At 68.3% G+C, this 55703-nt stretch carries 52 protein-coding genes and 1 pseudogene (1 of these 53 running past the window's edge); 25 read left to right on the forward strand and 28 right to left on the reverse strand.

From position 1 onward, the window contains the following. Positions 1-873 precede the first annotated feature (873 nt). Both KBZ33_RS09205 and KBZ33_RS09210 read left to right on the forward strand, forming a co-directional pair. Complete coding sequence (locus KBZ33_RS09205) at positions 874-1944, forward strand: glycosyltransferase family 4 protein (RefSeq protein ID WP_254952710.1); 1071 nt, start codon at positions 874-876, stop codon at positions 1942-1944. Further along, a complete protein-coding gene (locus tag KBZ33_RS09210) occupies positions 1937-4054 on the forward strand; it encodes a glycogen debranching N-terminal domain-containing protein (RefSeq protein ID WP_254952709.1) in 2118 nt (705 codons plus the stop codon). Before KBZ33_RS09205 ends, KBZ33_RS09210 begins: the two co-directional genes overlap by 8 nt. 17 nt (positions 4055-4071) lie before the next feature. Here KBZ33_RS09210 and KBZ33_RS09215 read toward each other — a convergent pair whose 3' ends face one another. Next, positions 4072-6354: a bifunctional (p)ppGpp synthetase/guanosine-3',5'-bis(diphosphate) 3'-pyrophosphohydrolase gene (locus tag KBZ33_RS09215; protein ID WP_254952708.1), complete on the reverse strand. Its 2283-nt coding sequence runs from the start codon at positions 6352-6354 to the stop codon at positions 4072-4074. Between the two features lie 97 nt (positions 6355-6451). On the opposite strand from KBZ33_RS09215, the gene KBZ33_RS09220 reads away from it, so the two are divergent. Continuing rightward, a complete protein-coding gene (locus KBZ33_RS09220) occupies positions 6452-8062 on the forward strand; it encodes an ABC transporter ATP-binding protein (protein ID WP_254952706.1) in 1611 nt (536 codons plus the stop codon). Positions 8063-8095: 33 nt separating this feature from the next. Here KBZ33_RS09220 and KBZ33_RS09225 read toward each other — a convergent pair whose 3' ends face one another. After that, positions 8096-8590, reverse strand: coding sequence for a DoxX family protein (locus KBZ33_RS09225; RefSeq protein ID WP_254952705.1), 495 nt, complete (start codon positions 8588-8590; stop codon positions 8096-8098). Positions 8591-8726: 136 nt separating this feature from the next. Between KBZ33_RS09225 and glgX the strand changes: the two genes are divergently transcribed. Then, positions 8727-10856: a glycogen debranching protein GlgX gene (gene glgX / locus KBZ33_RS09230; RefSeq protein ID WP_254952703.1), complete on the forward strand. Its 2130-nt coding sequence runs from the start codon at positions 8727-8729 to the stop codon at positions 10854-10856. Here glgX and KBZ33_RS09235 read toward each other — a convergent pair. The 6 genes from KBZ33_RS09235 to KBZ33_RS09260 all read right to left on the reverse strand — a co-directional run bounded on the left by KBZ33_RS09235 (position 10795) and on the right by KBZ33_RS09260 (position 14443). Further along, positions 10795-11769 carry a VOC family protein gene (locus KBZ33_RS09235; RefSeq protein WP_254952702.1) on the reverse strand — a complete coding sequence of 325 codons (975 nt, stop codon included), beginning with the start codon at positions 11767-11769 and terminating at the stop codon, positions 10795-10797. The two genes, glgX and KBZ33_RS09235, sit on opposite strands and share 62 nt — an antisense overlap. Then, entirely contained in the window at positions 11766-12182 is a 417-nt protein-coding gene (locus tag KBZ33_RS09240) for a heme-binding protein (RefSeq protein ID WP_254952700.1), read from the reverse strand. The genes KBZ33_RS09235 and KBZ33_RS09240 overlap by 4 nt, the downstream gene beginning before the upstream one ends. Positions 12183-12211: 29 nt before the next feature. Further along, positions 12212-12469: a Nif11-like leader peptide family RiPP precursor gene (locus tag KBZ33_RS09245; RefSeq protein WP_254952699.1), complete on the reverse strand. Its 258-nt coding sequence runs from the start codon at positions 12467-12469 to the stop codon at positions 12212-12214. An 85-nt stretch (positions 12470-12554) separates the two neighbouring features. Further along, complete coding sequence (locus KBZ33_RS09250; protein ID WP_254952697.1) at positions 12555-13484, reverse strand: SMP-30/gluconolactonase/LRE family protein; 930 nt, start codon at positions 13482-13484, stop codon at positions 12555-12557. A 37-nt stretch (positions 13485-13521) separates the two neighbouring features. After that, a complete protein-coding gene (locus KBZ33_RS09255) occupies positions 13522-13989 on the reverse strand; it encodes a cupin domain-containing protein (RefSeq protein ID WP_254952695.1) in 468 nt (155 codons plus the stop codon). 25 nt (positions 13990-14014) lie between these two features. Beyond that, positions 14015-14443, reverse strand: coding sequence for a RidA family protein (locus KBZ33_RS09260; RefSeq protein WP_254952693.1), 429 nt, complete (start codon positions 14441-14443; stop codon positions 14015-14017). A gap of 156 nt (positions 14444-14599) precedes the next feature. Here KBZ33_RS09260 and KBZ33_RS09265 point away from each other — a divergent pair, with 156 nt between their 5' ends. Further along, positions 14600-15406, forward strand: a complete 807-nt coding sequence (locus tag KBZ33_RS09265; protein ID WP_254952692.1) for an SDR family NAD(P)-dependent oxidoreductase — start codon at positions 14600-14602, stop codon at positions 15404-15406. A 4-nt stretch (positions 15407-15410) separates the two neighbouring features. On the opposite strand, the gene KBZ33_RS09270 is transcribed toward KBZ33_RS09265, so the two are convergent. Further along, positions 15411-16838, reverse strand: a complete 1428-nt coding sequence (locus KBZ33_RS09270) for an NAD(P)/FAD-dependent oxidoreductase (protein WP_254952689.1) — start codon at positions 16836-16838, stop codon at positions 15411-15413. Positions 16839-16936: 98 nt separating this feature from the next. Between KBZ33_RS09270 and KBZ33_RS09275 the strand changes: the two genes are divergently transcribed. The 11 genes from KBZ33_RS09275 (at position 16937) to KBZ33_RS09325 (ending at position 29025) form a co-directional block, all read left to right on the forward strand. After that, on the forward strand, positions 16937-17191 hold the full coding sequence (locus KBZ33_RS09275; protein ID WP_254952687.1) for a Nif11-like leader peptide family natural product precursor: 255 nt from the start codon (positions 16937-16939) through the stop codon (positions 17189-17191). A gap of 115 nt (positions 17192-17306) precedes the next feature. After that, complete coding sequence (locus KBZ33_RS09280; protein ID WP_254952685.1) at positions 17307-17804, forward strand: DUF2231 domain-containing protein; 498 nt, start codon at positions 17307-17309, stop codon at positions 17802-17804. Further along, positions 17804-18427 (forward strand): DUF2231 domain-containing protein, encoded by a 624-nt coding sequence (locus tag KBZ33_RS09285; protein WP_254952683.1) that lies wholly within the window; start codon positions 17804-17806, stop codon positions 18425-18427. The genes KBZ33_RS09280 and KBZ33_RS09285 overlap by 1 nt, the downstream gene beginning before the upstream one ends. A gap of 12 nt (positions 18428-18439) precedes the next feature. Beyond that, the gene (locus KBZ33_RS09290) at positions 18440-19378 is read left to right on the forward strand and encodes a cytochrome c oxidase subunit II (RefSeq protein WP_254952681.1); all 939 of its coding nucleotides are present in this window, start codon (positions 18440-18442) and stop codon (positions 19376-19378) included. A 4-nt stretch (positions 19379-19382) separates the two neighbouring features. Continuing rightward, positions 19383-21053, forward strand: coding sequence for a cbb3-type cytochrome c oxidase subunit I (locus KBZ33_RS09295; RefSeq protein WP_254952680.1), 1671 nt, complete (start codon positions 19383-19385; stop codon positions 21051-21053). Beyond that, on the forward strand, positions 21050-21652 hold the full coding sequence (locus KBZ33_RS09300) for a heme-copper oxidase subunit III (protein ID WP_254952677.1): 603 nt from the start codon (positions 21050-21052) through the stop codon (positions 21650-21652). The genes KBZ33_RS09295 and KBZ33_RS09300 overlap by 4 nt, the downstream gene beginning before the upstream one ends. A 3-nt stretch (positions 21653-21655) precedes the next feature. After that, entirely contained in the window at positions 21656-23170 is a 1515-nt protein-coding gene (locus tag KBZ33_RS09305; RefSeq protein WP_254952676.1) for a GMC oxidoreductase, read from the forward strand. After that, a complete protein-coding gene (locus KBZ33_RS09310; RefSeq protein ID WP_254952674.1) occupies positions 23167-25890 on the forward strand; it encodes an MGH1-like glycoside hydrolase domain-containing protein in 2724 nt (907 codons plus the stop codon). The genes KBZ33_RS09305 and KBZ33_RS09310 overlap by 4 nt, the downstream gene beginning before the upstream one ends. After that, a complete protein-coding gene (locus tag KBZ33_RS09315) occupies positions 25887-27527 on the forward strand; it encodes a GMC family oxidoreductase (protein WP_254952673.1) in 1641 nt (546 codons plus the stop codon). Before KBZ33_RS09310 ends, KBZ33_RS09315 begins: the two co-directional genes overlap by 4 nt. 8 nt (positions 27528-27535) lie before the next feature. After that, positions 27536-28822 (forward strand): NHLP bacteriocin system secretion protein, encoded by a 1287-nt coding sequence (locus tag KBZ33_RS09320; RefSeq protein ID WP_254952672.1) that lies wholly within the window; start codon positions 27536-27538, stop codon positions 28820-28822. After that, positions 28819-29025, forward strand: a complete 207-nt coding sequence (locus KBZ33_RS09325) for a hypothetical protein (protein ID WP_254952671.1) — start codon at positions 28819-28821, stop codon at positions 29023-29025. Before KBZ33_RS09320 ends, KBZ33_RS09325 begins: the two co-directional genes overlap by 4 nt. Here the strand turns inward: KBZ33_RS09325 and KBZ33_RS09330 are convergent. The 6 genes from KBZ33_RS09330 to KBZ33_RS09355 are packed head-to-tail and all read right to left on the reverse strand — an operon-like array spanning position 28986 to position 33466. Continuing rightward, positions 28986-30644, reverse strand: a complete 1659-nt coding sequence (locus KBZ33_RS09330) for a TolC family protein (protein ID WP_254952669.1) — start codon at positions 30642-30644, stop codon at positions 28986-28988. The two genes, KBZ33_RS09325 and KBZ33_RS09330, sit on opposite strands and share 40 nt — an antisense overlap. After that, positions 30641-30880, reverse strand: coding sequence for a hypothetical protein (locus tag KBZ33_RS09335; RefSeq protein ID WP_254952668.1), 240 nt, complete (start codon positions 30878-30880; stop codon positions 30641-30643). The genes KBZ33_RS09330 and KBZ33_RS09335 overlap by 4 nt, the downstream gene beginning before the upstream one ends. Positions 30881-30885: 5 nt before the next feature. Next, entirely contained in the window at positions 30886-31158 is a 273-nt protein-coding gene (locus KBZ33_RS09340; RefSeq protein WP_254952666.1) for a hypothetical protein, read from the reverse strand. Positions 31159-31200: 42 nt separating this feature from the next. After that, positions 31201-32151: an RluA family pseudouridine synthase gene (locus KBZ33_RS09345; RefSeq protein ID WP_254952665.1), complete on the reverse strand. Its 951-nt coding sequence runs from the start codon at positions 32149-32151 to the stop codon at positions 31201-31203. Further along, positions 32151-33083, reverse strand: a complete 933-nt coding sequence (gene ylqF, locus KBZ33_RS09350) for a ribosome biogenesis GTPase YlqF (protein ID WP_254952664.1) — start codon at positions 33081-33083, stop codon at positions 32151-32153. Before ylqF ends, KBZ33_RS09345 begins: the two co-directional genes overlap by 1 nt. Further along, a complete protein-coding gene (locus KBZ33_RS09355; protein ID WP_254952663.1) occupies positions 33083-33466 on the reverse strand; it encodes a universal stress protein in 384 nt (127 codons plus the stop codon). Before KBZ33_RS09355 ends, ylqF begins: the two co-directional genes overlap by 1 nt. 140 nt (positions 33467-33606) lie before the next feature. Between KBZ33_RS09355 and KBZ33_RS09360 the strand changes: the two genes are divergently transcribed. From KBZ33_RS09360 to pgk, 3 genes and pseudogenes are all read left to right on the forward strand, one after another. Continuing rightward, positions 33607-34812, forward strand: a complete 1206-nt coding sequence (locus tag KBZ33_RS09360; RefSeq protein WP_254952662.1) for a phosphoglycerate kinase — start codon at positions 33607-33609, stop codon at positions 34810-34812. Positions 34813-34954: 142 nt separating this feature from the next. Next, entirely contained in the window at positions 34955-36193 is a 1239-nt protein-coding gene (locus KBZ33_RS09365) for a hypothetical protein (RefSeq protein ID WP_254952660.1), read from the forward strand. A gap of 281 nt (positions 36194-36474) precedes the next feature. Next, positions 36475-36727: pseudogene (pgk, locus tag KBZ33_RS09370) on the forward strand (phosphoglycerate kinase); the annotation flags it as partial. A gap of 9 nt (positions 36728-36736) precedes the next feature. Here the strand turns inward: pgk and KBZ33_RS09375 are convergent. From KBZ33_RS09375 to KBZ33_RS09390, 4 genes are all read right to left on the reverse strand, one after another. Beyond that, positions 36737-37144, reverse strand: a complete 408-nt coding sequence (locus tag KBZ33_RS09375; protein ID WP_254952659.1) for a hypothetical protein — start codon at positions 37142-37144, stop codon at positions 36737-36739. A 119-nt stretch (positions 37145-37263) separates the two neighbouring features. Beyond that, a complete protein-coding gene (locus tag KBZ33_RS09380) occupies positions 37264-38667 on the reverse strand; it encodes an ATP-binding protein (RefSeq protein WP_254952658.1) in 1404 nt (467 codons plus the stop codon). Continuing rightward, positions 38645-39370: a response regulator gene (locus KBZ33_RS09385; RefSeq protein ID WP_254944886.1), complete on the reverse strand. Its 726-nt coding sequence runs from the start codon at positions 39368-39370 to the stop codon at positions 38645-38647. Before KBZ33_RS09385 ends, KBZ33_RS09380 begins: the two co-directional genes overlap by 23 nt. A gap of 3 nt (positions 39371-39373) precedes the next feature. Next, entirely contained in the window at positions 39374-40165 is a 792-nt protein-coding gene (locus tag KBZ33_RS09390) for a hypothetical protein (RefSeq protein WP_254952657.1), read from the reverse strand. Between the two features lie 77 nt (positions 40166-40242). Between KBZ33_RS09390 and KBZ33_RS09395 the strand changes: the two genes are divergently transcribed. Continuing rightward, positions 40243-41328 carry a glycosyltransferase gene (locus KBZ33_RS09395; protein ID WP_254952656.1) on the forward strand — a complete coding sequence of 362 codons (1086 nt, stop codon included), beginning with the start codon at positions 40243-40245 and terminating at the stop codon, positions 41326-41328. Here the strand turns inward: KBZ33_RS09395 and KBZ33_RS09400 are convergent. Then, positions 41312-42448, reverse strand: coding sequence for a histidinol-phosphate transaminase (locus KBZ33_RS09400; protein WP_254952655.1), 1137 nt, complete (start codon positions 42446-42448; stop codon positions 41312-41314). The two genes, KBZ33_RS09395 and KBZ33_RS09400, sit on opposite strands and share 17 nt — an antisense overlap. A gap of 106 nt (positions 42449-42554) precedes the next feature. Between KBZ33_RS09400 and KBZ33_RS09405 the strand changes: the two genes are divergently transcribed. Genes KBZ33_RS09405 through KBZ33_RS09420 form a run of 4 tightly spaced genes read left to right on the forward strand, consistent with a single transcriptional unit; the run spans position 42555 to position 47043 of the window. Next, positions 42555-43466 carry a MoxR family ATPase gene (locus tag KBZ33_RS09405; protein ID WP_254952654.1) on the forward strand — a complete coding sequence of 304 codons (912 nt, stop codon included), beginning with the start codon at positions 42555-42557 and terminating at the stop codon, positions 43464-43466. After that, the gene (locus KBZ33_RS09410; protein ID WP_254952653.1) at positions 43453-44364 is read left to right on the forward strand and encodes a hypothetical protein; all 912 of its coding nucleotides are present in this window, start codon (positions 43453-43455) and stop codon (positions 44362-44364) included. Before KBZ33_RS09405 ends, KBZ33_RS09410 begins: the two co-directional genes overlap by 14 nt. Beyond that, positions 44361-46199, forward strand: coding sequence for a transglutaminase domain-containing protein (locus KBZ33_RS09415; RefSeq protein ID WP_254952652.1), 1839 nt, complete (start codon positions 44361-44363; stop codon positions 46197-46199). Before KBZ33_RS09410 ends, KBZ33_RS09415 begins: the two co-directional genes overlap by 4 nt. A gap of 10 nt (positions 46200-46209) precedes the next feature. Next, a complete protein-coding gene (locus KBZ33_RS09420) occupies positions 46210-47043 on the forward strand; it encodes a pentapeptide repeat-containing protein (protein ID WP_254952651.1) in 834 nt (277 codons plus the stop codon). Between the two features lie 13 nt (positions 47044-47056). Here the strand turns inward: KBZ33_RS09420 and KBZ33_RS09425 are convergent, their stop codons facing one another. The 6 genes from KBZ33_RS09425 to KBZ33_RS09450 all read right to left on the reverse strand — a co-directional run bounded on the left by KBZ33_RS09425 (position 47057) and on the right by KBZ33_RS09450 (position 53813). Then, positions 47057-49258, reverse strand: a complete 2202-nt coding sequence (locus tag KBZ33_RS09425) for a type II secretion system protein GspD (RefSeq protein ID WP_255011668.1) — start codon at positions 49256-49258, stop codon at positions 47057-47059. A 155-nt stretch (positions 49259-49413) separates the two neighbouring features. Further along, the gene (locus KBZ33_RS09430; protein WP_254952649.1) at positions 49414-50196 is read right to left on the reverse strand and encodes a hypothetical protein; all 783 of its coding nucleotides are present in this window, start codon (positions 50194-50196) and stop codon (positions 49414-49416) included. After that, a complete protein-coding gene (locus tag KBZ33_RS09435; protein ID WP_254952648.1) occupies positions 50193-50900 on the reverse strand; it encodes a PilN domain-containing protein in 708 nt (235 codons plus the stop codon). The genes KBZ33_RS09430 and KBZ33_RS09435 overlap by 4 nt, the downstream gene beginning before the upstream one ends. Beyond that, the gene (locus tag KBZ33_RS09440) at positions 50897-51709 is read right to left on the reverse strand and encodes a hypothetical protein (RefSeq protein ID WP_254952647.1); all 813 of its coding nucleotides are present in this window, start codon (positions 51707-51709) and stop codon (positions 50897-50899) included. The genes KBZ33_RS09435 and KBZ33_RS09440 overlap by 4 nt, the downstream gene beginning before the upstream one ends. Positions 51710-51832: 123 nt before the next feature. Beyond that, a complete protein-coding gene (locus KBZ33_RS09445) occupies positions 51833-53020 on the reverse strand; it encodes a quinone-dependent dihydroorotate dehydrogenase (protein ID WP_254952645.1) in 1188 nt (395 codons plus the stop codon). Positions 53021-53030: 10 nt separating this feature from the next. After that, a complete protein-coding gene (locus KBZ33_RS09450; protein WP_254952644.1) occupies positions 53031-53813 on the reverse strand; it encodes a ribonuclease H in 783 nt (260 codons plus the stop codon). Between the two features lie 73 nt (positions 53814-53886). On the opposite strand from KBZ33_RS09450, the gene KBZ33_RS09455 reads away from it, so the two are divergent. After that, positions 53887-54630: a DUF3747 domain-containing protein gene (locus tag KBZ33_RS09455; RefSeq protein WP_254952643.1), complete on the forward strand. Its 744-nt coding sequence runs from the start codon at positions 53887-53889 to the stop codon at positions 54628-54630. Between the two features lie 327 nt (positions 54631-54957). Here KBZ33_RS09455 and rplL read toward each other — a convergent pair whose 3' ends face one another. Together rplL and rplJ are read right to left on the reverse strand one after the other, a co-directional pair. Then, the gene (gene rplL / locus KBZ33_RS09460; RefSeq protein WP_254952642.1) at positions 54958-55338 is read right to left on the reverse strand and encodes a 50S ribosomal protein L7/L12; all 381 of its coding nucleotides are present in this window, start codon (positions 55336-55338) and stop codon (positions 54958-54960) included. Between the two features lie 62 nt (positions 55339-55400). Continuing rightward, positions 55401-55703 carry the 3' portion of a 50S ribosomal protein L10 gene (gene rplJ / locus KBZ33_RS09465; protein WP_254952640.1) on the reverse strand. It continues 225 nt past the right edge of the window, so only the last 303 of its 528 coding nucleotides appear in the window; the start codon falls outside the window, past its right edge — the gene reads right to left on this strand; the stop codon is at positions 55401-55403.

Raw genomic sequence — 55703 nt, forward strand, 5'->3', positions numbered from 1 at the left:
AGCCTGCTGCCTCCAGCAAAATAGGGCACAGGCAGAGCGACCAGAGCAGTGAAAGGTGCGCGCTGAGAGGCTGAGCAAATGAGCTGTGCATCAATCATGAAGTGGTGACTGCCTACGTCATGTCAAGGTCAGGCCGGCACACCCCGTGAACGGTTACCAATAAACAAAGATCGACTCTGTAGCGAGGCGGTAAATCTGCCCTTGCTCACCCAGCCCGGATTGCCGGTAGGCCGCGCGCCCCTTTTGGTCTCGATAGTTTCCAGGTTGGTCACCCACAGGCACCAGCTCATAGAGGGTGCCTGTGGCCAGCTGAATTCCCACGGCTCCCAGGCGCTGCGAAAAAGTGCAAGGGCCGGAAGAGGTGGCGCGATCTTCTCCCTTGGGAAACCCATTGCAGCGTGCCTTGACGGTGTCGGCCTTGGCAGGGGTCACAAGCCAAGCGTGGCGATGCCCAGCATCAGGGCAGAAAAAGATTGGGTCAGCCTCACCATCTTTAGGAGTCAGAATTTAATCCTTAAGGCCCTAGCATGGGATAGCCAGGTCCTTCCTTGATGTCGAGAAGTTCGCATCACGTTGAGCTGCAATCGACGGATGCTCTGCCTGCAAAATCCTGCGAACTCCAGGATTTTCACCGATGCTTGACTCAGAGCCGCTGTGCGCGCGGTCGATCGCGGCGCCTCGCGGTAGTGGAGATCACGACGGGAGTCACTGGTGGCGGCCCCACCCCTCCTGGGGGAAGCACCACCCGACCAGCCCTGGCCTGAAGATGAACGCAGTCCCTAGGTCCTGCAGCAGATCTGCAGTGTTGCCATCCACCTGGAGATTTCTGGATAAGATTTTAGTGAGCGTAGTACCTGAGGAAGAAATGTGTGCATGAGAATCGCGCAGATATCCACACTCCATGAGAGCGTTCCGCCGGTTGGCTATGGAGGCACTGAAAGAGTTGTTCACTACCTCACCGAGGAACTGGTGAAGCGTGGCCATGACGTGGTCCTCTTTGCCAGCGGAGACTCCCAGACCAGCGCCCAACTCTACCCCTGTGTGCCGAAGGCCCTGCGCTTGAGCGGGCATGCTGCTGACCCACAAGTGCACAACACGATCCAGCTTGATCATGTGATCGCGCATCTCAATGACTTTGACATTCTCCATTTCCACAATGGGCCCCTGCATTTCCCTTTAGCCAGACTCATGGAGGCGCCCCATCTGAGCACGGTTCATGGCCCCCTTCATGCGCCGGAGGAGAAGTTGCTCTACAAGCATTTCCGTCAGGTGCCTCTGGTATCGATCTCTGAATCCCAGCGTCAGCCTGTGCCTGAGGCCAACTGGGTAGGGACGGTGTATCACGGTCTACCCAACGATCTCTATCGCTACGAAGCCACAGCCAAGCCATACCTGGCCTTCGTGGGCCGCATTTCACCGGAAAAACGGCTGGATCGGGCCATCGCCATCGCGACGGCTGTAGGACTGCCACTGAAAGTGGCCGCCAAGATCGATCCAGTTGACACCCCCTACTTCCACGACCAGATTGAGCCACTGCTGCGCGACAATCCCCTGGTGGAGTTCATCGGCGAGGTGAACGATGCCGGCAAGCAGGAGTTACTGGGCCACGCCCTCGCCCTGCTGTTTCCGATCGACTGGCCGGAACCCTTCGGCCTGGTGATGATTGAGGCCAACGCCTGCGGCACTCCAGTGATCGCGTGGCGCAACGGTTCAACCCCCGAAGTCATCCGCCATGGAGTCAACGGCTATCTGGTGGACTCGATCGAGGCGGCCATCGCCGCGGTCGGCCAGCTGGAGCATCTGGACCGGGCCAGGGTCCGCAGCCACTTCGAGGTGCGCTTCTCTGTCAGCCGCCAAGCGGAAGACTATGAACAGCTGTACCGGCATGTGATCCAGGCCCATCGTTGCCACAGCCCTGCTCACCGGACTCCGGCGCATGCCTGATCCGCTCCCCTCCTACGTTCTCAAGACCGAAGAAAGCTTCGCCATCCTCGATGCCCGTGGCGAGATCTGCACTGATCTTGAGGACGATGTTGGCATTTTCCATCGCGGCACCCGTCACGTCAGCCGGCTGCAGGTCTTGCTGTGGGGGCTGCCGCCGTTGGTGCTGAGCTCCACCGAGCTCGCTGCGGTCGGTGTGCTTGTGAGCCATCTGAGCAACGACGATGGTGGAGCCAGCGGATCTTCGGCCATGACGGTCCATCTGGAGCGCAGGACCGTGCTGACCGCCAGCGCCTGCCTGCAGCAGTTCTGCTTCACCAGCTACAGGGATCAGCCCATCGAGGTGCCGCTGACCCTGCGCCTGGATGCGGATTTCCGTGACATCTTCGAAGTCAGGGGCTACCACAGATCGAATCGTGGCCGCACCCTCCGCCGCGGAGTTGACGGCACCCTGGAGCTCATCTATCGGGGCCTGGATGGGGAGGATCGGGTCACGGTCATGCGTCTGAGCGATCCCGTTCAGGACGTGAGCGAGGAGCACATCAGGCTTCAGATCACGCTGGAGCCCAGGCAGACCCGGCGGCTCTTCCTGGTGCTGGATTTCCACCCCCTGTCCAAGCCGCTGGGGGCGGAGGAGCACTACAACGCCGCCATGTCCGCGACGATCCTGCGGTTCCGGGACGCCCGCCGCAGCGCCGCTTCGGTGGTCAGCGACAACCCAGCCTTCAACAGCTGGTTGATGCGCTCCTTCTCTGACGTGCACCTGCTGGCCAGCCAGGTCGAGGATGGCCTCTACCCCTATGCCGGAGTTCCATGGTTCAGCTGTCCCTTCGGCCGTGACGGCCTGATCACCGCGCGCCAGATGCTGATGGTGGAGCCACGGCTGGCGCGGGGCGTGCTGGGGTACCTGGCCAACCGCCAGGCGGTGGTCGATGATCCTGCCCACGACGAGGAGCCCGGCAAGATTCTGCACGAATCACGCTTGGGGGAGATGGCGGCGCTCGGTGAAGTGCCGTTCGCGAAGTACTACGGCGCCGTCGACTCCACGCCCCTGTTTCTGATGCTGGCAGGTGATTACATGTGCCGCAGTGATGATCAGGATTTCGTCGCCAGCCTGCTGCCGGAACTTCAGGCGGCCATGGCCTGGATCCACAAAGCCGAAGCCAGCAGTGCCGATGGCTTCCTTCGCTACCTGCGGGGTGCCGATAACGGCCTTCGCAATCAGGGCTGGAAGGACTCGGACGATTCCATTCACCACGCCGATGGCCGCTTAGCGGAGGGCTCGATCGCCCTCTGCGAAGTGCAGGCCTATGCCTTCGGTGCCCGCCGATCGCTGGCTGAGATTCTTCACCGTCTGGATCGGCACGACGAAGCAGAAACCCTGCTGGAGGAGGCCGCTGCGTTGCGCCTGCGTTTCCACCAGGCCTTCTGGACACCGTCGATCGATTCCTATGCCCTGGCCCTCGATGGCGAAGGCCAGCCCTGCCAGGTGCGGACATCCAACGCCGGTCACTGCCTGTGGACCGGAATCGCCACCCCACAGGCGGCAGCGGCGGTGGCCAGGCAGCTGATGGCCCCCACGAGCTTCAACGGCTGGGGCATTCGCACCCTGGATGAACGGGAAAGCCGCTACAACCCGATGAGTTACCACAACGGTTCCGTCTGGCCCCATGACAACGCCCTGATCGGCATGGGTCTGGCCCGTTACGGCCATCGCTCCGAAACCCTGCAGATCCTCACCGGCCTGTTCGAGACCGCCAGCGCCGTGCCCATGTTCCGGCTGCCGGAGCTGTTCTGCGGTTTCCCACGCCGGGAGGAGGAGGGACCCACCTTCTACCCGGTGGCCTGCAGCCCCCAGGCCTGGGCCAGCGGCAGTGTGTTCGGCCTGCTGGAAGCGATCACCGGCATGTCGATCGAGCGGGAGCAGGGCAGCAGCCGGGTGGAGGTGCGCCTGCAAAACCCCTGTCTGCCGCGGGGCCTCAACCTCCTGGACATCAACGGGCTGAAGCTGGGGGAGGAGGAGATCAATCTGCAGTTCCACCGCAGCGACTACGACGTGGGCGTGATGGTGCGTGGTCGTTCGCCCGGGGTGGACGTGGTGATCATGAAGTGAATGGCGCGCCCCTGCCGTCAGCCGATGCCGGTGCGGCAGAGATCGAGCACGTCGGCCATTGAGCGGATCTGGTCCATGGTGGTGCCTAACTGGGCCGCACTGAGCAGCTCGACCCGCAGATCGATGCGGGCCGGCTTGCCGGCATTGGTGCGCACCCGGGCATCACTGACGTTGATGCGGTGGTCGGAAAGGCGCATCAGGATGTCCTTCAGGACGCCCACGCGATCGAGCACCTCAATGCGCAACCGCACCGGATAGCGCCGCTGTTGCGCCTCACCGAGCGGGTTCCAGCGCACCGGCAGCCGCCGTTCCACCGGCACCTGGGGCACATTGGCGCAGTCCTGGCGGTGGATGGTGATGCCGTGGTTGCCGAGGGCCACGGTGCCGACGATCCCCTCGCCGGGCAGGGGGCTGCAGCAGCCCCCCAGGCGATACTCCAGACCCTCCAGCCCCAGGATCGGGCTGTTCGAAGGATGGGCGTGGGGGGCGAGGCGCGGCTGGGCCGCCGCCACCCCGGCGGCCACCTCCTCATTGGTGGGGGCGGGGGCGGCAGTGCTCAGGCGCACCTCTTCCCGCAGCCGGTTCAGCACCTGTTGCAGGGTGACGCCACCGAAGCCCAGGGCCGCCAGCAGGTCCTCGGTGCCCACCAGGTTGCAGCGCTTCGCCACCCGGGCAATCGCTTCTCCGTTGAGCAGCGCGTCGAAGCCGTCGCGGCCGAGTTCCCGCTCCAGCATCTCGGTGCCCCGCTGGATGTTGTCGTCACGGTGGCTGCGCTTGTACCAACCGCGGATACGGTTGCGGGCCGTGGGGGTGGCCACGAAATTGAGCCAGTCGAGGCTCGGGTGGGCGTTCTTGGCGGTGACCACCTGCACGAAGTCACCGTTCTGGAGCGGCGTGGCCAGGGGACAGAGGCGATCGTTGATGCGCACGCCCTGGCAGTGGTTACCCACCTCCGAGTGGATGCGGAAGGCGAAGTCGACGGCGGTGGAGCCCTTGCGCAACCCCACCACATCGCCCTTGGGGGTGAACACGAACACCTCCTCGTCGAAGAGGTCCTCCTTGATGGAGGCCAGGAAGTCGCTGCTGTCCTCGCCGCCGTCGTCCTTCTGCCAATCGACCAGCTGCCGCAGCCAGTTGAAGCGCTCCGTGTCGCCCGCCGCCGGCGAGCCCCCCTCTTTGTACTTCCAGTGGGCGGCGATGCCGTACTCCGCCACCTGGTGCATGTCGGTGGTGCGGATCTGCACCTCGATCGGCCGGTGGCGGCCGATCACCGCCGTGTGCAGCGACTGGTACCCGTTGGGCTTGGGCAGGCCGATGTAGTCCTTGAAGCGACCGGGGATCGGCCGGAAGATGTCGTGCACCACCGCCAGCGCCCGGTAGCAGCTCTCCACGCTCGGGCAGAGAATCCGAAGCGCCGCTACGTCGTAGATCTCGTGGAAGGCCTTCTGCTGGCGCTGCATCTTGCTCCAGATGCCATAGAGGTGCTTGGGCCGGCCACTCACGTCGCAGTCCTGCAGGCCCGTCCCCACCAGCCGGTCGCGCAGCAGCTGCACCGTGGCCCCCAGCCGTTCCTCCCGTTCGCTGCGCTTGGTGGCGACCTGCTGCTGCACATCCCGATAGGACTCGGGCTCCAGCACCTTGAAGGCCAGGTCCTCCAGCTCCCACTTGAAGCGGCCGATGCCCAGCCGGTTGGCCAGGGGGGCGTAGATGTCGCGGGTTTCCCGGGCGATGCGCTGCTGCTTCTCGGGTTTGAGGGCCCCGAGGGTGCGCATGTTGTGCAGGCGGTCGGCCAGCTTGACCAGCACCACCCGGATGTCGCTGGCCATGGCCAGGAACATGCGCCGCAGGTTCTCCGCCTGGGCCTCGGTGCGGTTGGTGAAATGGATGCCGCCCAGCTTGGTGACCCCCTCCACCAGGGCACGCACCTCCTCACCGAAGCGAGCCTCGATCTCCTCGGGCGTGACCTGGGTGTCTTCCACCACGTCGTGGAGGAAACCGGCGGCGATCACCGCCGCACTGGCGCCGATGTCCCGCAGCAGACCGGCGACGGCGATCGGATGGACGATGTAGGGCTCGCCGCTGGCCCGGAACTGGCCGTCGTGGAGCTGGTAGGCGAAGTCGAAGGCCGTGGCCACCAGGGCCTCCGGATCGACCGGCCGCTCCTCCTCTCCGGCGGGCGGGAACTGCTGGAGGTTCTGGCGCAGCCACGCCGGCAGGGGGACATCGTAGGTGCACTCAGAGGCCGGGACCGAGGCACAGGCCACCGGAGGGAAACCTGGATCCGGCGCCACTCTCAGCATCACACCCTTCAGGGTTCACCCATGGTATGGGGCAATCGTCACGAACCCGGGGATTTGCGCATTCGGCCATCCAGACTGGGCGTCGCCGGCCCTTTCCATGGCCCCCAGAGCCCCGTCCATCCCACCGGCCCCGGTGCTGCGGATCGGAGGGCTGCAGGTGCGCTACCCGGGCAGTGAGCGGCCCACTCTCGATGGCCTCGACCTGACCCTGAACGCCGGTGAACGGCTGGCCCTGGTGGGCCCCTCAGGCTGTGGCAAGAGCACCGTCGCCCGGGCCGTTCTGCAGCAGCTCCCCCCCGGCAGCGTCTGCGAGGGGGAGCTGCTGCTGACCGGCCAGGACCCCCGCCAGCTCAGGCGCGCCGCCCTGCGCCGGCTGCGGGGCGAAGCGGTGGGCCTGGTGTTCCAGGATCCGATGACCCGGCTCAACCCGTTGCTCACCATCGGCGAGCACCTGCGGGACACCCTGGCCGCCCACCGCGGCGGGGGCCGCCAGCGGGCCCGGGAACTGCTGGCCCGGGTGGGCATCGACCCGGAGCGCTACGGCAGCTTTCCCCACGAATTCAGCGGCGGCATGCGCCAGCGCCTGGCGATCGCCCTGGCCCTGGCCCTCCAGCCGCCCCTGGTGATCGCCGATGAACCCACCACCAGCCTGGATGTGGCCGTGGCCGGGCAAGTGATGGCCCAGCTCAGCGATCTCTGCACCGAAACCGGCAGCGCCCTGCTGCTGATCAGCCACGACCTGGCCATGGCCGGCCGCTGGTGCGACCGCATCGCCGTGCTCGACCAGGGGCGTCTGGTGGAGGAGGCCCCCAGCCACCAGCTGCTCACGGCGCCGGCCTCCCCGCTGGCCCAACGGCTGGTGGGGGCCGCCCGGCGGCGGGAGGGCGGCCACAGCGAGGCCCCCGCCGCCGCACCGGTGCTGCTGGAGGTGGAGGAACTGCGCAGCTGGCACCCCCTGCCCTCCCTTCCCTGGCAGCCGCGCTGGATCAAGGCGGTGGATGGGGTCAGCCTGACGCTGCATGAGGGGGAGACCATCGGCGTGGTGGGGGCCTCGGGCTGCGGCAAGAGCAGCCTCTGCCGCGCCCTGATGGGGCTGGCGCCGGTGCGGGGCGGGGCGGTGCGACTCCAGGGCGTCGACCTGCGCCAGCTGCGGGGCCGTGCCCTGCGGCGGGCGCGGCGCCGCCTGCAGATGGTCTTCCAGGACCCCCTGGCCTGCCTCAACCCCCAGATGACGGTGGGGGAGGCGGTGGCCGATCCCCTGATGATCCATGGGCTGGCCGCCCGCCCGGAGGCACGCCGCCGCGCCCGGCAGCAGCTGGCCCTGGTGGGGCTGGATCCGCCCGAGTCCTTCGAAAACCGGCTGCCCCGCCAACTCTCGGGCGGTCAGCAGCAGCGGGTGGCGATCGCCCGCGCCCTGATCATGGAACCCCAGGTGCTGCTCTGCGACGAGAGCGTCAGCATGCTGGACGCCGAGGTGCAGGCCGAGGTGCTGGGCCTGCTGCGCCGCCTGCAGGACCAGCTCGGCCTGGGCCTGCTGTTCATCACCCACGACCTCTCGGTGGCCGGTGGTTTCTGCCACCGGGTGCTCGTGCTCGACGGCGGTCGCGTCGTGGAGCAGGGAGCCGGTGCCGCGCTGCTGAGCCATCCCCAGGCCGCCATCACCCGCACCCTCGTGGAGGCCTGCCCGCGCCTGCCCGCCCTGCCGTGATCCACTCGACGGAGCCGTCCTGGTCTGGAAAGATCAGAGGATCGCGCGCAGCAGGTCGGCAATCAGCAGGTCGTCGAGGGAAAAAAGGCCGCCACCGGAGGTGATCAGCACCAGGCACATCACCACGTACATGGCCGCCTTCTCCCAGCTGGGCGGTTCACCGACGCCCATCGGTCCGGCGTAGTCCCCCGCGGGGATCTGGTACGGATCGGGAGCGATGAAGGGCGTTCCGGAGACGAGTTCCAGCACCATCGCGTAGGCCATCGACACCAGAATCGCCAGGGCCGCCAGGGGAGTGAGCAGCCCGGGGATCAGCGCGATCCCGGCGCCCCACATCGAGGCCGCCGACAGAAAGCAGAGCCATTCCGGCGTCTTCATCGCCGTCGACCACGTTTTGAGGTTGCGCAGCTTCGGCCAGCCGTGGCGGATGAAGGCCAGCCCCACGAACAGCCGCAGCAGGAGCAGGCCGACGCCCGCCGCCACGGAAGGCCCGCTGGGCACCAGCAACGTGACAATCTCAAGATCCATCGGTGAGCGCAGCAGCGGAAAGGCTTGCGGACTCAACGTAAGCAAGGTGGGCGGTCGGCGCCGCGGCAGGGCGCCACCGCTTCTCCTGGCCATGATTCAAAGCAGGGGCTCCTGTCCCCTCCCCCCTGCCAAGCCCATGACCTCAACCACGGCGGTCCGGCCTTCCCCGGGCCGCACGGCCCCCCTGGGCGCCTCCCTCAGCGATGGCGGTGTCAACTTCAGCCTCTACGCCCGGCGGGCCACGGCGGTGGAACTGTGCCTGTTCGAGCGCGTCGATGACGCCGTGCCGAGCCAGCGCCTCACCCTCGATCCCGCCCGGCACCGCACCGGCGACTACTGGCATGTTCGGGTGGAGGGGATCGGGCCGGGCCAGCTCTATGGCTGGCGGGTGGAGGGGCCCTGGCAGCCGGCGCTGGGGTTGCGGTTCGATCCGGCCAACCTGCTGCTCGATCCCCATGGGCTGGCCCTGGCGGTGCCGCCGGGCTACGGCCGCGCCCCCGGCCGCAGCAGCGCCGGCGACTGGGGCAGCGCCATGAAGAGCGTGGTGGCCGATCCGCATGCCTACGACTGGCAGGGGGATCGCCCGCTGCACCGGCCCTGCCGTGAGACGGTGATCTACGAGCTGCACGTGCGCGGCTTCACCGCCCACCCCAGCGCCGGCCTGCCAGCAGAGCAGGCCGGCACCTACCAGGGCCTGATCAGCAAGATCCCCTACCTCCAGGAGCTGGGCATCACGGCGGTGGAGCTGCTGCCGGTGTTCGCCTTCGATCCCCTGGCGGCCCCGAGCGGGCTTCGCAACTACTGGGGCTACCAGCCGATCTCCTTCTTCGCGCCCCACCCGGGCTACGCCTGCAGCGCCGATCCCCTGGCGGTGATCGACGAGTTCCGCGACCTGGTCAAGGCGCTCCACCGCGCCGGCATCGAGGTGATCCTGGATGTGGTGTTCAACCACACCGCCGAAGGGGACGCCGGGGGCCCGGCCTTCTGCTTCCGCGGGCTGGCGGACGGCGACTACTACCTCCAGAACGGCGATGGCACCTACATCGACGACACCGGCTGCGGCAACACCTTCAACGCCAACCACCCGGTGGTGCGGCGTCTGATCCGCGCCAGCCTGCGCCACTGGGTGCAGCATCTGCATGTCGATGGCTTCCGCTTCGACCTGGCCTCGGTGCTGGACCGGGACCAGACCGGCCAGCCCACGCCCCTGTCGCCCGTCCTCTGGGACATCGACACCGACCCGGTGCTGGCGGGCACCAAGCTGATCGCCGAGGCCTGGGATGCCGCCGGCCTCTACCAGGTGGGCAGCTTCATCGGCGATAACTGGCAGGAGTGGAACGGGCGCTTCCGCGATGATGTGCGCCGCTTCGTCAAGGGGGATGGTGGCCTGGCGGCCAGCGTCGGCCAGCGGCTGATCGGCAGCCCCGACATCTACGGCCACAAGCAGCGTGAAGCCGAGGCCAGCGTCAACTTCATCACCTGCCACGACGGCTTCACCCTGGCCGACCTGGTCAGCTACAACGGCAAGCACAACGGTGCCAACGGCGAAGACAACCGCGACGGCAGCGACGACAACGCCAGCTGGAACTGTGGCGTCGAGGGACCCACCCAGGACGGCGAGGTCCTGCGCCTGCGCGCCCGGCAGAGCCGCAACCTGCTGACCCTGCTGCTGCTGGCCACCGGCACGCCGATGCTGGCCATGGGAGACGAAATGGGCCGCAGCCAGCAGGGCAACAACAACGCCTACGCCCAGGACAACCCCCTCAGCTGGCTCGATTGGTCGCTGTTGGAGTGCCAGGCCGACCTGCATCGCTTCGTGCGGGAGCTGGTGACCTACCGCCAGCAGCGGGATGTGGTGGTCAACGCCCGCAGCCTCAGCCTCGGCGAGCTGGTGCAACGGCATCAGGTGAGCTGGCATGGGGTCGAACCGAACCAACCCGACTGGAGCGACAGCTCCCATGCCTTCGCCATGACGATCACCAGCATTGGCCAACGCTTCCGCTGGCACGCCATGGTCAACGCCTGGTGGGAACCATTGTCGTTCCGGCTACCCGCCGCCGAAGCCGGCCAGAACACCTGGCAGCGCTGGATCGACACCTCCCGGCCCAGCCCGGAGGACGTGCTGCCCTGGGGCCGGGCATCGGAACCGGTGGGGGACACCTACAGGCTGGAGCCCCGCTCGGTCGTGGTGCTGACCGTGGAGCTCAGCCCTGGAGCAGCTGCAGCCGATGGCCATCCGGATCGGCCAGCTGCAGGGCACGGCTAGCCCCGATGTCCTCGGCCTGATCCCCCAACGTGATGATCCCGCCGGAGATCAGACGGCCGCCGAGGACCTCGGCCCGAGCGGCGATCGGCTCCAGATCGGCCACCCTCAGGCGCAGCTGCCAGTGGGCCAGGTCCTGGGGACCGTGGTCGGCCGGCATCGGCCGGCCACCGGTGGGCTGGCGGTAGTCGAGGCCTTCCACCCCGGCGCCCTTGGGGCAGCGGTGGCCGGTGATGTGCACCCGGGTTCCCGCCAGACCATCGAGGCCATCCTGCTCCGAACCGCTGTTGACGCCGTCCCCTCCGGCGGTAAGGCCCAGGAGCTCGCGGTAGAAGCGGCCGCTGGCGGCGGTGTCGGCGATGCCGATGGCGCTGTGGTCGAGGCCCAGCAGCGGCCCGGGCGCGCCAACGTGCCAGCGGGCCTCCCCCTTGTCCGGCGGGAACTGCAGCAGCTCCAGCGGATGACCCTCCGGATCGCGGAACTTGTAGGCGACGATGCCGGCGGCGGCCGTGTTCCAGTCCGGCAGCCGCTGGGGCGCCGTGGAGATCGGCGTGATCCGCCCGGCCGCAAAGGCTGGCTGCAGCAGGGCCAGGGCCGCCGCCATGTCGGTCACCACCAGGCAGCCATGCTGGAACCAGCGGTCGTTGCTGCAGGAATCGGCCGGGACCGGCCGGCCAGGCCGGGTGCCGGCGGGAAGCTTGAGCACCTCGGTGAGCTCCAGCACCTCCGCACCGATCGCCAGCCGCAGCCGCTTGAGGCGGGCGCCCGGCAGGCCCACAAGGGTGGTGTAGGGGCCGCCCTCCAGCACCACGGCCTCCCCCAGGCGCCGGAAGCCCAGGCAGGTCTCGAAAAAGGCAGCGCTGGCTTCGGCATCGGCACTGGTGAAGCCGAGGCTCTCGATATGGGGAAGGGTCATGACAGGGCCGCGGCACCAGCAGCAGCAATGGCACTGTCCACATCGGGAGTCATGCCGGAAACACCGACAGCGCCCAGGCAGACGCCTTGGTGCATCAGAGGCAGACCACCGGCCATCGCCAGGGTCGGCACACCCATGGCGCCAGAGAGCTGCATCAAGGCGGGCCGCTCGCCATTGATCGCCGCCTCCATCGCCTCGGTGGGCTTGCCATTGAGGGCAGCCATGCGGGCCTTGGCCAGGGCAGCCTCGACGCTGGCGGGGCTGGCCCCATCGCGTCGCTCCAGCAGCAGCGGGTGGCCACCGGAATCAACGACCGCGAGACTCACCACGGCACCGCGGCGATCGGCTTCCGCCTGAGCCGCGATGACAATGACTCGACAATCGTCGAGCTCCAACAGAGAAATCTGGCGCATGGGGGGCCCTGGCTGACGACCAGCCTGGCTCAGGCCCAGACGATGCGCATCAACCAGAGATGCCCCTCCAGCTCCACCCCAGCGGCGGCGGCGGCCAGATCCTCCTCGCCCAGGCGCAGCGTCGCCTCCGCCTGATGGCGCACCAGGTCGACTCCGGTGAAGCGGTGGCCACAGTCCTGGCCAAGCGCGGCAATCGCATCGAGATTGGGGCAGGCCTGCAGCTGCTGCAGAAGGGCCGGGTCGGCTTTCGCCTGGGCCAGGAAGGATTCGAGCTGGGGATTGGCCATGGGATGGATGGGGCGAAGAGGAAAGGTCAGGTTGAAGCAGGATCCTGAGCACAACCGTTACCGACACGCCGTAGGAGACGAGGTCTCAGGGACGCTGGACTCCGCGGGTGTTGGTGAACAGGGCATAGAGACTGGTTGAGGCGCAGAGAAACAGGCGGCTATGAAAGCGATCGCCGAAACAGAGATTCGAGACGCGCTTCGGCACCAGCACCTTGCCCAGCAAGGTGCCATCGGGATCGACACAGTGCACACCATCGGCGGCACCACACCAGAGATTGCCGTGTTCATCCACCCGGAAACCATCGGCCCAGCCTGGGGTGATCTTGTGGAATATCGCGCCACCGGAGATCGTCAGGCCGTCCTCGCTGACATCAAAGGCGCGGATGTACTGCCGGGGATCGGCCGCACCCGGAGCCCCGGATTCGGCCACATAGAGCTTGCGCTCATCCGGCGAAAAAGCCAGACCGTTCGGGCCGTCGAAGTCGGAAGCCATGCGCCGCAATTCGCCACTGGCCGGATCAAGACGATAGAGAGCGACGGGCTGCTCGGAAAGCTGACGGCCGCCCTCATAGTCATTGACCAATCCGTAGAGCGGATCGCTGAACCAGATGCTGCCATCGCTCTTCACCACCACGTCGTTGGGGGAATTGAGCCGTTTGCCATCGGCATGGCTCACCAGGATGGTGGTGGTACCGTCGTGCTCCAGGCGGGTGAGGCAGCGGCTGCGGTGATGGCAGGTGATCAGGCGCCCCTGCCGGTCGCGGGTCTGACCATTGCCGTAGTCGGAGGATTCTCGGAAGACGGTGACGCCATGACGTTCGCTCCAACGCATGGTGCGGTTGTTGGGTATGTCACTGAACAGCAGACACTGGTGGTCCCCGAACCACATCGGCCCTTCCAGCCAGCGGAAACCCTCACCAAGCAACTCCAGCTCGGCGTTGAACAGAATCAGACCGTCAAAGCGCGGGTCGTAACTTTCAGTGCAGGGAGAGGGAGCGTGCACAGGAGTTGTCATGCGGTGAGGCCCAACAGCAGGGGCCAGGCCTGGGGATTCAGGAAAAGCTGCCGGGCAGGGCAGCCCGCCAGGCATCGTCGTTGCGCTGCAGGATCAACTGCAGACAGGGCACCTCGCCCACTTGACCGGAAAGATGGCCGATCCGGCCCTGCTGATCGACCACGCAGTTCTGGTCACCACCAAAGGAAAAATCGCCGGGGCCGAACACCTGGCGCTGGCCATCCATGCTTTCCACGTACCAGCTGCCGCGCAGCACCACGATCCACTTCGGCACGTGATTCATATGCCAGCTGGCACTCCAGCCCGGCGGCAGCTCGGTGAGGAAGGCATTGCCGTCCTTGAACAGATCGAGACTCCACTGGGGTGAATCGCCGGGCCCCAGCACCCCCATGGCAAAGCCGGGGAGCTGGCACCAGGTCTGGCGGCTGACGCCAGCCTCATCGGTCCAAAGATGCCAGTAGCCCAGGGGAGCTGGCGCTGGAGGGTTGGTGGTGGGATCCGTCATCGAGCAAGGGGGGAGATGAAGGGCTTCAGGGCTGATCCTTGACGGCGATGCCGGAGATTTCGAGCTGAATCCCGAGCACCAGGGCGGAGACCTCGACCACGGCACGGGAGGGGTAGTTCAACGGATCGGTGAAGAACTCCTGCCACACCGCATCGACCGTGTCGAGCGTATTGATGTCGGTGAGATAGATGACGGCGCTGACCACATCGCGGCTGCTGCAACCAGCCGCCTCGAGCACGGCGACGAAATTCCGCAGGGTCTGGCGGGCCTCGAGGGTGATGTCGCCATCACCCACCTTGTTGCCGCTGCTGGGATCGACGGGCAGCTGACCCGTGATGAAGACCATCTGGCCCACCTGGAAACCCTGGCTGTAGGAGGCCACCGGCTTCGGAAAGCGGTCACTGTGGAGACCTCGACGCGGTGTCGTGCTGAACGGCGCGAGTTCTGGCGACATGGGGGGGGGGGGGGGGGGGGGGGGAGGGCAGAGAATCTGGCAACACCGTAGTCAGCCTTAGCGATCTGTCAGCCGGGATCTGATCTGCCGTCCGCGGGGGTCGTGTCTAGGGTCGGGGCTCTCCAACGGACCTGCGACCCCCGTCGCCCCATCCCGATGACGAGCTCCAACCCCCTGGCCGGCCAAGCCCTCTCCACCCTGCTGCAAGGCAAGGTGGCCATCGTCACCGGTGGCAACAGCGGTATCGGTAAATCCATCGTTGAGTATCTGGCGGAACTCGGCGCCAAGGTGGTGATCGACTACCGCTCCCATCCGGAGGCTACCGAGGAACTGGAGCGCGAAATCGGCGCCTACGGAGGCTGCAGCTTCGGCGTTCAGGCCGATGTGGGCAAGCTCGATGACCTGCAGCGCCTCGTCGATGCCACCGTGGCGAAATATGGCCGCCTCGATGTGATGGTCAACAACGCCGGCATCGAGACCCGCACGTCGATCCTTACCACCACACCGGACAACTTCGACAAGGTTCTGGATGTCAATCTGCGCGGTGTTTTCTTCGCCACCCAGTTCGCCGCCAAGCAGATGATTGCCCAGGGGGGCGGCGGCCGCATCATCAACATCTCCTCGGTGCACGAAGACTGGCCGATGCCCGACAACACCCCCTACTGCTGCGCCAAAGGCGGCGTGCGCATGCTCACCCGCACCGCGGCGCTCGAGCTGGCACCCCACGGCATCACGATCGTCAACGTCGGCCCCGGCGCCGTGGCCACACCGATCAACGACTCCACCATGAACAATCCCGAGCTGCTGGCCAAGCTCAATGCCGCCATCCCCATGGGCCGCATGGCCCAGCCGGAGGAGATCGCCAAGGTGGTGGGCTTCCTGGCCAGCGACGCCGCCAGCTACATCACCGCCACCACGATCTTCGCCGATGGTGGCCTGATGCACAGCAGCCCCGGTCTCTGAGCCTTCAGGCCGCCGCCGGCTGCTCTGCTGCTTCGGGAGCGGGATCCTCCGCCCGTTCCGCCCGCTCCAGGCCCACCTCCACACCCATGTGCTGATCGATCCGGCCGGTGATCAGCAGGCTGGCCCGCTGCTGGGTGGCGATCACCCACAGCCACTTCGTCAGCAGGGTGAGGCGGTTCTCGTTGGCGGGCATGAAGGCGAGGTGGGCCAGACCCCAGAGCAGCCAGCCCAGCGGCCCGGTGACCTTGAGGCCCCGCAGGTCGGCCACGGCGCAGAGGGGACCGATCACGGCCATGCTGCCGAAGTCGAACCAGCGGAAGGGGGCCTGGCGCTGCCCCCCCAGCTGGGCCAGCAGATCCTGGGCCACCCAGCCGCCCATCTGCACCGCCGGCCCGGCCATGCCCGGCAGGGGCTTGCCATCGACCGTATGGGAATAGGAGCAGAGATCGCCCACCACCCGGATCTCGGGATGGCCGGCAATCGAGAAGTCCGGCTCCACCACCACCCGCCCGCCGCGATCGACCGCGCAACCGGTGCGCTCCGCCAGCAGCTTGCCGAGATGGGAGGCCCGCACCCCGGCACTCCAGCAGATGGTGGCCGCCTCCAGCACCCGCTCGCCGGGGGTTCCCGGTGCCGGTGCCTTGAAGGCCACGGTGAGGCGACCCGCTTCGATGCTCTGCACCCGGCCACCCAGCACCAGCTCGACGCCGCGGGCTCGCAGATAAGCAGCGGCCGCCTCCGACAACTCCGGATCCATGGCCCGCAACAACCGATCACCGGGATCCACGAGCAGCACGCGGCAGAGCTCCGGATCCAGCTGGCGGAAGTCGCGTGCTGCCGCGTGGCGCATCAGCTCGTTGATCGATCCGGCCAGCTCGCAGCCGGAGGGGCCGCCGCCGACCACCACCACCGACTGCAGGAAGCGACAGCGTTCAGGGTCCGGTGTCTGCTCGGCCTCCTCCAGGGCCGCCAGCACCCGGCGCCGGATCTCGTCGGCGTGCTCGAGGATTTTCATCGGTGGCGCCAGTTCGCGCCACTCCTCGTGGCCGAAGTAGGTGCTCCCCGAACCGGTGGCCAGGATCAGGCTGTCGTAGCGCAGGCGGCGATCGTTGAACACCACCTCCTGAGCGGTGGCGTCGAGATCGCTCACCTCACCAAGCAACACCTGCACGTTGGCGGCCTTGGCCAGCAACAGCCGCAGGGGCGTGGCCACATCGGCCTCGGACACCAGGCCGGAGGCCACCTGATACAGAAGGGGCTGAAAAAGGTTGAAATTCCGTTTATCCACCAGCGTGACCCGCACCGGCTGGCCCGCCAGCCGATGGGCCGCTTTGAGGCCCGCAAAGCCTCCCCCCACGATCACAACATGGGGCCAGCTCTTCATCACGGCCTCGCTCGGCTCCAGCTCAAGGAAGAAGCGTTCCTTTGGCATCGATGCGCCTCGCAGGATGTCTGAAAGGTAGGGGGCAATCTCCCGGTCGGGGAGCGCTGTGCTGCCAGGATGCAGAGTCCCTCACCCGCTGGCTGCCCGTGTCGCACTCCGCCCTGCAGGCTTTCCTCAGCAGCGCCGCCGCCGATGGGCAGCTGCGCCAGAAGCTCCAGGCCGCCGCCGGTGTCGATGACATCGTCGAGCTCGCCGGCAGCCACGGCCACGACTTCAGCAAGGCCACCCTGCTCAAGGCCCATGCCGCCGCCATCGGCAGCGCCCCGGACCATAAGCTGGAAGCGATCAACAGCTGGGGCGATGCCCTGATGCAGGCCTTCGGTGCCAGCGACAAGGATTGACGATGGCTGTCACGCCATGTCTGGATATCACCATAATCCTGTAGCAAAAGCTCACAGTCCCTGGGCAGCTGCCTGGGCCTGGGCAAGGTGAAGGTCCCACCATGGCCGGTGCCCGATGCAGCAACTGCTGCCAGCCCTCAATGATCACAACCTGCCCTGGATGGACACCCTCCATCCGATCGTGGTCCACTTCGTCATCGCCATGGCGGTGATCAGCGTGATCTTCGATCTGATCGGCGTTGTGATGCGGCGACCGAATCTGTTTGAAGTCAGCTTCTGGAACCTGCTATTCGCCACGGGGGCCATCTTCGTGGCGATCATCTTCGGTCAGGTGGAGGCCGGCCTGGCCGATCCCTACGGCGGCTCGCGCACGATCCTCAACCTGCACAGCACCCTGGGCTGGTCGTTGGCCGGCATCCTCTCGGTGCTCACCGGCTGGCGCTACGTGCTGCGCAACCGGGACCCCGAGACGCTGCCCCTGCCCTTCCTGGCGGCGGGTGGGGTGCTGGCCGCGCTTGTGGCGGTGCAGGTCACCCTTGGCAACCAGCTGATCTGGATCTACGGCCTGCACACGGTGCCGGTGGTGGCCGCCGGCCGTGCCGGGCTGATCTGATGGCCTTCCCCCTGCCCCAGGCCGAGGCGCCGATCAACCAGCTGGGCGATTGGCTGGGTCCCAACGACCTGCCCTACAGCCTGCCGATCCATCCCAGCCTGGTTCATTTCACGATCGGGTTGTTCGTGATCGCCATCGCCTTCGACATCGTCGGCGCCCTGTATCCGATCGAAAAGCGGGTGTTCCGCTTCCTGGCCCTGCCGATCACCCGGGCCGGCTTCCATGACGTGGGCTGGTACAACCTGCTGGCCTGCGCCATCGTCAGCTTCTTCACCGTGGCGGCCGGCTTCTTCGAGATGTTGCTGGCGGTGCCGCTTCCCGGTGTCACCAGCAGCATCGGCCTGCAGAGCATGGAAACCATGCTCTGGCATGGCGTCGGTGGGGTGGCGATCCTGCTGGCGATCATCGCCATGACCGTCTGGCGCGGTTACCAGCGCTTTCTCTGGCGCCGCGACATGGGCCGCCAGGTGCAGTGGCTCTACCTGCTGGTGGGACTCGGCCTGTTCCTGGTGATCGGCCTTCACGGCACCCTCGGCGCCGAGCTGGCGGCCGAATTCGGCGTCCACATCACCGCCGACCAGCTCCTGGCCAGCGGAGCTGATCTCCGCTCCGCCCTTCCCTAGGGCCCCCTCCCCATGACCTCCTCATCCCCACGCCGTCCCGGCCCCATCGCCCTGGCGGCCCTGGCCGTCTGGATCGGCCTGCTGGCCCTGATCAGCACCTGGGTGGCCGGCGTGTCCTATCAATGGCTGCCGGTGCAGGCCTCCAATGCCGCCCCACTGGTGGATGGCCTGTTCAGCTTTGAAACCGGCGTCGGCACGTTCGTGTTCCTGGGGGTGATCTCGGTGATGGGCTGGGTGTTGCTTGTGCACCGCGCCGAGAAGTACGACGAGAGCGATGCCGAACCGATCGAGGGCAACACGCGGCTGGAGGTGATCTGGACCGCCATCCCCCTGGTGCTGGTGATGGCCATCGCCTGGTACGCCATCCAGGTCAATACGGAACTGGGCGTGCTGGGGCCGATGGAGCACATCCACCTGCGCGATCCCCAGGAGCAGCAGGGAGGGTACCCCGGGGACAGGCTGCCGGCCGAGCAGGTGGAGGTGGTGGCAAGGCAATGGTCGTGGGAGTTTCGCTACTCCGGCCAGAACGTCTCCAGCACGGAGCTGCACCTGGAGCTGGATCGGCCGATCACCTTCCGGCTGGTCTCCGAAGACGTGCTGCACGGCTTCTTCATCCCGGCTTTTCGCCTCAAGCAGGATGTGATCCCAGGCCGGGCGATCGATTTCAGCCTCACCCCCACCCGCCTGGGCCGCTACCGGCTGCGTGACTCCCAGTTCAGCGGCACCTGGTTCGCCGCCAACCAGGCCGACGTGGTGGTTGAAACCGCCGTGGACCACGCCGCCTGGCTGAAGCAGGCCGCCGCCGCCCCCCTGCAGAGCGGCCTCAGCGTGGCCTCCGACGAATACGCCGAGCGCCAGACCAACCCGCGCGGCGGCTGGCCCACCGTGGTGCCAGCCCCGCCGCCCCAGGTGAATGTTCCCGGTTCCAGCACCCTTCCCCACGACGCCTGAGGCCATGACCAGCACAGCCCTTTCCCCCGAACCGCCCGCCTCCTGGCGACGCTACTTCGGCTTCAGCACCGATGCCAAGGTGATCGGCATCCAGTACATCGTGGTGGCCTTCTTCTTCTTCCTGGTGGGTGGCCTGCTGGCCATGATCATCCGAGGGGAGTTGATCACACCCGCTTCCGACTTGGTGGATCGCACCGTCTACAACGGCCTCTACACGATGCACGGAACGATCATGTTGTTCCTGTTCACCTTCCCGGTTCTCAACGGGCTCAACAACCTGCTGATCCCCACCATGATCGGTGCCCCCGACATGGCCTTCCCGCGGCTCAACACCGCCGCCTTCTGGCTGGTGCCCGTGTTCGGCATCCTGCTGATCGCCAGCTTCTTCGTCCCCAGCGGCCCGGCCAGCGCCGGCTGGTGGTCCTATCCGCCGGTGAGTCTGCAGAACCCGCTTGGCCAACTGATCAATGGCGAGTTCCTCTGGGTGCTGGCGGTGGCCCTGTCCGGCGTTTCCTCCATCATGGGGGCGGTGAACTTCGTCACCACGATCCTGCGCATGCGGGCTCCCGGCATGGGCCTCTTTCGCATGCCCGTCTTCTGCTGGACGGCGCTCGCCGCCCAGACCCTGCAGCTGATCGGCCTGCCCGCCCTCACCGGTGGCGCCGTGATGCTGCTGTTGGATCTCAGCGTCGGCACGTCGTTTTACAGGCCCGAAGGGGGCGGCGATCCGGTCCTGTATCAGCACTTCTTCTGGTTCTATTCCCATCCGGCGGTGTACGTGATCATCCTGCCGGTGTTCGGCATCTTCTCGGAGCTGTTCCCTGTTTATTCGCGCAAGCCGCTGTTTGGCTACGTGTATGTGTGCCTGGCCTCCTTCATCATCGTGGGCCTCGGTCTGATCGTCTGGGTACACCACATGTTCCCCAGTGGCGTCACCCAGTGGATGCGTAACCTGTTCATGGTCACCACGATGCTGATCGCCGTGCCCACCGGGGTGAAGGTGTTCGCCTGGCTGGGCACCCTGTGGGGCGGCAAGATCAGGCTCACGACCCCGATGCTGTTCTGCCTCGGCGGCCTGTTCAACTTCGTCTTCGCCGGCATCACCGGCATCATGCTGGCCACCGTACCGATAGACATTCACGTCAGCAACACCTATTTCGTGGTGGGCCACTTCCACTACGTGATTTACGGCGCAGCCGTCATGGGTATCTTCGCCGCCATCTACCACTGGTTTCCCAAGTTCACGGGCCGGATGCCCTACGAGGGCCTTGGCAAGCTGCATTTTCTGCTCACCTTCGTGGGCGCCAATCTCAGCTTCCTGCCCATGCATCCGATGGGTCTGATGGGAATGCCCCGGCGGGTCTCTTCCTACGACCCCGAGTTCGCCTTCTGGAACGTGCTGGCCAGCCTGGGATCGTTCCTGCTGGGGGTGTCGATCATCCCCTTCCTGCTCAACATGATCAGTTCCTGGGCCCGGGGTCCCAGGGCGCCGCACAACCCCTGGAACGCCATCGGCCTGGAATGGCTGCTGCCCTCACCACCGGCGGAAGACAACTTCGGCGACCACGTCCCCACCGTGATCAGCCGTCCGTATGGCTATGGCACCGGCGAACCCCTGGTGGAGCACCAAGCCGACATTGATCGAGCCCTGACCCTTCAGGAGGCCAACCGATGAGCAGCACCCCTGCCCCCCAGAGCGACCAGACCGTGGGCCACGGCGAGGGCCAGCACGCCAACCACAACCTCACCGGCTTCATCATTTTTCTGTGCTCCGAAAGCGTCATCTTCCTGGCGTTCTTCAGTGGCTACGCCATCCTGCGCCTGGCCGCCCTCGACTGGCTGCCCGCCGGTGTGGACAGCCTCGAATGGCGCCTGCCACTGATCAACACGGTGGTGCTGGTGTCCAGCTCCTTCACGATGGTGGTGGCCGAGCATTTCAAGGGCAAGGGGAAGATCTGGTTGTTCCGGGGCTTCTGGCTGCTGACCATGGCCATGGGGGCCTATTTCCTCTATGGCCAGGCGGTGGAGTGGAGTGGCCTCAGCTTCGGCTTCACCTCGGGCACCTTCGGCGGCACCTTCTATCTGCTCACCGGCTTCCATGGCCTGCATGTGCTCACCGGCATCCTGCTGATGGGCCTGATGCTGGCCAAGTCCTTCGTCCCCGGCAATTACGACGGTGGCGAGCAAGGTGTCATCGCCACGTCCCTGTTCTGGCACTTCGTGGATGTGATCTGGATCATCCTGTTCGTGCTGCTCTATGTCTGGAGAGCCTGAACCATGATCATCGACGACAACCATTACGACGTGATTCTGATCGGCAGCGGTGCCGGTGGCGGAACATTCGCCGCGGCCCTCGCCGATGCGGGCCACACGGTGTTACTGCTGGAGCGCGGTGGCGTGATGCCCCAGGCCGACCAGAACGTGGCCGAAGTGAGTCTGTTCCGCAAGCAGCGCTACCACCCCGAGGAGAAATGGTTCGGCACCGATGGGGATCCCTTCTCCCCCCAGGTGGTGCATGCCATCGGCGGCAACACCAAGATCTGGGGTGGCGTGCTCGAACGCATGCGCGAGCAGGAATTCATTGGCGTGCCGCTCCAGGAGGGGCCCTCGCCGGACTGGGAACTGCGTTACGACGACCTGGCTCCCTGGTATGAGCAGGCGGAGAAGCTCTATCACGTGCACGGCGTGGCTGGTGCCGATCCCACCGCCCCGGCCCGCGAGAGTGCCTATCCCGCGGCGCCACGGCCGGTGGAGCCGTTTCTGGTGGAGCTGCGTGCCGCCCTGGAGCGCCAGGGCCTGCATCCCTACGACCTACCCCTGAGCTGGTCCGACTCCGCCGTCGATCCCACCGGGGATGCCGAGCTGTTCGGCGTTGATCCGGTGCGCGCCTGCAGCGGCGTCACGGTCAAGGAGCATGCCCGGGTGATGCAACTGCATGTCAATCCGTCGGGGCGGGAGGTGCGCGGCGTCGAAGCGGAGATCGACAACCAGCGCTGGCTGTTCCGCGGCCACCAGGTGGTGTTGGCCGCCGGGGCCATCGGCACGCCGGAGATCCTGCTGCGCTCCGCCACCGACCACCATGCCCGCGGCCTGGCCAACGGCTCCGACCAGGTGGGCCGCAACCTGATGAAGCCCCAGCTCACCTCGATCCTGCAGCTGGCGGCCGCCCCCAACTCGGGCCGCTACGGCCGCGGCCATGGCATCACCGACTTCTACTGGGGTGACAAGAACGTCGACTTCCCCCTCGGCTCGATCCAGAGCGGTGGCGGGGTTCTCCAGGACGCCCTGTTCGCCGAATCTCCGCCGGTGCTCTCCCTGGTGACCCGCCTGCTGCCGGATTTCGGCCTTGAGCAGCTGGCCGCCCGCTCGATCACCTGGTGGGCGATGAGCGGCGTGCGGCCCGATCCCCACAACCGCCTCGCCCTGCGGGGCCAGCAGCTGCAGATCCACTACACCGCCAACAACCGGGAGGCCCACGACCGCCTCGTTTACCGCTGGATCGACAGCCTCAAGGCCGTGGAGGCCGACCCCCTGACGATGGTGGCCAAGGCCGCCCCCACCCACCCCCGCGGCGAGGCGCCCCTGCCGGTGATCGGCGGCGCCTGCGGCACCTGCCGCATGGGCTCGGATCCGGCCACCTCGGTGGTGGATCTGCAGGGCCGCAGCCACGAGGTGGCCAACCTCTGGATCGTCGATGCCAGCGTGCTGCCCTTCTGCCCGTCGGTGGGGGTGGGGCTCACGGTGATCGCCAACGCCCTGCGCATCGGCGCCGCCCTCAAGGCCTCCCTATGACGGCCAGCGTCCCCGGCCGCGCCGCGATTGACGCCATCACCCCGTCGGAAACCCGGCGCCTGGCCGAGCGCGACCACGGCCTCGCCCCCTGGAGCCTGTGGGGCAGCTACCTGAGCGAACGCCAGTGGGGCACGGTGCGCGAGGACTACTCCGCCGACGGGGACGCCTGGAGCTCCTTCCCCCACGACCACGCCCGCTCCCGCGTCTACCGCTGGGGCGAAGACGGCCTGCTGGGCCTTTGCGACGACCAGTGCCGCCTCTGTTTCTCGCTGGCCCTCTGGAACGGTGCCGATCCGATCCTCAAGGAACGGCCCTTCGGCCTGGGCAACCCCGAGGGCAACCACGGCGAGGATCTCAAGGACTACTTCTTCCATCTCGCCAACACCCCCACCCACAGCTTCATGCGGGGGCTGTACAAGTACCCGCAGCAGCAGTTCCCTTACCAGGAGCTGCTGGCCGAGAACGGCCGCCGCGGCCGCGATCAGCCCGAATACGAACTGGTCGACACGGGAATCTTCAACGAGAGCCGTTATTTCGATGTCGCCATCGACTACGCCAAGGCCGGACCTGAAGACCTGCTGATCCGCCTGCGGGTCAGCAACCGCGGCCCCGAATCAGCACCGCTCACCCTGTTGCCAACCCTGTGGCTGCGCAACACCTGGCGCTGGGGCTATCCCGATGAAGTCGAACACCAGATCTACCCAATCGCCGGCTCCGGAGACGCCGCCAGCGGCCCTGGGGTGGTCACCGATGGGATCCCCCATCTGGGGGTGTATCAGCTCGACTGCGAGGAGCCCGGCCGCTGGATCTTCACCGACAACGAAACCAACAGCGAGCGGCTCTGGGGCCAGCCCAACGCCACCGCTTTCCAGAAGGACGGCTTCCATCGCCATGTGGTCGACGGCGAAATCGGGGCGGTGAATCCGGCCCTGCAGGGCAGCAAGGCGGGCCGCTTGCTGCAGCGCACCCTGGCCGCCGGCGAGGAGTGGGTGGTGGAGCTGCGGCTGCACCGCGTCGACGGCCCCGCGCCGGCCCCTGCACTGGACGAGAACGCCATCGCGGCGATCTTCGCCGAGCGCGAACGGGAATGGCTCGAGTATTTCGAGCATCGCGTTCCCGGCCTGTCCGAAGACGACCGCCGCATCCACCTGGCCGGCACCGCCGGGCTGCTGTGGTGCAAGAAGTACTACGGCTGGAGCGTGATGCGCTGGCTCGAGGGCGACCCCACCGGCACGCCCCCACCGGCCCAGCGGCGTCACACCCAGAACGCCTACTGGCAACGGCTGCACGCCCACGACGTGATCTCGATGCCGGATTGCTGGGAGTACCCCTACTTCTGCCAGTGGGACCTGATGTTCCACTCCGTGGCCTTTGCGGTCTTCGATCCGGCGACCGCCAAGGAGCAGTGCATGCTGCTGCGCAAGCCCCACTACACCGCTCCCAACGCCCAGACCCCTGCCTACGAATGGGCCCTGTCCGATCCCAATCCGCCGATCGGCGCCTGGGCGGCGATGCGCATCTATCAGATTGATCGCAAGAACTCCGACACCGCCGACCTGGCCTTCCTGCGGGCGGCCCTGCGCAAGCTGATCCTGGAGTACGGCTGGTGGGCCAACCGCAACGACCGCTCCGGCGACAACGTCTTCGAGGGGGGCTTCCTGGGCCTCGACAACATCGCCGTGTTCGATCGGCGCTTCCCCCTGGCCGACGGCAGCATCATCGAGCAGTGCGACGGCACCGCCTGGATGGCCTCGCTCAGTCTCAATCTGCTGGAGATCGCCGTGGAGCTGAGCCGCGAAGAGCCGGAGTACGCCGACATCTGCGAGCGCTTCGTGGTGGATTTCGTGCAGCTGGCCATTGGCCTCAACAATCCTGCCGGCCGCGACTACCTCAACTGGGACGAGGAGGACGGTTTCTATTACGACGTGATCAAACGGCCCGACGGCAGCGTCGACTACCTGCGCACCCGCTCGCTCTCGGGCCTGGTGCCACTGCTGGCGGTGCAAAGCTTCGACATCGACACCGTGGCACGGTTACCGATGCTGGATGTCACCCGCACCCTGGCCTGGTTCACCCACGAGCGCACCACGCCCTCCTGGATGGTGCAGAACCTGGGGATCTGGCACAACGACCGGGTGCTGTTCACCTTGGTGCCCAGGGAGCGCCTACAGCGCATCTGCGAGCGGCTCTTCGACGAGGAGGAGTTTCTCTCGCCCTACGGCATCCGCTCCCTTTCCAAGGTGTACGAACAGCACCCCTACACCTACACCGAAGGCAGCGAAAGCCAGACCCTCACCTACAGCCCGGCCGACAGTCCGGTGGCGATGTTCGGGGGCAACTCCAACTGGCGCGGGCCGGTGTGGATGCCGATGAACTTCCTGCTGATCGAATCGCTGCAGAAGTTCGCCCACTTCTACGACAACAGCTTCAAGGTGGAGTTCCCCACCCGCTCGGGCCACTGGATCAGCCTCTGGGAGGCCTCCCTGGAGCTGGAGAAGCGGCTGGTGGATCTGTTCCGCCGCAACGGCGAAGGCCGCCGCCCCTTCAATGGCGGCGTGGAACTGTTCCAGAACGATCCCCACTGGCGTGATCTGATCCTGTTCAACGAGTACTTCCACGGCGACAATGGCCGTGGCGTCGGCGCCTCCCACCAGACCGGCTGGAGCGCCATGGTCTGCAAGATGCTCAATCAGCTCAACCGCTATACCCCCCCGTCATGAGCTCCCCGTCCCCCAGCGCACAGGTCGCCGGTCCGAGCCTGTACACCTCGCCCCTGCCGCAGCCGGCCCAGCGGCAGGTGAGCCATGGTGCCCACTTCGATGTGGTGATCATCGGCAGCGGCGCCGGTGGCGGCACCCTGGCCCGCCACCTGGCCCCCACGGGCCTGAAGGTGCTGGTGCTGGAGCGGGGCGACTGGCTGCCCCAGGAACCCCAGAACTGGGACGCCGAAGCGGTGTTCCAGCAGAACCGCTATGTGTCGAAGGATCCCTGGCTCGACAAGCACGGCAAGACGTTCCAGCCGGGCAGCCATTACTTCGTCGGCGGCGCCACCAAGATGTATGGCGCCGCCCATTTCCGCCTGCGCCAGCAGGACTTCGAGCAGCTTCCCCACTTCGATGGCACCTCGCCGGCCTGGCCCCTGCGCTACGCCGATTTCGAGCCCTGGTACCAGAGGGCCGAGGAGATGTACCACGTGCACGGCCAGCGCGGTGAGGACCCCACCGAGCCGCCCTGCAGCGGCCCCTACCCCCATCCGCCGGTGGCCCATGAGCCGCGGATGCAGAAGCTGGTCGACGACCTGCGCTCCGCCGGGCTGCACCCGTTTCATGCCCCCAGCGGCGTCCAGCTCGATGAGGCCAACATGGCCTTCAGCCGTTGCCGCAAGTGCAACTGCTGCGATGGTTTCCCCTGCCTGGTGCACGCCAAATCGGACGCGGAGGTGCTGGGCATGCGGCCGGCCCTGGCCTGCCCCAACGTGTCCCTGCTGACGCGGGCCCAGGTGAAGCGCCTGATCACCGATGAATCCGGCCGCACGGTGAAGGCGGTGGAGCTGGAGCGGGACGGTGAGCCGCTGACGGTCAGCGGCGATGTGGTGGTGGTGAGCTGTGGCGCCGCCAACAGCGCCCGGCTGCTGCTGGTTTCGGCCAACGACCGCCATCCCCGCGGCCTGGCCAACGGCTCGGACCAGGTGGGCCGCCACTACATGTTCCACAACAGCAAGGCGATGGTGGCCCTGGCCCATGAGCCGAACCACACCGTCTTCCAGAAGACGGTGTGCGTCAACGACTGGTACCTCGGCGATGCCGACTTCGACTACCCGATGGGCAACATCCAGATGACGGGCAAGACAAACGGCACGATCATGAAGGGCTACGCGCCACTGGAAACCTTCATGATGCCCGGCTGGAGCATGGACAAGATCGCCGAGCATGCCCTCGACTTCTGGCTCTCCAGCGAGGATCTTCCCGATCCGAACAACCGCGTCACCGTGACCGGCTCCGGCCAGATCCAGCTCAGCTACACCCCCAACAACCTCACCGCCTCGGCGCGCCTCGCCAGCCGGCTGGAAGGCCTGCTGGATCGCCTCTACCTGCGCAACCACCTGGTGGAGCGCCAGTTCTACATCGCCAACAGCATGGGCATCGCCGCCGTGGGGCACCAGGCCGGCACCTGCCGCTTCGGCAGCGATCCCGCCAGCTCGGTGCTCGACTTGAACTGCAAGGCCCACGAACTCGACAACCTCTACGTCGTCGATACCAGCTTCATGCCCACCATCGGCGCCGTGAACCCCTCCCTCACCGCCATCGCCAATGCCCTGCGGGTGGGCACCCACCTGGTGGAACGGCTGCGGGGCTGAGGCTGGCCATGGAAACGTCGGAGGACACCTCGGAGCGGCGAGTGCTGCTGGCCCTCGGCAGCGCCTGGGCCCTGACGGCCGGCTGGTTCCTGTTCTGGCCGGTGCCCACCGAGGTGATCGGCCGGGGGGTGGTGATCGTACCGGGGGGCGCCACGGTGATCGATGCCCGGGCCGAGGGCCAGATCCTCAGCCTGCCGGTGCGGGTGGGCGAGCGGGTGAGCCGGGGCCAGACCCTGCTGCGCCTCTACCTGCCCACCCTGGAGCAGCAACTGCGCCGTCAGGAGAAGGATCTGGCGGAGCTGATCCGCATCAACGCCGATCTCGACCGGCGCGACCAGGCGCGACTGGCCTCGGCCCGGCGGCTGCGGGACACGGCCCTGGCCCAGCTGCAGGGCAACCGCGAACGCCTCGATGCCCTGCGTCGCGTCTACGACCAGAAGGTGGCCGATTTCCGCCATCTCGCCCGCCGCGAGGTGGTGGCCCCCCTGGCCGGCGAGGTGGTGGCCAGTGAAGACCGGGCCATCCAGCTCGACAACGACGTCGCCGATCTCGGCATCCGGCAGCGGGAGGCGATCGATGCCTGGGAGACGGTGAAGCTGGGCATCGAGACCGAAGCCCAGCGGCGGCGCTTTGGCATCCATGACGCCCGCCGCGCCGTGGGGGTCACCCAGACCCGCCTGGGCTTCGACGGCAGCCTCAGCGCCACCCGGGATGGGCAGCTGCTGGATCTGCAGGTGGTGCGCGGCCAGACGGTGAAACCGGGCCAGCGCCTCGGTACCCTGGGAAGTCCCAAGGGTGGCCCTGAAGCTGGCGGCCAGGCCTTGCAGGCCGTGGCCTACTTCGCGCCGGCCGATGCCCGCCGCCTGCGCCCCGGCCTGGCCATGGAGGTGGTGCCGGACTGGAACGAGCGGGGCCGCTTCGGCGGCATCCGTGGTCGCGTCAGCAGCATCAACCTGCTGCCCGCCACCAGCGAAGACGTCAACACCACCATGGGCAACCCCCAGCTGGCGGAGGCCCTGGTGCGCCACGGACCGGTGCTGCGCACCGAGATCACCTTGCTGAGCGCGGGCGACACTGCCGGCTTCGATGGCTTCCGCTGGACCCTCAGCCGCGGCAGCAGCGTCTTTCCGATCCGCGAGGGGCTGACCCTCAAGGCCCACGGCTATGTCGAATGGCGGCCACCGGTCAGCTACCTGCTGCCGATGCTGCGCGACCTCACGGGCAGCTATCGCACCCTGCGCCAGCAGGAGCGCCAGGACCAGCCCCAACTCCAGCAGCGACAGGCCCTGCCATGACCCGCGAGCTGCCCTGGCTGGTGCTGGTGGCGGCCCTGCTGGTGGTGTTGCTGCATGCCAACGCCCCGGAAGTGTGGTTCTGGTTCGCGGCCCTGCTGCTGCTGCTGCTGTGGCGCACGTTCGCCTGGCGCCAGCGCCGCTGGCAGCGGCTCTGCGGCGGTGCTCAGGAGCCGCCCAGCACCAGCGGCAGCGCCACCGGCTGATCGGGCCGGTCAGGCACCGGCAGCAGCTCGCGCAGCAGCTGGGCATAGCTGACATTGGCCAGGGTGGTGGATTCGGCCACCCCCTCCATGGCGCCGGTGAGGGTGGCCACGGTGGTGGCCACGTCGCTGTAGTCGGCCAGTCCGAGCTGGTAACGGGCCCGCACATCGCGGAAGGCCTCCCGGGAGGCGCCGTACGAAGCGCGGGCCGCCACGATCTGGCGCAGGGCGGCCCGATGGTCGTAGAAGGCGGCCTCAAGGCGCTGACGGATGGCGTTGCGCTCGCGGGCCAGGCTCTGGTCGGTGCGCGCCGCGGCGCTGCGGCTGGCGGCCACGGCGCCGGCCGTGACGCCGCCATCGAAGAAGCGCCAGTGCAGCTGCAGACCCGCGGCCCAGTCGGAGCGCTGGTTGAACAGCTGGGGAATGAGGGCCGAGCTGCAGCAGCCATCCAAGCGGATCACCGGCTGGGTGATCAGCCCCTGGCCGTAGCCACCGGAGGCCACCAGCCGCAGGCTGGGCAGCAGTTCGGCAGCGCGGCGATCGGCCTGGCGCAGCAGGGCGTCGCGGGCGGCCTGCAGGGCCCGCAGCTGGGGGTTGTCGCGCCAGCCGCGCACGATCGTCTGCTCCAGATCGAGGGGCCAGGGGGGCTGCAACCGCACCGTCTCGCTGGCCCGCAGGCTGACATCGAAGGGCACGTTGATCAGGTTACTGAGCTGGCGCTGACGGCTGAGCTGCAGGGCCTCGGCCTGCTCCAGGCGATAGAGGCTCTGCTGCAGGGCGGCCTCGGCCCGGAGCCGATCCAGCCGCGGCACCAGACCCGCCTGCTGGAGCGCCGCCACCTGGTCGCGCACCACCGTGTCGCTGTCGGCAACGGCCCGGCGGATGCGCTGCAGCTGGTCGGCGAGCTGCAGCCCGTAGTAGGCGACGCTCACATCCAGCTGCAGCTGGCGCAACCGGTCGGCGTAGCGCTGGCGGGAGGCCCTGAGGCCGTCGTCGGCCTCGGCGATGCTGGCGGTGCGGTTAGGGCTGATCAGCTCCCAGCCCAGTTCCATGCGGGCGGCGGCCGCACCGACGTTGGTCTGCACCACATTCCAGCCCTGGGGCCTGACCAGAAACGGGGAGTCCGCCGGATAGATGCCGTCATTGGCGGCCCAGACCTGGCTGTAGGAGCGCTGCTGGCGGAAGCCACCGGCCAGGTTCAGACCCAGCTCCGGCCACCTGCGTCCCCGGGCCGAGCCGGCCAGGTCCTGCTGCTCGCGCACGCCGAGCACGGCGGCGGCGAGATCGGGGTCGTTGCGCACGGCCACCGCCAGGGCCTCGGCCAGGCTGAGCCGCTGGCGCCGCTCGATCCGCACCGCCTCGGGAGCCTCCGGCAGGGCCGTGGCGGCCGGGGCCGGCAGGTCGGGCACCTCTGCCGGTCCGGCACCGTCGGCCTCCGGCGCCGCCGGCAGCAGGCTGCGGTCGAGCCGTTCGAGATCCTGCTGGAACCCCTGGAGGCTGCGCAGCAGCGCCGGGGATGGGGGCGGCAGGCGGCGCGACTGGGCCCGGGCCGGGGCCATCGCTGCCACCACGGCCAGCGCCAGGGCCGGGGCCAGCCAGCGGTGGGCGTGGCGCCGGATCATGGCTGCCGGGGGCCCGGGGTTGGCGCCGCGTCCTTGGTGGAGGAGGCCTGCATCAGGTCGTGGAGGCCCAGGCTGGTGCGGGCCAGGCAGCCGATCGAGAAGCAGATGGCGGCGCTGCCGAACAGGCCCAGCTGCGCTTCCCGGGTTTCGCCCTCGAGGCGGGTCATGGCCAGCAGCACCACCCCGGCGGCCAACCAGGGCAGGGTGACAACCATCCCAAGCTGGGAACGGGTCATCGCCATCAACGCAGACCCAGCTCCTGGCGCAGCTGCAACTCCAGCTGGCGCACGGCGTTGAAACGCGCCATGGCCCACGAGAGCTTGCAGACACAGCCGATCGAGAAGCAGATCGCCGCGTTGCCGAACAGGCCCCAGGCGTGGCTGTGCAGGTTGAAATCCTCGGCCAGCAAGAGCCGCAGCGCCAGGATCACCAGCAGGCCGGCCACCACCCAGGGGCCGTACACCCAGCCGACGAAGAACTGATCAACGAACAGCCGACGCGGCGACGGGGCCATGACACCGGGATCCGGGACTTCAAGTTTGCCGGAGCGACGCCCTCAGGTCGACCGCCGCCGCAGGGCCAGCAGCAGCGTCTCGAACACCTCCGGCAGGGGCGCCTCGCACACCAGCCGCTCGCCACTGATCGGGTGGTCGAGGGCCAGCCGCACCGCGTGCAGGGCCTGGCCGCTGAGGGCCACCGGCAGCTTGCGGCAGCGGCCGTAGGTGGCATCGCCCACGATCGGATGGCCGGTGTGGGCGCAGTGCACCCGGATCTGGTGGGTGCGGCCCGTGTCGAGCTTGAAGCGCAGCAGGGCGTAATCGCCCAGGGGTTCGACCAGGCGCCAGTGGGTGCAGGCATGGCGGCCGGTGCTGTCGGAGACCACGGCGTACTTCTTGCGATCGACCGGATGGCGGCCGATGGCCCCCACGATCGTGCCGCTGTCGGCCGCTGGCTGGCCATGCACCACCGCCAGGTACTCCCGCGAGGCGATGCGCTTCTGGATCTGCACCTGCAGCTTCACCAGCGCCTCCTGGCTCTTGGCGACGACGATGCAGCCGGTGGTGTCCTTGTCGAGGCGGTGCACGATGCCCGGCCGCATCTCGCCGCCGATGCCCGGCAGGTCGGGGCAGTGGTGCAGCAGGCCGTTCACCAGGGTGCCGTCCTTGTTGCCGGGGGCCGGATGGACCGTGAGCCCAGCGGGCTTGTTGAGCACGATCAGGTGGGCGTCCTCGAACAGCACGTCCAGCACCATCGGCTGGGCCACCAGATAGGGCAGAGGCTCCGGCGGCGGCATCCACAGCTCCACGCTGTCGTCGGTGCGCAGGGGCGTCTTGGCCTGGCCGGTGACGCCGTTGACCCGCACATAACCCGCCTCGATGAACTTCTGGATGCGGGCACGGCTCTGCTCGGGCCGCTGGGACACCAGCCAGCGGTCGAGCCGCATCGGCAGCGGCTTCGGGTAGTGAAGCGTCAGCAACTCCCCTTCGCCTTCGCCGAACGCGCCCATCAGCTGGAGGGCGGCTCCTGGGCAGGCCGCTCGGGGGCCGGCAACTCCAGGGAGATCGGCCCCAGCAGCGAGCGGCGGAAATCATCGAGCAGGCGCTGGGCCATGCGGGCCGTGTCGCCACTGGTGTGGCGGGCTGCGCTGGCACTGAGCCAGGCGGTGGCGTCCGGAGCCCCGGGGGGCATGGCCACCCCGTAACGCCGCTCCAGCAGCCCCGGCGCCACGCCCGCGGCCGCCACCGGCTCCAGCTGCACGAGCAAACGCAGGAAAGCCAGGGCCACCGCTTCGCCGTCGTAGGAGGCCTGGCCGATGTCGTCGCAGAGGGCCAGCCGCAGCCCGGCCAGCTGGTCATCGAGGCGGGGGGGCAGTACACCGGGGGCGTCGAGCAGATCCAGGTCCTGGCCCAGCCGCACCCAGCGCAGGCTGCGGGTGACGCCGGCCCGGCGGGCACTCTCCACCACCTTCTGGCGCACCAGCCGGTTGATCAGGGCCGACTTGCCCACGTTGGGGAAGCCCAGCATCAGGGCCCGCACGGGGCGCGGCTTCATGCCGCGGCCAGCCCGGCGGGCGTTGAGCTGCTCCCCGGCACGAATCGCCGCCTGCTGCAGCTGCTTGACGCCGGTGCCCACCTTGGCGTCGCACCACCACGGCACCTCACCCCGCTGGCGGAACCAGCCGTCCCAGGCCAGACGGGCCGCAGGGCTGACCATGTCGCGGCGATTGATCACCAGCAGGTGCTGCTTGCCCCGGATCCACCGCTGCAGCCGCGGGTGGCCCGTGGCCAGGGGGATGCGGGCATCGCGCACTTCGATGACCAGATCCACCTTCTCGAGGTTGGCGCTGAGGGCCTTCTCCGCCTTGGCGATGTGGCCCGGGTACCACTGGATCGGAGGTGCGGCCGTACTCAGGCGGACGGTGTCGCCGACGTCCGGCATCAGGGCACCACCAGCACCGGACAGGGCGCCAGCTGCAGCACCCGGGCGGCGGTGCTTTGGTGGTCGCCCTCCAGGGTGATGCCCCGGGTGCCCATGACGATCACGTCGGCGTTGATCTCATCGGCCACGTCACCGATCACGAAGGCCGGCTTTCCCTCCCGCTCGAGCACCTCACAGGCCACACCGGCCTGGGTGAAGCTGACGCGGGCCTGCTCCAGCAGCCTGGCCACATCGGCCGGATCATGCATCACGCCTTCTTCAGCCTCCACCACCGACAGCAGCACGATGCGGCTGCCGTGGCGCTGGGCGAGCTGCAGGGCGACGGCCGCCGTTTCCGTCGTCTGGCGGCTCTGGTCGATGGGGAACAGGACGGTGTCGAACATGGCGGTAGGCCTAGCCCCCTTGTCCTAGCGCCGACCGTTGCGGCCGCCAGGGACGGGGGGTGGGAAGAACCGAATCGCGGCGGCGGCGAACCGGGAGGGGCCGGGGGCTAATCTCCCCCCGCCTTTCCTTACACGTAACCGTGGCGAAGCGATCCCTCTCCAGCCTCAGCGCCGATGATCTCCGCGGCAAGCGGGTGCTGGTGCGGGTCGACTTCAACGTACCCCTCGACGACGCTGGCGCCATCACCGATGACACCCGCATCCGGGCGGCCCTGCCGACCGTGCGCCACCTGATCGACCACGGCGCCAGGGTGCTGCTGGCGGCCCACTTCGGCCGGCCCAAGGGCCAGGTGAATGACGCCATGCGCCTCACCCCGGTGGCGGCCCGTCTCAGCGAGCTGCTGGGCCAAGCGGTGGTCAAGACCGACAGCTGCATCGGCCCCGACGCCGAGGCCAAGGTGGCCGCCATGGCTGATGGCGATGTGGTGCTGCTTGAGAACGTGCGCTTTTTCGCTGAGGAGGAGAAGAACGACGCCGGCTTCGCCGCAAAGCTGGCCGCCCTGGCCGACATCTACGTGAACGATGCCTTCGGCGCCGCCCACCGGGCCCACGCCTCCACCGAGGGGGTCACCAACTACCTGAGCCCCAGCGTGGCCGGGTTCCTGATGGAGAAGGAGCTGCAGTACCTGCAGGGCGCCATCGATGAGCCCAAGCGCCCCCTGGCCGCCATCGTGGGCGGCTCCAAGGTGAGCAGCAAGATCGGCGTGCTCGAGTCGCTGATCGACAAGTGCGACAAGGTGCTGATCGGCGGCGGCATGATCTTCACCTTCTACAAGGCCCGTGGGCTGGCGGTGGGCAAGAGCCTGGTGGAGGAGGACAAGCTCGAGCTTGCCAAGGAACTGGAAGCCAAGGCGGCCGCCAAGGGCGTCCAGCTGCTGCTGCCCACCGATGTGGTGCTGGCCGACAACTTCGCCCCCGACGCCAACAGCCAGACCACGGCGATCGACGCCATCCCCGACGGCTGGATGGGCCTCGACATCGGCCCCGATTCGGTCAAGGCCTTCCAGGTTGCCCTCGCCGACTGCAAGACCGTGATCTGGAACGGCCCCATGGGCGTGTTCGAGTTCGACGCCTTCGCCGCCGGCACCAACGCCATCGCCCACACCCTGGCCGAGCTCAGCGGCAAGGGCTGCTGCACGATCATCGGCGGCGGTGACTCCGTGGCCGCCGTGGAGAAGGTGGGCGTGGCCGAGACGATGAGCCACATCTCCACCGGCGGCGGCGCCAGCCTCGAGCTGCTGGAAGGCAAGGTGCTGCCCGGCGTGGCCGCCCTCGACGAGGCCTGATCAGCGCGCCTCCTGGCGAGGCCCCGAACCCAACACGATGGTTTTGTGGTAACTTAGAATTGGGTTGGCATAAATTCATCCCTTCTCAAGAAGTTACGGTCAACCTCGGGGCCTAAACATCATGGAAAATGAGCTCGTAACCATGGAGCTGGAGATCGGTGAAGCTGCATTGGAGCAGAATGTTACTGGCATAGATTCTGCTCCCGTATTCGAGACCCAGATCTACTCACTGTTTGTTCATACTATTATTGCCGAACCAACAGAATGGGTCTTATATCCGTGGCCCGGCGATGATGGGCTCATTGTGGAGTGGAACCAAGGGGATGGGCTCGACTCCATCCCTACAGACGGTCTCAGCTACGAAGCTGACTTGTCGGCCGTCGAGAGCAACTGGATCGATGTCGATGACGAGATACCGATCGATATCACCTGGCCCATTAAGGACCAGGCCTTCGACTCCGGCGATCCGGAGACATGTCCATTGCCCGAACCATTGATTTGCGAACTCGGGACTGATCCCATTGTTGCTGTTGCTGAAACAACAGTAACCGCGATGATGGAGGACCCGGAATTGGCGACCACAACATCTGGAACCCTCGAGCCTCAGATTTATTACTCATATTATTCAATGGTTTCGATTCTCGCTCCATTCATTGAGGTTCAAGTCTCTCCTTGGCCCAGCGAAGATGGGGCCATCGCGGATCAGACCCCTAACTCCAGCGAGCCGGAGTCAGGTCCATTGTCCGATCCCTTGATCGGCGAATCTGCGACCGATGACTTGGTCCGGTCCGACTGGCCACTCCCCTATATGCGCAGCGTCACCGCATCCCCGGAGAACCTCCGAAGCACCGACGCGGGGGTCGCGCAGCTGCCGATCGGTCCGGATCTGGTTGCATCACCTTCTGCCATGGCCGCGCTTCCAGACCCAGCACCAGCTACGGCTACGTCAGCTGGAATCAGCAGCGAGGCACCCGTGCCGCAACCTGGAGTCGATCAGATCACTGGCAGATTGGCTGACGCCCAACCGGGCGCAGGCCAAGAAGTGGGGCGCAACCTGGCTGCCGAACCTGCTCCGGAGATCACCCCTGCCCCAGATGACTACATGACACCTCGGGGTAGGAGCTTCCAATTCGCCCTCGAGTCCCAAGCGCTCTTGGCGACTCCCCGCCGGCAAGAGTCCGGCGAAGCGGTGGGAACAACCTCGGAGTGGGGAGCTGCAGAGGGCACAAAGGTCACGGCCCCAGCGTCAACCCGGTCCATCCTCTTGCCAATGTCGATGACAGGATCCTCCGTGCGAAATCCCATGGAGGCGGGCTGGGGCACCGAGGGCCTTTTAGCCCCCCTGATTGCCGATCTGGTCCCCGACCTTTTCATGATTTAAGCGTTCGCTGAAAAGCCCGGTCGTCGATTGAGGAGCGGATCCGGGCGACCCTCCGCTCAGGCGGATCCTGAAGCTGGCGGATCAAGCCTTCGATTGACTCACTGAAGGCGCGGCCTGGCAGTCGATGCGTTCTTCCAACATGCAGGTGCTCAGGGCCGCGTGGGTGCTGGCGGCCAGCACACCACTCTCCCCTTCTGGAGGATGGCGATGCGGCCCCCTTGCTCGTTAACGGCAGGGCCTTCATGCCCGGGAAATTCTTCTCCCTGTTGGGCCGGAGTGAGCCGGTCTCCTTCACTGGCTCGACCATCAGCCCCGATTCGGCGAAAGCCTTCCAGGACGCCCTGGCCGAGCTCAGCGGCAAGGGCTGTTGCACGATCACGGTGGCGGTGATTCGGTGGGAGTGACTCCGTGGCCGCCGTGGAGAAGGTGGGTGTGGCCGAGACGATGAGCCACATCTCCACCGGCGGCGGCGCCAGCCTCGAGCTGCTGGAAGGCAAGGTGCTGCCCGGCGTGGCCGCCCTCGACGAGGCCTGAAGCCCGGCCTCAGTTGGCCCGTGGGGTGCCGGGCCGGCCCTCACCCCATGTCCCCTTGCGGTCGCCCTTGCCCCACTGGGGCATGGCGATGCCGTTGCGTTCGAACAGCGCCTTCATCGACGCCCGATTCTGTTGGCGCTGGCGCTGACTGGCTTCGCGCTGCTGCTTCATGCAGGCGCGCAGGGCTTCGCTGCTGCCGGCGGCCGACAGGCAGCGCTCGCCGCTCTGGAGGATGGCGATGCGGGCCCGCTGGTCGCTGATCGCCAGGCGCTTCTGGTCCGGAAAGATCTTCTGCATCTGGGCGGGCGTGGGCCGTCCGGCGTCGGAGGGGCTGCCCTGGGCCATGGCGACACCGGTGGAAACGAGGACCGCCGCAAGAACGGCGATGCGCAGGGGCTGAAGCAGGTTGGCAGGCATGGGAGGAACAGTCATCAACGATTCCATCGTGACCAGAAGGTGTGACGGGAATCGGACTGGCTGAGCGCCACCTGTGACCGGATGCAACTAGGGATCCCAAAGAAGCTGGAAGGCCCCCCTCACACCCCCGGCAAGGGCCAGGCCCGCAGCGCCACGGCGAAGCGCCCCGGCGACGAATCGGCAGCGGCAGTCGCCTCCAGCCGCCGCAAGTCACCGCCATGGTCGCGGGCCACCTTGGCGGCGATGGCCAGGCCCAGGCCGCAGTGCCCCTCGCCGCCGCGGGCCTGATCGAGCCGCTGGAAGGGCGTCATGGCCTTCAGCCACTGCTCCCGGTCGATGCCTTCACCACAGTCCCAGACCTGGATCTCGAAACCGCTCTCCACGGATCCGGCCTCGCCATGGACCCGCATCGCCCCGTCGCCCGGGCCAAGGGGCCGCAGCACCAGCCGCAGGGGCGGCCGGCCGTAGGTGAGGGCGTTGTCGAGCAGGTTGCCCACCGCCCGCGCCAGCGCAATCGGGCGCACCCGCCGCACCAGGGGCTCCAGATCCAGCTCCAGGGGCACCTCCCCCACCGCCGCTGCCGACTCCGCCACCAGGGCATCGAGCGGCACGAGCACGGGACTCTCCCCGGCTTCAGCCCCGGCGAAGATCATGAACTGGCGGGTGATCCGCTCGATCGAGCGGATGTCGGCCTGGGCCCGCTCCAGCTCCTGGGGCGCCATCGGGCCCTCGGCGGCAAGGGCGAGGCGCAACCGCAGCCGGGTCAGGGGACTGCGCAGGTCGTGGGCGATGCCGGCCAGCATCGTGGTGCGCTCCCGGCCGGAATCCTCCAGCCGCAGCAACATGGCGTTGAACCTGGCCATCAGCTGTCGCACCGCCGGGGCGCCCTGGTCCGGCAGGGCCTCGGGCAGGGCTTCCAGGCCCACGTCGGCCAGGGCCTCCTGCAGGCGGGTCAGGGGCCGCTGGATCTCCAGCGTCAGGAACAGCAGCAGGGCCCCGAGCGCGCCCAGCCCGATCGACAAGGACAGCAACAAGGGATCGGGCGGCCAGCCGCGCGGTGAAGGCAAAGAAACGAACAGCCACACCGGCTCGAGGGGGGAAGCCATCTCCACCCACACCCCCCGCCGCGGGGAGGAGGCCGGCTGGACCGCCGGACAACGGCCCAGCCGGCGGCACAGCTCCGCCTGCAGCCGCTCGGCCTGCCAGCGCAGCCGCCGGTCCCCCCGGCCCACCCACCTCGCCGCTGCCGCCGGCTCCGGCCGGCGGCCCACCACCAGCTGCATGCCGCTGATCTGGCCGAGCACCTCCGGGCTGAAGCGTTCCAGGGCCACCTCCCCCAGCACGAGGTTCGAGGCCACCTCCGAGCCCGTCTGAATCAGCAGCTGCTGGGCCAGGCGCCGACCCAGCAGCAGGTGCAGCAGCAGCAGGCTGAGGGCGGCCGCGCCCGTGCCAGCCAGCAGGTATCCCACTGTGCGCACCAGCGACGGCCGCCAGAAGCGATCAGGACTGGCGGGGCTTGCCATCGGGGACGAAGACGTAGCCATAGCCCCAGACCGTCTGCACATAGCGGGGCCGGGCCGGCTCCGGTTCGATCAGCCGCCGCAACCGTGAGACCTGCACGTCCATGCTGCGACTGTCGGTGTCGCTGCCCGGGCCCCGGGCCAGTTCGATCAGCCGCTCCCGTGACAGGGGCCGGTGGGGGTGCTGTACGAAGGCCGCCAGCAGGGCGAACTCGCCGCCGGTGATCGTCAGCGCCTCCCCCTGGCGCTCCAGGGTGCGCGCCGCCAGATCCACCTCGAGATCGCCGAAGCCGATCCGGGCCCCATCGGGCTGGGGCAATCCGCCGGGGAGAGTGCCGCGGCGACGCAGCACCGCCTCGATCCGGGCGGTCAGCTCCCGCGGCAGGAACGGCTTGGCCAGGTAGTCGTCGGCCCCCTGCTCGAGGCCGATGATCCGATCCACGGCATCGGCCCGGGCCGTCAGCATCAGCACCGGCAGGTCGTCGTCCCCGTCCCGCAGGCGCCGCAGCAAGGTGAGGCCGTCGTCGCCGGGCAGCATCAGGTCGAGCACCAGCAGATCAGGACGCTGGCCCTCCAGCCGGGCCATCAGCTGGGCGCCGTCGCCCATGCAGCGGACCTCGTAGCCCTGGTCCCCCAGGTAGGTGGACAGGAGATGGCGCAGATCCGGATCGTCATCCACCACCCAGATCCGATGCGGTCGGCCCATGGTTCAGGGCTCGAGCGATTGGCGATCGGCGACAACGCGCACCCGCTTGGTGGCGCTGACGATGCCGTCGGGATGCACCAGCAGCACGGCCCAGGTCTGGGAACCGGGGGCGAGGGGGGCCTGCACGATCTTGAACAGCCCGCCGCCACCGAGGGCACCGAGCTCCATGCTCGGGCTGGCCATCGTGGACTGCTGCTGGGGGGTGATGGCCGCAATGCCCCCAGCGGAGAGGGCACCGTCGAGCGGATCGTCGAAGATCACGTCGACGTCGTAGCGCTGGCCGGTCAGCACCGCGTCGGGGATCAGCAGGCTCACCGGCAGGGGCCTATCACCGCTGCGCAGCAACGACCGCTCCCGCAGCACCGTCTGGCCATTGATGCGGGTGCCATCGCTCTGCAGGGCCAGCTGCTGCTCCGCCTCCAGCCGGTAGGTGGTGCCGCCCTGGCGCCGGGTGCCATCCACCCGAAGGGTCACGGTGGGCTGGCCATTCCGCATCAGGGTGCCGCTGCGCAGCTGCCAGCGGGCATCGGGAAACTGCTGCCGCAGCAAGCGGCGGCGGTTTTCGAGCTGGGCGGGATCCAGCCCAGGCCCCGCCTGCAGCAGGCCGGCCAGGGCCGTGTCGGAGTTGCTGTTAAGGGCGCTTTCGAGGGCCTGCAGCTGGGCGGGCGAGGGGGGGGCCGCCAGGGCGGGGGCCACACCAGTGCCGGCCAGCACGATGGTCGCCAGCAGAGCGCCCAGCCGCTGCGACGACCGAACCGGGGGGAGGGGGGCGTTCAGCGGGCGGGACGGGGCCATGGAGAGGGAGGGAACCGGGGCGGCGGTGGGCGGACCGGAATCGGCTTTTAAGTTAGGCGCGCTCGTCCCACCCGCCCATGCCGACCCTGCTGATCGCCGCCAGCGGCACGGGTGGCCACCTGTTCCCCGCCCTGGCGGTGGCCGAAGCCCTTCCCGCCGACTGGCAGGTGCACTGGGTGGGGGTGCCGAACCGGCTGGAGACCGACCTTGTCCCCAGCCGTTACCCCCTGCACATGGTGCGGGCCGGCGGACTGCAGGGCCGGGGGCTGCGGAAGCTCTGGAACCTGCTGCAACTGCTGCTGGCCGTGCTGCCGATGCGGCGCCTGATCCGGCGGGAGGGGGTGAGCGTGGTGTTCAGCAGCGGCGGGTACATCGCCGCGCCGGCGATCCTGGCCGCCCGCTGGTGCGGGGTGCCGGTGGTGCTGCACGAAAGCAACGCCATCCCGGGCCGGGTGACCCGGCTGCTGGGCCCCCTGTGCACCCGGGTGGCGGTGGGTCTCCCCCAGGCAGCCGAGCGCTTGCCCCGCTGTCGGCCTCTGGTCTGCGGCACCCCAGTAAGACGGGACTTCCTCACCCCCTCGCCCCTGCCGGAGTGGGTGCCGAAGGGCGACGGTCCCCTGCTGCTGGTGATGGGGGGCAGCCAGGGGGCCCTGCGCCTTAACCGCATGGTGCGGCCCCTGCTGCCGCAACTGGCGGCCAGCGGTTGCCGCATCGTGCACCTCACGGGTAGCCAGGATCCGGATGCCGGAGCGCTGCACCTCGACGGGGTGGTGGAGCGGGCCTTCAGCGACGAACTGCCGGGCCTGCTGCAGCACTGCGACCTGGCCGTCAGCCGAGCCGGCGCCGGCAGCCTCAGCGAACTGGCCGTCTGCGGCACCCCGGCGATCCTGGTGCCCTTCCCGGCGGCCGCCGACCGGCATCAGGACGCCAATGCCGCCGCCGCCGCCAGCCTGGGCGCCGCGGTGATCGTCTGGCAGCACGAGCCCGGTGAGCCGGCCCTGGAGCGGGCCGTGTGGCGGCTGCTGGGGCCCCGCCTGCGGCGGACGGCCGCCGGTGCCGATCCCCTGGCGTCGCTGCGGGACGGCATGGAGGCCCTGGCGGTGCGGGACGCCGACCGGCGGCTGGTGCAGGTGCTGGTGGAAGAGGTCAGCGGCCGCGGTTGATCTGCTCCAGGGCCGCCAGCAGGCGCCGGTTGCCGGCCCTGCTCTGCACGGCGATCCGCAGCCAGCCCTCCCCCAGGCCTTCAAAGGAGCGGCAGTCGCGCACCAGGATCCGGTGCTGACGTTCCAGCGCCAGCCGCAGCGGCTGGAGCGAAGCGGCCGCTGCTGTGCTCCGCACCAGCAGGTAGTTGGCGGCCGAGGGCAGGGGCTCCAGACCGGGCACCGCCGCCAGACGGCCCGCCAGCCAGGCGCCCTCTGCCGCCACCCAGTGCTGCACCCGCTGCTGCCAGCGCCGCAGGCCGGCCTGATCGGCCATCAGGGCCTGCCCCGCCGCCGCCGCCAGGCCGTTGACGGGCCAGGGGTCGCGCCAGGCCGCCCAGCGGGACAGCCGCTCAGCGCCGCCCAGGGCGTAGCCGAGGCGCAGACCGGCGATCGAGAACAGCTTGGTGAGGCTGCGAATCACCACGAGGTTGGGATGGGCCGGCAGGAGCGGCAGCAGCGACTGGTCCTCGCCGGCGGGCACCAGCGGCAGGAACGCCTCATCGGCCACCACCAGGGCGAACCGCTCCAGCAGGGGCTGCAGTGAGGCCCGGCTCCAGAGCTGGCCGGTGGGGTTGTGGGGATTGGTGAGCCACAGCACGGCCGGACGGGATGACGCGGCGGCCGTGGCGATGGCGGCCTCGGCCAGCGGCCAGGCGCTGGGGCCGGCGCCGCGCCAGTCCAGGGGCAGCGGCAGGCTTAGCCACGCGCCGCCCCAGCAGTCCAGGGCCCGGCGGTAATCGGCGAATCCCGGCGCCGGCAGCAGGCTCAGGCCACTGGCGGCAGCATCCCGCGCCGCCCAGGTGAACAGTTCGGCGGCGCCGTTGCCGGGCAGGACCATGGCCGGATCGAGCCCGTGCCAGGCGGCGATGGCCCCGCGCAGGGCCCGGTAGTCCCGGTCGGGATAGTCGCGCAGGTCGGAGGAGAGCGCCCGGCGCAGCAGACGCCGCAGCCGCGGCGGCGGGCCGAAGGGCACCAGGGAGGCACTGGCGTCCAGCAACTGCTGGGGCCGGCAACCGAGGCGTCGGGCGGCCGCCTGGCGATTGCCGCCGTGGGGTTCTGGCGATTCAGGCCGCCCCGTCACCGGGTGGTGAGCTGGCACCGGCTCCAGGGAACATTCAGCCGTTTGTAACACGGAAGGGTGGCGGTGCTGCTGCAATGGGGGAACAACCGGTGACCGCACCCGTCCCGTGCCCACGCCTCCTCTCCAGCCGGTGATCAGCGCGATCGGAGAGGTGCTGCTGGGCAAGGAGCACCAGGTGCGGCTGGCCCTGGCCTGCCTGCTGGCCCGTGGCCACCTGCTGATCGAGGACCTGCCCGGCATGGGCAAGACCACCCTGGCGGAGGCCCTGGCCCGCAGTTTCGGGCTCGGCTTCAAGCGGGTGAGCTTCACCAGCGATCTGCTGCCCGCCGATCTGACCGGGCTGAACGTGTTCGACCCCGGCGCCGCCAGCTTCCATTTCCAGCCCGGCCCCCTGTTCAGCCAGGTGCTGCTGGCCGATGAGATCAACCGGGCCAGCCCCCGCACCCAGAGCGCGCTGCTGGAGGCGATGGCCGCCGGGAGAGTGAGCGTGGACGGCGTCAGCCATCCCCTGCCCCGGCCCTTTCTGGTGATCGCCACCCAGAACGGCCTCGACCAGGGGGGCACCTCGGCGCTGCCGGAATCCCAGCTGGACCGTTTCCTGATGCGCCTCGGCCTGGGCTACCCCCCCCGCCAGGCGGAGCAGGCCCTGCTGCGGGGTGAGGGCCTGCTGCCCGATCGCCTCAACGGCGCTTTCGGGCCGGAAGATCTGCTGGAGCTGCAGGGGCGTTGCGACCGGCAGCACTGCAGCGCCGCCCTGCTCGACTACGTGCTCGACCTGCTGGAACGCAGCCGCCGCCAGCCGGCCCAGGGCCACCCCCTCTCCCCCCGGGCCGGGCTGGCCCTGGTGGCCGCCGCCCGCGCCTGGTCGCTGCTGGAGGGGCGCGACCATGTGATTCCGGACGACGTCCAGGCGGTGCTGGCCGCCGTCTGCGAGCACCGCATGGACGGCGGCCAGCGCGGGGACGGCGACGGGGCTCTGAGCCAGCGGCTCCAGGCAGGTGTCGATGGACTTCGGTAGGCCCCAGCAGGGGGAGCGGGTGCGCCTGCGGATGCGCAACCTGTACATCCTGCCGACGCGCTTCGGCTGGCTCTGGCTGGCGGGCACCGTGCTGCTGCAGGTGATCGGTGTCCAGATGCAGAGCAACGGCACGCTGCTGCTCAGCTTCCTGATGCTCAGCCTGTTCCTGCTCACCCTGCACCTCACCCACTTCAACCTGCAGGGTGTGGAGTTGGGCTGCGGCGCACCGGCACCGGGCTTCGCCGGGGATCCCGTCCCCTATCCGATCCGGTTGCGCTGTCCCGGACGCAGCGAAGGGGTGCGCCTGCGGCTGGGAGGTGAGGCGGCGGGCCCGCCCCTGTCGCTGCCGCCGGGGGAGCATGAGCTGACCGTGGCCTGGCGGCCGCCCGGGCGGGGCTGGCACCAACCCGGACTGCTGCGGGTGCAGACCACGGCGCCCCTGGGGCTGTTCTGCTGCTGGTCCCGCTGGTACCCCGGGGCAGCCCAGCTGATCTACCCGGCCCGCCGGGCCGGACCGGTGCGGCTGCTGGCCGGTGGATCGGCTCCGCTGGCGGGTGAGCCGGCCGTTGCCAGCCGCCAGGACGGCAGCGACGACTGGCGCGACCTGGCCCCCCATCGCCCCCAGGACAGCCCGAGCCGGCTGGCCTGGAAGCTGCTGGCCCAGGGGCGGGGCGAGTACGCCAAGCGCTTCCTGGACCAACCCGAAACCGCTCCCCGGCTGGCCCCGGACCCTGGCCTGCCCCTGGAGGTGGCCCTTGAGCACCTGAGTGAGCGCATTTGGAACTACCACGGCCGGGGCCTCAGCTACGGCCTGGAGCTGAGCGGCCAGAGCGTCGCGCCTGGTCGGGGTCTGGCCCACCGCGACCAGTGCCTGGCAGCCCTGGCCTGTTGCCGATGAGCCGCGCCGCTGCCCCCCTGCAATGGCTCACCATGGGCCTGCTGGCGGTGGGGCTGCTGGGCCTGTCGCCGGCCCTGTCCCTGAGCCTGCTGGCCTTCGGCCTGGCTGTGCTGACGGCCCTCAAGCTGCGCGAAGCCCGCAGCCTCGAGGAGCGGCGGCTGGTGGCCCTGCTGCAGCTGGTCGGCGCCGGCCTGCTGGCGGCCCTGCGGCCCGAACTGGGCCCGAGCCTGCTGCAGGGCCTGGCCATCCTGCTGGCCCTGGCCGGCCTGCTGGCCCTGGAACTGGGGGCGGGGCCGGACTGGAAAGCCCTGATGCGCCGCAGCCTGCAGGTGCTGCTGGCGGCGCTGCCCATCGCCCTGGTGCTGTTCCTGCTGCTACCCCGGCTGATGCCCTTCAGCAACCTGGGCACAGGCCAGGGCATGGGGGTGATGACCGGTCTCAGCGACAGCATGGAGCCGGGCTCCATCGCCAGGCTCTCCGTCAGCCGGGCGGCCGCGGCCCGCGTCGCCTTCCCCCTCGGCGGCGGCCCACCGCCCCTGGGGCAGCGCTTCTGGCGGGTGCTGGTGCATCAACGCTTCGATGGCCGCCGCTGGCGCAGCACCGCCCCGCCGTTGCCCAGGCCTGCGGCCGGCCAGCCCACACCGCCGCCGCCCGCCGCCCCGGGGGAAGGGATCCAACTTTGGCTGGTGGAACCCAGCGGCCTGGCGGCGGTTCCCTGGAGCGGCGCCGGCCGGCCCCTCTCGCCCGACCTGACCCTGCAGCGCAGCGGCGAACTGCTGAACAGGGCCCCAGGCAGCCAACGCCGCGTCTACGCCCTCACGCAGACGGCGGATCCGGGCGACTGGCGCAGCCAACCCCCCGGACCCATCGATCTGGTCCTGCCCCGGGGCGAGAACCCACGGCTGGAAGCCCTGGCCGCTGAGTGGCGGCGCCTGGGCAGCGACCGGCAGCGGCTGAACGCCGCCGGCAGCTGGTTCCGCAGCCAGCCCTTCCGCTACACCCTCGAGCCCGGGGCCCTGCCCCGCCAGGCGCCGCTCGACCGCTTCCTCTTCGAGACCCGGCTCGGCTTCTGCGGCCACTACGCCAGCGCCTTCACCACCCTGATGCGGGCGGCGGGAGTGCCGGCGCGGGTGGTGAGCGGCTACCGCGGCGGCCAGTGGGTGCAGCCGGTGGGCGGCAGCGGCTACGTGGACCTGCGCCAGGCCGATGCCCACGCCTGGAGCGAAGTGTGGCTGCAGGGCGAAGGCTGGCAACGGGTCGATCCCACCGCCTGGGCCGATGGGGACCCATTGGCGAGCGCGGTGACCACCAGCGAGACAGCCACCGGCACCGCCCCCTGGGACTGGCTGCAGCGGCAGTGGTGGGGCCTCGACATCGCCTGGGCCCGCTGGTGGCTGGGGTACGACAGCGAGCAGCAACAGGCCCTGGTGCAGCGGCTGCTGGGCGACCAGCGCCATCTGCTCGGGCTGGTGGTGTTGCTGGCGGTGGCCATCAGCCTGGCCGCCAGCCTGGGGGGCCTGGGCTGGCTGGGCCGCCGCCGCAGCGGCGATCCCCTGCGCCTGGAGCTGGAGCACACCCTGCGGGCCTTCGCCAGGCACGGCCTGGCGCCCCAGGCGGGGGAAACCCTCCCTGTCTTTGCCCAGCGGCTGATGCAGCGGTGGCCGGCCCTGGCCGGTCCCCTCAACGCCTACGTGGCGAACTACCAGCGGCAGCGCTTCGCCAGCACCCCCAGCCGTACAGGACGGCGCCAGGCCCAGCGTCTGGGACGGGCCCTGCGCCGTTCCCTGCGAACCGGCAACCTGCCAAAAGAAGCGGTACAACGGGAACACCCCTGAACAGGCGGCCATGACCAGCGTGCACGGGTCCGCCTGGAGCCCTCGCCACCTCAGGGGCCTGCTGTTCACCGGCCCGGCGCTGCTGGCCCTGCTGCTGGCCGGCCCTGTGCGGGCGGGAAGCGACGGCGATCTGATCCGGCTGCTGAATCAGCGCGACTGCCCCCGCTGCAAGCTGCAGGATGCCGACCTGGTGCACGCGGACCTGCGCGACGCGGATCTGCGGGGCGCCAAGCTCCAGCGCGCCAATCTGGGCCAGGCCCGGCTGGATGGGGCCAGCCTCCAGGGGGCCGACCTGCGCTTCACCAGCCTGCAGGGGGCGTCCCTGCGGGGTGCGGATCTGCGCGGGGCGAATCTGGAGGGCACCGACCTGCGCCAGAGCGACCTCAGCGGCGCCGAGATCGATCCCGGCGGCCTGGCCCGCAGCCACTGGCAGGACGCCAGAGGCGTCGCCCCCACGGTGTTGAGCTATCCCGAGCTGCACAACGCCGGGGTCACCGCCGCCCTGGAGGGGCGCCATCCCCAGGCGGAGCAGCTGTTTTCGGAGGCGATCCGGCTGCAGCCCGAAGCGGCGATCAGCTGGGTGGCCCGGGGTCTGAGCCGCACGGAGCAGGGCAAGACGGAGCTGGCTGCCCAGGACATCAACTACGCGGCTGTCCTTTACGCCCAGGCCGGCGAGGAGGCCCAGGCGCGGCAACTCACCGAGGCGGCCACCGCCCTGCTGAAGCCCGGCAAGAAAGCCAACCAGGGCAGCGGCATGGGCGGACAGATGCTCTCCGGGGCCGCCTCGTTCGCCTCGGCCGTGGCCCCGCTGGCGATGAAGTTCCTGCTGCCCCTGGCCTTCTGATCAGACAGCTCGATCAGGGCGTGGGCTGAGGCGAGCCTCCGAGGAAAGCACGCGTGGCCGGCGTCGAGGGTTGATAGCCATAGCCGTAGGTGCCTCCCTCGTTGTCATTGATGATCCGCGGCGTCACCATGATCACCAGCTCCCGTTTCTCGCGGTTGTTGGACGAGGCGCGAAAGAACTGCCCGATGATGGGAATATCCCCGAGAATCGGCCATTTCGATACCAGAGCCCGGTCGAAATCGGAGATCACGCCGGTGAGAATCAGGGTCTGGCCATCGCGCACGCGCACCACGCCCGTATCCAGCCGGCGGACCCTCAGGATGCTGATGGGCGGACACTGGGTGCCGGCGGTGACTTCCCTTTCCACCGCGGAGATGCTGGGGGAGAGGGAGAAGGTGATGAAGCCGTTGTCGTCGATCTTCTGCACTCGGGCGCCGAGCACCAGGCCGGCGGTCGAGAGCTCGCTGATGGTGCAGGAGGTGACACCGGTGGTGGCGGCTACGTCCGCTTTGACGTTGGTGGGGACGTTGACACCTACCCGCACCACACCCTCGTTGCCGCGCTTGCGTCCGATCGGAGCATCGATGTTGTCGAAGGAGGAGGAGAAAATGCTGGATCCGGTGGTCCCGCCCCCGCCGGCCGCTGCGGCGGAATCATCCCTGAGGATGGAAGGATCCTCCTGGAGGATCAGCGTCGGGCTGGCCAGCACCTTGGAGTTATCGGCCAGGATGCGGGCCTGGAAGAAGTCGAAGAAATTGTTGTTCGGATACTGGAGACCTGGATTGGCCCGGCCAGTAAAACCGGTGCCTGGCACACCGGCCGTATTTTGAGTGCCGAAGGGAACTCCAGGAAGCAGAGGCCTTTCAAGAGTGTCCTGAACGTTACGGGCACCTACCAGACCGCCGAAATTCGCCGCCAGGGTGCCGTTGTCATTGACGATGAAGTTGTTGCCCCAGCGGAAGGCGAAACTGTTGTAGAGATCGGTGTCGTTCTGGAGGTTCACATCCAGGATCTTCACCGAGAGAGCCACCTGGCGCTGGCGCAGATCCAGTTGCTTCAGGTACTGCTCGGCGATGGCCACCAGCCTTGGTGCTCCCACCAGGGTGATCGTGCCCAGCCTGGTGTCTGTGGTGGCCCGCAGGCCGATGAGGGGCCCGTTGCTGGCCCCGAAAGACTCCACCGTGGTGGTGGTGCTGGCGGTGGTCGTGGAGGCTGTGGGGCTGCCGGCGGGAGCGGCCGTGGCAGCGACCCCCTCCGAGACCGCGGTGGTAATCGTGTTGGTCTTGGTGACCTGGGCTCCCAGGTTGGCGAGGTAGTCGGCCGCGGAATTGGCCGGCACCTGGTTCAGTCGGTACACCTTGGAAAGCTGGGAGCCGAAGCTTTTGGCCAGCACGTTGGGGCCGGCAAAGATCGTGTTGCCGTCGCGCTTGCCCTGAAGCCCTGCCGCCAGGAGGGCCGAGTTGATCGCTCGGCCATAGCCCTCGCGGCGGAACGAGATTGAGATGGGCCGCATCCCCGCAGCCGGTGCGGCCGATGCGCCGGGAGCGCTGGACTCATCGACGTAGACGAACCCGTAGCCACCCAGCTGACTGAGGGCCATCAGCACATCCTTGGCCGGGGCGTTGCGGAGCGTCATGGTGACCGGCGGCCCGCTGACATTCACATAGCTGGGGTTGCTGATGGTCATGGTGCCCACGGCCATGTCCCCCAGCGGCGGCGCCACGGCGCGCGGCTGCAGGGGGGGAATGAAGCCGGGCTGGGGAACCCTGCCGGGGGTGGTGGCGTTGGGGCTGAGGGTCTGCAGGGTGCTCAGCGTTGGGGCGTTGAAGGTGAGGATCAGGCTGCGGCCATCGCCGCTGACCACCGGCCGGCCGACCGGGAGCCCGCGGGTGGGGGCAACCCTCAGTTCGAAGAGGTTTCCCGAACCCTCAAAGCTGATGCTCTGGAGCCCGGCCTCGGGCAGGGAGAGCTGCACCGGGCCGCGGCGCAGCGTCATCGGCACGGCCGTCTGCAGCCGGCCCAACCAGATGGCTCCCTGGGTGGTTTGTTGCAGCACAGGCGAAGGGCCGGTGCCTTCGATCACCACCTCCACCGAATCAGGCAAGCGCCGCAGCTTGATGTCGAGGGAGCCGCTGACCTGGGCGATGTCGGACAGGTGTGCGCTGGATCCCTCCCCGGCACGGGAGGGGATCACGCCTGCAGCGACGGCGGACAAGCCTGTCCCCTGCTGCAGAACCACGAAGCCAAAAGATGCCGAAAGAACGTGCCGCCACCGACGTTTTGCCACGTTCCGCCGCTCTCCGAATCGGTCGCATGGTATCGGCGACTGTGCGAAACGGCCAATGAACAGAACCCGTTGCATCGGCATGGTCAGTTGGGAGTGGCAGGAGGAGCTGGTGCAGGGGCTGCCGCTGCGGGGGGCGCGGCAGCAGGAGCCGCAGATCGGCTGTAGAGACCCAGGGTGAGCTTCATCAGCACCTGGGGACTCGGTTGGAGAGATTTGCCGTCGGAGGGTTTGTCATCGGGCAGGGTGAGACTGAGATCGCTCTGCACCACCAGCACGTTGAGGGCTTCCAGGCGGCGCAGAAAGGCCAGCAGCGAAGGGAACGACCCTTGCGCCGACACCAGCAGTGTGCGCTGGGTGAGGCCCTGCAGAGCCAGGGGATCACTCGGGGCGGCGCCTGCGGCGGGAGCTGTCCCTGCCGGAGGAGCGGCTCCTGCTGGTGGAGCGGCTGGGGTGGCAGGGGCGCCAGCGGCGGGCGGGGTCGCGGCCGCGGGCACGGCTTGGGTGGGCTCGTACAGGGTCAGCTGAACGCCCGAATCGTCGGCCTGGCGGTCGAGCATGGCCAGAAAGGTCGACAGGTCGCCGTTGCCCGTGATCAGCCGCTCGATCTTGGCCTTGCTGGCCATGGCAGTCTCGGTGTTCTCCTGGGTGGCGACCAGCTGCCCCCGCATCAGCGTCACCTGATCCCGCAGCTGCTCCAGCTCCTGGAGGCGCTGGCTGTCCCGCTGGAGCGTGGCCCAGAGGGGCAGCAGGGCGGCGAGGACCACCAGCAGGCCCAGTCCGCCGAGCACGGCCGCCGGCAGCATCAGCCAGATCAGGCGCAGGGTGGCAACGGGAAGCCTGGAGGAGCCTTGCTGAAGATTCGTCATGGGATGAGGCCCTCCGCCTGGAGAAGTTGGAGCCGGCGCACCATGCCCTCCGATCCAAGCTGCCGCATGACCAGCAACTGACGGGCGGGAGGCAGGGGGGCGAAGGGAGCGATGAGTTCGAAGCGGACCGCGGCTGGGGCCGCCGGCCCGGTCTGGCCGGCGACGGGGGCAGCCGCGGGGACCCGCTCCAGCTTGACGAGCGCCACCCCCTTGGCCTCCATCAGCGGGGAGCGGGCCAGCTCAAGCTGCAGCGCATTGATGCGGGCAAAAGCCAGGGGGTCCAGCGCCTGCCCCTTAAGCACCAGTCGCTTGTCCTCGGCTTCCACGCTCTGGAGCTGAATGTCCTCAGGGATGCGCAGCTGCAGGTCGGCCAGAAGCGCCGAGGACGTGCGCAGGGTGGTGAGGCTCTCGGTCAGGCTGCGGGTGGTGGCCGTGAGTTGATCAAGCTTCGCCTTGCTGGCCGCCATCTCCGCCTGCATCTGGGTGGCTTCGACTTCGAAACGGGTGAGCTGGGCCGTCTGAGCCTTGACGACCATGGAACGGAGGAACACCAGGGACGTGCCGGCCACGGCCGCCACCAGCACGGCCGCTCCGATCAGGGCACCCCGCAGCAGCAGCGGCCGCCGATCCAGCAGGGCCGTGAGCATGCTCTGCTGGCCGAGTTCCTTGCGCCTCTCCCGCAGCAGGTCAAGGGGTGCCGTCATCGGTCGCGCTCCGCCATCGCCAGCCCCTGCAGAACCAGGGACCCGAACGGCTGGGGGCTGAGCAGTTCGGCGCGCACCCCCAGCGTGTCCTGCAGATGGTCCTGGCTGGCAAGCGGCGCGCTGAGCAGCAACCGGAACCGATGCAAGCCTGGATGGCGGCGTCGATAGAACGCCACGCAGCGGGCCACTTCCCGTACGAGCTGATCCTCCCCCTCGGGCAGGGGCCAATCGAAGACCGGCTCGGCTCGGCGCAGAAGCAGCAGCCGGGCACCCACCGGCAGCGGATGGATCAGCAGGGTCAGGACGTCCTCGGCGGCGTGCTCCAGGAGCGCGTTCACCGCTGCCAAACGGCAGGACTGGGCCGGGGCCAGCCTCTCCAACTGAGCTCCGGCCAGGTTGAACACCTCGATCCAGTCGTCTACCAGCTTTCTGGACGCCACGGCCAGCAGCATGCGGGGGGTGGGGCCCGGCAAAGGCCGCAGGTCGATGGTCGCTTCGGTGAGGGGCACGGAGAAGCTCAGGGTCGGGTCGATCGTCCGCAGGGCTTGGATGGGGTCGTCCGGGACGGCCTCCCGGGGCCACTCGACGACACGCCACTCCACGGCTCCATCCGGCAGGGAGGCCAGGACGACGGCATCGAGCAGACCGTCGCGCACCAGCAGATCGCCGATCAGATCACCGAGGGGCTCCTTCTCCAGGGGCTGGCCATCCAGGCAGGTGAGGGGAGGCAGCGGCAGATCGATGCTCACCGGCTCCGGCCCCGTTCCCCTCAGCACCTGACCCTTCAAGGCGTCGTCGTGCAGCTCCAACAGCAGTTGACGGGGGAAAAGCTGCGCACGGATCGGACGTAGACGATCTTCCAGATCATCTTTCAACCCGATCAGGCCAGAAAACACCAGGGCACCGATCCCATGCCACCGAAAGCTACCGACTTAAGGGCGCCAAGTCAGGCCCGAGCCAACAACTTCAGAAAGCGTCCGGCATCCATGGCGATCGAGCTGCTGGCTCAATCCCTCCACTATTGAAGGCACAAGTGCGGGGCCTTCGTAGATCCAACCGGTATAGATCTGGATCAGGGACGCTCCTGCACTGATCCGCTCCCAGGCCGCCTCGGCCGAGTCGATGCCGCCCACACCGATCAGCGGCAGAGCGGGACCTGCGGTCGCCCGCAACCGGCGCAGCACTTCCACCGCCCGCCGCCGCAGGGGCCGGCCGCTCAGTCCTCCGGCTTCCTCGGCGAGGGTCTGACCCGTGGCCACCAGGCGACGTCCTTCGAGTCCGAGCCGGTGGACGGAAGTATTCACTGCGATCACACCGGCGAGGCCTTCTTCGTAGGCCAACCGCGCAATGGTATCGATGGCATCATCTTCGAGATCGGGAGCGATCTTCACCAGCAGGGGAGGACAGGCCGGCAGCCGCCGCAGACGCTCCACCAGCCGCCGCAACTGGGCCTCCTCCTGCAGGTCCCGCAGCCCCGGGGTGTTGGGTGAGCTGACATTGACCACCGCGTAGTCGGCCAGGGGGGCCAGCAGCTCCAGGCTGGCCGCGTAATCGTCGGGGGCCATCTCCAGCGACACCGCCTTCGATTTTCCGAGATTGATGCCGAGCACGGCGGGCCGCTGGCCCGGCGGGGGCAGGTCCTGGCGTTCCAGGGTTCGGCGCACGCCCCTGGCTCCGTCGTTGTTGAAACCCATGCGGTTGAGCGCCGCCCGTTCCTCGGCCAGCCGGAACAACCTCGGCCGGGGATTTCCCTGTTGGGGCTGCCAGGTGATGGTGCCCAGCTCGGCGAAGCCGAATCCGAACAGATGCCAGATCGCGGCCGCCACACCGTTCTTGTCGAAACCCGCGGCCAGCCCCACCGGATTGGCAAAGCGGCAGCCGAACAGCGTCTGCTCCAGGCGGGGATCCCGCCGCTGCAGCTCCGCCCCCAGCCCCGCCAGGCTGCCGCTCACCAGGGGCCAGTGGCGGCGCAGGGACGCCTGGCCCAGGGCCAGCAGCGTCAGACGACTCAGCTGTTCGGCGTCGGCGCCGTCATCACGACGCAGCAGCGGCTCGACGAACCGGGCGTAGAGGGCACCGGTTCCCACCTGGCCGCCGCCGGTCGATTGCTCCTGCGGCATTCCTGTCTCCTTACTGCGGCCTGGCCAATCCTCCCGCGCCACGCTCCAGACGCCAGCTCCCATTGCCCAGGGGCCTGACAAGCCAGTCGCGCCAGAGCCAGGGATCCCCTTTCCCCTCGAGGGCGGCCGTCGGCACCTCCAGCAGCCTGGCGAGCTCCACGGCCCGCAGGCTGTAGCCCCCCGCGGCCAACCGATCGGCCAGCTCCAGGCGGGAGAGCAGCTCCTGCAGCGACTTCGGGGCCCGGTCTCCGGCATCGGCACCGGCCACCTTTTCAACCAGGGCCTCAGCCCCCGCCTCCGGCGTGTCGGCGGGCTGGGTTTCGACGGCCAGGGCTGGAGCTTGGCCGCGGGAATAGGCGACGGCGATGGCATCGCAGCGGTCATTGTCCGGATCACCGCTGTGGCCGCGCACGTGGCGCAGGGCCAGCCCCGGCAGCCTGGCGGCATCCAGCAGTTCCCAGAGGTCGCGGTTGAGCACGGCTCCACCGGACGCGGTACGCCAGCCCTTGCGCTTCCAGCCGGCCATCCACTTCTCGTAGCCATCGATCAGGTAACGGCTGTCGGTACGCAGCACCAGATCGGGATGACGCGGCAGGTCCCGCAGCGCCTCCAGCACCGCCAGGGCAGCGGTGAGCTCCATCCGGTTGTTGGTGGTGGCTGGGGCCGCCCCCCCCAACTCCCGACGGGAACCGTCCTCAAAGCGCAACAGCGCCCCCCAGCCCCCCGGCCCGGGGTTGCCACTGCAGGCCCCGTCGCAGGCGGCAGCCAATACCAGCACCGGACGATCACCCATGGAGTTCCCTTGACAGCATCGCTTGAATTAGCCCCTGTCCCCCGGAAAACGCCCGGGCCCTGAAGGTGTTTCCATGCAGCGAACCTACCTGGCCCTGGCGGGCCTGGTCCTGGCAGGAGCAGGCCTGCCGATGGTCCAGCCAAGACTGGCCATGGCCGCCGGTCTCTTCCAGAGCACGACCGTGGACGCCGAGCGCTTCTCAGTGCTGGCCAGGCCGGTCGGCGACAACGACTGGACCCTTCTGGTGCTGGAACAGCTGGCCGCCCAGCCCTCCTGCTGGCTGGCCCGCCCGGATGGCCTGGTCGATCCGACCCTGAACCGGTTCGACTTCACCGGCATCTGCAATCGCTACCTCGACAGCAACGGCTACTCGCTGCGGGTCGCCGACCAGGACCTGGGTACCAGCTATCGCCTCCAGGTGCAGCAGGTGGGATCCCGCCTGGAGCTGCAGGCCGTCTCCCCAAGGAATTCCGCCGTTCTGGTGGTTGGTAGGGCTGAGGTGCCCCTGCGCGACCGCGACGGCTTCGTGGCCCTCAAGCTCGAGCCAGGCTGGGATCTCCAACGGCGCACCTATGAGCAAAGGGCGTTGACGCACCTCTACTTCGCCAGCCCGGCCCCCTTGGAGCAACTGATCGCCCGGGCCGGCGGCAGCCAGACCTTCCAACGTCCCCTGGGCACCGGCCGGGCTGAACTCCCTGGAATCGATCCTGAGCCGATGCTGGGCCAGGGCGACGACAGCTTGGGCTCGGGCCGCTCCGGTCGGGCGATCGCCCTCCAGGTGATTCCTTACAGCGAAGCCAACCCAGGAGGGCTCTGAGCCCACTCTGTTATCCCGTTTGGTTTCCCGGGCCTGGGGGCCAGTTGGATCACCGGACTGTTCACCCCGCACCTGCCTTTCGCCTCGCTTAATCTGACCTGGTGAGGAGTGAAGGACGCTCTTCCAGGGTCGAAACGAGGACAGACTCCCGGAATCGTTCCATCTCCAGAGCCCTGCCTTCGGCGGGGCTCTTTTTTATGGGCTGACCTCCCGAACACGGAGTCCGCACGGCCCCCGCAAGACCTCGGCCCATGAAAAAGCCGGCCCCACAGGACCGGCCGTAGACGAAGGGGCATCGCCGGGCCCGGAGGCACCGGCTTCGGCCGGTCACTTGATGGAGACCTTGCCACCCACGTCTTCGATGCTCTTCTTGAGAGCTTCGGCATCGTTCTTGGAGATGCCTTCCTTGACGGCCTTGGGAGCGGCTTCGACAAGCGCCTTGGCTTCGCCCAGACCGAGGCCGGTGGCCTCGCGGACGGCCTTGAGCACCTTGATCTTGGCGGCCGGATCGAAGCCATCGAGGATGACGTCGAACTCGGTCTGCTCCTCGACGGCCTCGGCGACGGGGGCGGCGGCGGCCATGACGACGCCAGCCGAAGCGGCGGCGGACACGCCGAAGGCCTCTTCGATCTGCTTGACGAGCTCGGAAGCCTCAAGCAGGGAGAGGGTTTTCAGTTGTTCGAGAATCTGGTCGGTTGTAGCGGACATGGGGGGGAATCAGCAACAGAACGGGAGGATCGGTGGAGCCCAGGGGTTCGCGGTAGGCGAACTCAACCTTCGCCGGATTCGGCGTGCTGCTTGAGTGCCCTGGCGAGACCGGACGGAACCTCGTTGATGCCCACAGCCAGCTTGGTGGCCAGGCCATTGATCGCACCGGCGATCTGGGCCATGAGCACCTCCCTGGAGGGCAGATCCCCGATGGCCTGGATGTCGGAGGGGGAAAGGAGCTTGCCTTCGAAAAGGCCTCCCTTCACATCCGACTTCTTGGTGTCCTTCTGGAAGGACTGCAGGGCCTTCACCGCACTGCCGACATCGCCCTTGACCAGGACGAAGGCATTGGTGCCGGTGAGCAG

The organism is Cyanobium sp. Cruz-8D1 (genome assembly GCF_024345975.1).
GTDB lineage: Bacteria > Cyanobacteriota > Cyanobacteriia > PCC-6307 > Cyanobiaceae > Cyanobium.

Excerpts from the sequence above, each read along its gene's own strand:
- KBZ33_RS09245 (WP_254952699.1), bottom strand. The coding sequence starts at position 12,469 with ATGGCCAATCCCCAGCTCGAATCCTTCCTGGCCCAGGCGAAAGCCGAC.
- KBZ33_RS09295 (WP_254952680.1), top strand. The coding sequence starts at position 19,383 with ATGACCAGCACAGCCCTTTCCCCCGAACCGCCCGCCTCCTGGCGACGC.
- KBZ33_RS09205 (WP_254952710.1), top strand. The coding sequence starts at position 874 with ATGAGAATCGCGCAGATATCCACACTCCATGAGAGCGTTCCGCCGGTT.
- KBZ33_RS09255 (WP_254952695.1), bottom strand. The coding sequence starts at position 13,989 with ATGACGGATCCCACCACCAACCCTCCAGCGCCAGCTCCCCTGGGCTAC.
- KBZ33_RS09340 (WP_254952666.1), bottom strand. The coding sequence starts at position 31,158 with ATGGCCCCGTCGCCGCGTCGGCTGTTCGTTGATCAGTTCTTCGTCGGC.
- glgX (WP_254952703.1), top strand. The coding sequence starts at position 8,727 with ATGACCTCAACCACGGCGGTCCGGCCTTCCCCGGGCCGCACGGCCCCC.
- KBZ33_RS09305 (WP_254952676.1), top strand. The coding sequence starts at position 21,656 with ATGATCATCGACGACAACCATTACGACGTGATTCTGATCGGCAGCGGT.
- KBZ33_RS09220 (WP_254952706.1), top strand. The coding sequence starts at position 6,452 with ATGGCCCCCAGAGCCCCGTCCATCCCACCGGCCCCGGTGCTGCGGATC.
- KBZ33_RS09435 (WP_254952648.1), bottom strand. The coding sequence starts at position 50,900 with ATGACGGCACCCCTTGACCTGCTGCGGGAGAGGCGCAAGGAACTCGGC.
- KBZ33_RS09445 (WP_254952645.1), bottom strand. The coding sequence starts at position 53,020 with ATGCCGCAGGAGCAATCGACCGGCGGCGGCCAGGTGGGAACCGGTGCC.
- KBZ33_RS09430 (WP_254952649.1), bottom strand. The coding sequence starts at position 50,196 with ATGACGAATCTTCAGCAAGGCTCCTCCAGGCTTCCCGTTGCCACCCTG.
- KBZ33_RS09215 (WP_254952708.1), bottom strand. The coding sequence starts at position 6,354 with ATGCTGAGAGTGGCGCCGGATCCAGGTTTCCCTCCGGTGGCCTGTGCC.
- KBZ33_RS09375 (WP_254952659.1), bottom strand. The coding sequence starts at position 37,144 with ATGCCTGCCAACCTGCTTCAGCCCCTGCGCATCGCCGTTCTTGCGGCG.
- rplL (WP_254952642.1), bottom strand. The coding sequence starts at position 55,338 with ATGTCCGCTACAACCGACCAGATTCTCGAACAACTGAAAACCCTCTCC.
- KBZ33_RS09380 (WP_254952658.1), bottom strand. The coding sequence starts at position 38,667 with ATGGCAAGCCCCGCCAGTCCTGATCGCTTCTGGCGGCCGTCGCTGGTG.
- KBZ33_RS09415 (WP_254952652.1), top strand. The coding sequence starts at position 44,361 with ATGAGCCGCGCCGCTGCCCCCCTGCAATGGCTCACCATGGGCCTGCTG.
- KBZ33_RS09345 (WP_254952665.1), bottom strand. The coding sequence starts at position 32,151 with ATGGGCGCGTTCGGCGAAGGCGAAGGGGAGTTGCTGACGCTTCACTAC.
- KBZ33_RS09210 (WP_254952709.1), top strand. The coding sequence starts at position 1,937 with ATGCCTGATCCGCTCCCCTCCTACGTTCTCAAGACCGAAGAAAGCTTC.
- KBZ33_RS09335 (WP_254952668.1), bottom strand. The coding sequence starts at position 30,880 with ATGACCCGTTCCCAGCTTGGGATGGTTGTCACCCTGCCCTGGTTGGCC.
- KBZ33_RS09450 (WP_254952644.1), bottom strand. The coding sequence starts at position 53,813 with ATGGGTGATCGTCCGGTGCTGGTATTGGCTGCCGCCTGCGACGGGGCC.
- KBZ33_RS09235 (WP_254952702.1), bottom strand. The coding sequence starts at position 11,769 with ATGACCCTTCCCCATATCGAGAGCCTCGGCTTCACCAGTGCCGATGCC.
- KBZ33_RS09290 (WP_254952681.1), top strand. The coding sequence starts at position 18,440 with ATGACCTCCTCATCCCCACGCCGTCCCGGCCCCATCGCCCTGGCGGCC.
- KBZ33_RS09320 (WP_254952672.1), top strand. The coding sequence starts at position 27,536 with ATGGAAACGTCGGAGGACACCTCGGAGCGGCGAGTGCTGCTGGCCCTC.
- KBZ33_RS09225 (WP_254952705.1), bottom strand. The coding sequence starts at position 8,590 with ATGGATCTTGAGATTGTCACGTTGCTGGTGCCCAGCGGGCCTTCCGTG.
- KBZ33_RS09285 (WP_254952683.1), top strand. The coding sequence starts at position 17,804 with ATGGCCTTCCCCCTGCCCCAGGCCGAGGCGCCGATCAACCAGCTGGGC.
- KBZ33_RS09410 (WP_254952653.1), top strand. The coding sequence starts at position 43,453 with ATGGACTTCGGTAGGCCCCAGCAGGGGGAGCGGGTGCGCCTGCGGATG.
- ylqF (WP_254952664.1), bottom strand. The coding sequence starts at position 33,083 with ATGCCGGACGTCGGCGACACCGTCCGCCTGAGTACGGCCGCACCTCCG.
- KBZ33_RS09300 (WP_254952677.1), top strand. The coding sequence starts at position 21,050 with ATGAGCAGCACCCCTGCCCCCCAGAGCGACCAGACCGTGGGCCACGGC.
- KBZ33_RS09365 (WP_254952660.1), top strand. The coding sequence starts at position 34,955 with ATGGAGCTGGAGATCGGTGAAGCTGCATTGGAGCAGAATGTTACTGGC.
- KBZ33_RS09250 (WP_254952697.1), bottom strand. The coding sequence starts at position 13,484 with ATGACAACTCCTGTGCACGCTCCCTCTCCCTGCACTGAAAGTTACGAC.
- KBZ33_RS09315 (WP_254952673.1), top strand. The coding sequence starts at position 25,887 with ATGAGCTCCCCGTCCCCCAGCGCACAGGTCGCCGGTCCGAGCCTGTAC.
- KBZ33_RS09420 (WP_254952651.1), top strand. The coding sequence starts at position 46,210 with ATGACCAGCGTGCACGGGTCCGCCTGGAGCCCTCGCCACCTCAGGGGC.
- KBZ33_RS09265 (WP_254952692.1), top strand. The coding sequence starts at position 14,600 with ATGACGAGCTCCAACCCCCTGGCCGGCCAAGCCCTCTCCACCCTGCTG.
- KBZ33_RS09395 (WP_254952656.1), top strand. The coding sequence starts at position 40,243 with ATGCCGACCCTGCTGATCGCCGCCAGCGGCACGGGTGGCCACCTGTTC.
- KBZ33_RS09355 (WP_254952663.1), bottom strand. The coding sequence starts at position 33,466 with ATGTTCGACACCGTCCTGTTCCCCATCGACCAGAGCCGCCAGACGACG.
- KBZ33_RS09310 (WP_254952674.1), top strand. The coding sequence starts at position 23,167 with ATGACGGCCAGCGTCCCCGGCCGCGCCGCGATTGACGCCATCACCCCG.
- KBZ33_RS09280 (WP_254952685.1), top strand. The coding sequence starts at position 17,307 with ATGCAGCAACTGCTGCCAGCCCTCAATGATCACAACCTGCCCTGGATG.
- KBZ33_RS09385 (WP_254944886.1), bottom strand. The coding sequence starts at position 39,370 with ATGGGCCGACCGCATCGGATCTGGGTGGTGGATGACGATCCGGATCTG.
- KBZ33_RS09270 (WP_254952689.1), bottom strand. The coding sequence starts at position 16,838 with ATGCCAAAGGAACGCTTCTTCCTTGAGCTGGAGCCGAGCGAGGCCGTG.
- KBZ33_RS09260 (WP_254952693.1), bottom strand. The coding sequence starts at position 14,443 with ATGTCGCCAGAACTCGCGCCGTTCAGCACGACACCGCGTCGAGGTCTC.
- KBZ33_RS09325 (WP_254952671.1), top strand. The coding sequence starts at position 28,819 with ATGACCCGCGAGCTGCCCTGGCTGGTGCTGGTGGCGGCCCTGCTGGTG.
- KBZ33_RS09240 (WP_254952700.1), bottom strand. The coding sequence starts at position 12,182 with ATGCGCCAGATTTCTCTGTTGGAGCTCGACGATTGTCGAGTCATTGTC.
- KBZ33_RS09455 (WP_254952643.1), top strand. The coding sequence starts at position 53,887 with ATGCAGCGAACCTACCTGGCCCTGGCGGGCCTGGTCCTGGCAGGAGCA.
- KBZ33_RS09330 (WP_254952669.1), bottom strand. The coding sequence starts at position 30,644 with ATGATCCGGCGCCACGCCCACCGCTGGCTGGCCCCGGCCCTGGCGCTG.
- KBZ33_RS09390 (WP_254952657.1), bottom strand. The coding sequence starts at position 40,165 with ATGGCCCCGTCCCGCCCGCTGAACGCCCCCCTCCCCCCGGTTCGGTCG.